Genomic DNA, 57671 nt, shown 5'->3' on the forward strand with positions numbered 1-57671 from the left:
ATGCTCAGATCGGCGGAATAAACGTCGACTGGTCGCCGACGGCACTGGTCACCGGCGTTTTCCGTGCCGACCGTGTCTCCGCGGAAACAGTCAATCTGATCAGGCCGCCGAGGCCATCGAGGGCGGTGACCCAACCGGCCTCTGGTTCATCCCGTTCGCCGTTGCCGGTAGGGGTTCGGGTTGCGCAGATCGACTTGCCCGACATCAATCTCTCGCAAGCGCTTTCGGGCCGGGATTTTTCCCTCTCGGTCAAAGGCTCTATCGACGCCACCGGACCGGATATCTCCCTTGATCTGCAGGCGACCCGCAAGGATGAGCCGGATGCCAAGGCCTTTGCCGATGTAGTCTATGCACCGTCGGAAAACCGCCTGACGCTGAAGGCGTCTGTCACGGAACCGCAAGGCGGCTTGCTCGCCCGTCTCCTGCGTCTTCCGGGGGCGCCGGCTGTGCAGCTGGCACTGGACGGCGAAGGTCCCCTTTCCGATTGGGCCGGCAAGCTGCAGGGTAGTGTCGCCGGGGTACCGGTGATCGCGGTCGATGGCAGGCACAAGCTGGTTGAAAACGGCCGGCACAGAATGGAAATCACCGGCGGTGGTCAGCTTGCGACCCTTTTGCCTCCTGCATTTCGCCAATTGTTCGGCGGGACAACCGACATCAATATTGCCGCCATCTACGCCCCATCGGGCCGCGTGGATATCGAGCGGGGCGACCTGACGTCCGGAACGGTCAAGATGACGGCCAAGGGCGCCTGGGACCCGGCAGGTGACAACAGCCTGACCGCGAGCCTTGTCGGCGTGAACGGTCCTGCTGATTTTGTGTGGCCGATCAACGGTGAAGAAAGCCGGTTCTCTTTCGAAAGCATAAACTTCACGCTGACGGGCGCGGCCTCTTCCGCACGCTTCAATGCGACGGCGGCCTTGAGCGCTGCGGAATTGCCGCAGGGTCGCTTCGGGCAGATCCGCCTGCAGGCCGAAAGTGAAGATCTCGACCTTGTCGGACGCTCGGGCAGCGTCCGCAGCCGCCTGACGGTTGCGCGCACGGACTTTACGAGCGACGATCTGGATCGCGTCGTTCGCGGGCCCCTGACGCTCGATGCTCCCTTGCGCCTTGCTCCGCCGGCGATCGGTCTTGATGCCGCGACCTTCGACAGCGCCAACGTCAACGGTACGCTTTCCGGTGCCTACGACACCTCCAAGCAGGCCGTGACCGGCAACTTCCGCATTTTCGCCAATCCGGCGGTCTTGCCGCCGTCCCTGGTGTCCAAATTCGAAGGAAAGCTGTCCGCCGAAGGTTATGTCAATGTCGTCAGCGGCGGCCGCGTGAGCCTTGAAAACTTCGTGATGCGATCGAATGCGGTCGAGGCGCATGGCAACATGCTGCTGGAAAACCGGAAGATCTCCGGCCGGCTTGCCGGCCGTGTGCCGGACCTGCGGCGCTGGCTGCCGGAGGCCGAAGGTGCTGCAGGTTTCGACATTGCCGCCAATGGCCCGCTGAGTGCCATGGCCGTGAAGGCCATCGTCAACTCCGCGGAAGCGCGCCTTGTCGGCCGCAAGCTTCAGGACATGAGTTTTATCTTCGACGGCACCGTCGACCCCAACGCGCCGAAGGGGAAGCTGACGGCTACCGGTTCGCTCGACAGCCAGCCGATCCGGGTCAACGCCGACATCGCTTCGGCGGAGGGACGTACGAGCGCGCAGGCCATCAATGCTGAGGTAGGGCCAAACAAGCTCACGGGCGCCTTGAACTTCTCGCAAGGCTTCCTGCCGGAAGGCAAGCTCACGTTCGATTTCCCGGATATTGCGCTGCTTGCCGCACTCGCCGCCCAGCAGGCTCAGGGCGATCTTCGTGGCACCATTCTCTTCAGCAATACGGACAATCGCGCCGGCGCCGTGATCCGGGCATCCGGCAGCGGGCTTCGTCGCGGCTCGCTCCAGATTTCTCAGCCGAATATCGATCTGGCCATCCCGGACATCAAGGCGATCGCCGCGGAAGGTACTGTTCGAGCCACCCGCCTTGGCGCCGGTTCAGTCGGCGTGGACGACATCAATCTCGATGTCCGCCACGGCGACAACAAGACGAGCTTCAATCTCGCCGCCCGATACGACAATGCGCCACTCGCTGCCGTTGGAGATATCCAGACCGGGAAGGACATCTCGGTCGGCATCGAGAGCTTCACGGCCGCTCCGCGCAATATCCCGATCCGGCTCGAGCAGCCGACCCGCATCGCAATCGCAAACGGAAGTGCAAACCTCGCCGCATTGACCCTCGCGACCGGCAGCGGCAGCGTTACTGTCAACGGCAGTGCCGGTTCCGTGCTGGACCTGACGGCCAACATCAAGGCTCTGCCCGCAAGCCTGCTGAATACGTTCGTACCGACGATCAATGCTGCGGGAGTGATTTCCGGCACCATCAACGCGACCGGATCCACGTCGGCCCCGGCCATCCGTTATGATTTGGAATGGAGTGATGCACAGCTTCGCCAGACGCGCGACGCTGGCATCAGTCCATTTCGCGTGGCAGCCAGTGGAAGCTTCGCTAACGGGACAGTCACGCTAGACGCGACCCGCCTGACCGGCTCCGGCGGCCTCGATCTCTCCGCCACCGGCCGTGTCCTTCTTCAAAATGGCGTCCCTGCCCTCGATATAAATGCTCGAGCCAACGCCGTACCTGCGGAACTCTTCAACGCCTTTGCGCCCGGCCTCGGCGCCCGCGGAACGATTTCCGGCACCGTCACGGCAACCGGTACGCCCGAGGCTCCGGCCGTCCGCTACGACCTCCGCTGGGCCAGGGCCGGCGTAAGCCAGACCGCCTCGGCTGGCTTGGCGTCAGTTGACGTCACCGCCTCGGGCACATTCGAAAAGGGCACCGTGACGCTGGATACCCGTCTTTCCGGCGGAGGCGGCATATCGCTTTCGGGAGGCGGCTCCGTTTCGCTGTCCGGCGAAAAGCCGCTGAACCTCAAGTTCAACGGGCGGCTGCCTTTCTCCATCCTTTCCGGACAGCTCGCCGCCCAGGGTTTCGTGCTTGAGGGCACCGGCAACGTCGATGTGGCGGTTGGCGGCACCGCGGCAGCCCCGAAGATCACCGGCACGGCGACCGCGTCCGGGGCGCGGTTCGTCGATGTGCAACATAATCTTGCCATCACCGACCTTGCCGCCAATGTCTCGTTTGACGGCACCAAAGCCAATATCTCGCGCCTGTCCGGCAAGCTCTCGGGAGGAGGAACGATATCGGCGGAGGGTTCTGTCGGTATCGCACCCGGTTCCGGCTTTCCAGCCGATTTGAGAATTACCCTGGCGCAGGCGACCTATGCCGATGGGACATTGTTTGCGGCAACAGCAGACGGCACCCTGACCGTCACCGGCCCCCTCACGTCCGGCCCTGTTCTCGGAGGCAAGGTTACTTTGACCAAGGCGTCGATCACAGTACCCGCCAAACTGCCCACCTCGCTTGCCGAAGTCGATATCCGTCACCGCAATGCCCCGCCGGACGTTCTGAGACAAATGGAGAAACTGCGTCCGAAGGATGCGACAGGCAGTTCGAATCCGATCCAATTGAACCTCCAGATCAGCGCGCCGAATGGCATATTCGTCCGTGGCAGGGGGATCGACGCAGAGCTTGGCGGTGACCTCACCGTCACGGGCACCGCCATAGCGCCCATCGTGTCCGGCGGCTTCGAGATGCGTCGCGGCCGGATCGTCATCCTGGCCAAGCGGCTCGATTTCACCGACGGTGACATCACATTCGGCGGGGGTTTGATTCCGGTTCTCAACATGGAGGCAAACACGACGTCCTCCCAGACGACGATCACGGTAAAGGTCACCGGCGTGGCGAACGACCCGACCATCACCTTCTCGTCCGCCCCGGCCCTCCCACAGGACGAAGTGCTGGCCCGGCTGATCTTCGGACAATCCATGTCGCGGCTTTCACCGTTGCAGATCGCCCAGCTGGCCGATGCCGTCACGCAGCTTGCCGGCGGCGGATCCACGTCCCTCCTCGACACTCTGCGCAGCAACCTCGGGGTTGACGACCTGGACATCAATACCGACGAGACGGGTCAGACCACTGTTTCCGTCGGCCGTTACATCAACAACCGGACCTATGTGCAGATCGAACAAGGCGGATCGGGCGGGGCCCAGGCCACGATCAACCTCGATATCGGCCGGGGCGTGAAGCTGAAGGCTGGCGCTGGCACCGAAGGCGGCAAAGCCGGCATCTTCTACGAGCACGAATACTGACCTCATTCACCACTTCAAGCCTGCTTCGGGAGAAAAGCATGATCTCCAAAGACATCACTTTGATTGGCGTTCCGCTGGAAGAAGGCTCCGGCCGCGGCGGCTGCGCCATGGGCCCGGCCGCCTTCCGGCTGGCCGGCATCGTAAAAGCCTTGGAAGGCCTCGGTTTCCGCGTCGAAGACAGCGGCGACCTGAGACCGGAACCGGCGGTTGCCCTTGGCGAACGGCAGGACGCCAAGAACCTTCCCGTCGTCGGCGCTTTCACCCAGGCACTGGAAGGCCGCACCTATGACAAGGCCATGGCCGGCTTCATTCCTCTGATCATGGGTGGGGATCACAGCCTGTCGATGGGAAGCGTATCGGGCATGGCGCGTTATGCAGCCGAGGTCGGTCGGCCGCTGTTCGTCCTCTGGCTCGACGCACACGCGGATTTCAATTCGCCGGAAACCTCTCCCTCTGGCAATATTCACGGCATGCCTGTCGCCTTCTTTACAGGCCAGGCGGAATTCGCGCCCATCCTTGATCGAAACCGGCCGCTGGTGGACCCGCGCAAGGTTTTCCAGGTCGGGATCCGCTCCGTCGACGATATAGAGCGGAAGCTCATCGCCCAGCATGGCGTCAATGTTTTCGACATGCGCGCGATAGACGAACATGGCATTGCCGCGATCATGCGACAGGTCATCGACACCGTCAGCGCCGCCAATGGCCTTTTGCATGTCAGTCTCGACGTCGATTTCCTCGATCCGGACATTGCACCCGGTGTGGGGACGACCGTGCCCGGCGGCGCCACCTTCCGCGAGGCACACCTGATCATGGAAATGCTGCATGATACGGGGCTCGTCGCATCGCTGGACCTGGTCGAACTCAACCCGTTCCTGGATGATCGCGGCAAGAGCGCACGCATCATGGTGGAACTGACGGCAAGCCTTTTCGGCCGGCGGGTCCTGGATCGTCCCACACGCTCCGGCTAATCGGCGCGCATATGACAATCTGAGAAGAAAATTGATAATAGTCATGTAAATTAGAATCTATAGATGACGACAGACAAGTAAAATTCCGGTTCAGCAAATAAATTTTGCCTACGTATTATTCCGTACTTGGGCGAACCCAATTTATTGACCATACATTAAGCTTTGAAGGCTAAATTTTGCAGGAAGGCTGAGCATAAGCTTCCTGTTGGATCACCACGAGACGGGCAAAGCCATTTCAGCCGAAGCATTTCTCTTTATCCAGAGCAGGCGGAGAAGCTATGTCCATCTTTTCGCTCCCGAGTGCGGACGCAAAAGCAGTTCTTGCGGCACTGAGCCGATCGCAGGCCATTATCGAGTTCGACCTGACGGGGAATATCCTGACGGCGAACGAGAACTTCTGCAGCGCGCTGGGCTACAAGCTGTCAGAGATCGTCGGCAAGCATCACAGCATGTTTTGCGATCCTACCTATGTCGCGTCACAGGCCTACAAGGATTTCTGGACGCGCCTCGGAAGCGGCAAATATGATGCAGCCGCCTACAAGCGCTTCGGCAAAGGCGGCCGCGAGATCTGGATCCAGGCGTCCTACAACCCGGTCCTGTCCGGCGGAAAGCCCTATAAGGTCGTCAAGATCGCGACCGACATTACCGCCGCGAAGGCGAAGGCCGCCGAAGATGAAGGCAAGATCAGCGCAATTTCCCGCACTCAGGCCGTGATCGAATTCACGCCGACCGGCGACATCATTACCGCGAACGAGAACTTCCTCACCTGCCTCGGATACCAGCTTGCCGAAATTACCGGCAAGCATCACGGCATGTTCTGTGAACCGGCATTCCGCGACAGCCCGGATTACCGAGAGTTCTGGCGGAAATTGGCAGGCGGCGAGGCCGTCGCCCAGGAATTCAAGCGCATAGGCCGGGGTGGCAAGGTCGTCTGGATCCAGGCATCTTATAACCCGATCTTCGATGCCGACGGCCGGGTCTTCAAGGTCGTAAAGTTTGCGACCGACATCACCGAACGCGTACGGGCCGTCGACGAGCTGGCAGTCGGTCTGACCGCCCTCTCCAATGGCGACCTCACGACGCAGATCGAAAAGCCCTTCATCCCGACGCTCGAACAGATCCGGACAGATTTCAACCAGGCGGTCGCCAGACTTGCCGAGGCCATGCGGACCGTCGGAGAGAACGCCGAAGGCATTGCGGGCGGTTCCGGGGAAATCCGCCAGGCCTCCGACAGTCTCGCCAAACGGACGGAACAGCAGGCAGCTGCGGTCGAGGAGACTGCTGCGGCACTGGAAGAAATCAGCCGCGCGGTCACCGACAGCGCCAAACGTGCTGAAGAGGCAGGCTCTCTGGTCGACTACGCCAAGAAGAATGCCGAGCATTCAGGCGCGGTGGTTCGCAACGCCGTCAATGCGATGGATCAGATCGAGAATTCCTCGCACGAGATCTCGAATATCATCAGCGTCATCGACGACATCGCCTTCCAGACCAATCTCCTTGCCCTGAACGCCGGCGTCGAGGCGGCGCGGGCCGGCGAAGCGGGCAAGGGTTTCGCAGTTGTTGCCCAGGAAGTACGTGAACTCGCCCAGCGTTCCGCCAAGGCGGCAAAGGAGATCAAGGCACTCATTTCCAAATCGTCGGAACACGTGAAGCACGGGGTGACGCTCGTCGGAGAAACCGGAAAGGCGCTCGAGCAGATCATATCGCAGGTCGAGGAGATCAACGGCAACGTCCTCGCGATTGTCGAGGCTTCCCGCGAACAGTCGACGGGCCTCAAGGACATCAGCAACTCCGTCAATTCCATGGACCAGAATACGCAGCAGAACGCAGCCATGGTCGAAGAAACCACGGCGGCCAGCCACAGCTTGGCCCGTGAAGCCGAAACTCTGCGCAATCTGCTCGCGCGATTTAGATTTGGGCAATATTCTTCGCATAAGATTGTTCAAGCGCGACCCGATGCACGGCCCATCGCATCGCCGGCACGCAAACTCATGGCTACGGTCGCACGCGCCACATCCGGCGCAGCCGCTTCCGCCCAGGCAACGGACAGTTGGGAAGAATTCTGATGGCAACCACGATTAACTCCACGAGCTACGGCGGCGAGACGCTCGAAATCATCGCCTTCAGACTCCACGATCAGGAATTTTGCGTAAAGACCACCACCATCCGCGAAATCCGCGGCTGGGCGCCGTCCACGCCGATCCCACATGCACCGCCGGACGTTATCGGCGTCATGAACCTGCGCGGTTCCGTGATCCCGATCATCGACCTCGCCTACAAGCTTGGCATGAAGAGCACTGTCGCCAACGAGCGCAGCGCGATCGTCGTGGCCGAAGTTCACAGCATGGTCATCGGAATGCTGGTCGATCGGGTCTCCGACATCCTCACCATTCCTTCCAGTCAGGTTCAGCCTGTGCCGGAGATTTCCGCTTCCTTCGACAAGTCCTTCTCCGAAGGCATCATCGCCAACGAAAATGGCATGATCTGCTTCCTGAACCTCTCCAAGATGTTCAAGGGCACCGAAGCCGACGAGCTGGCCGCTTAACAGGCTCGCAAAGTCTCTATCAATGATAAAGGCCACCCAGATCGCTCTGGATGGCCTTTATCATTTCAGAGGGTTTCCACCCATCCGCTATGTCGGGCGTCAACCCAACAGCGCGAAGGTGCTCTTCAGCGTGACCCAAACGCCCCAGAGAAGCGGGATCCCGACAACCGCCCAGGCAAGCGCGGCCTTGCCATCCAGACCGCCCTTGCCGATGCCGAAGGATCCGCTCGGGCCGATGCTCGCAGCCACCGACTTTGCCTGCAGCGAGGCTACCTCCTCGTCCGACATGAACCATTTGTCCGAAAGCGGGCGCACAAGGGCATTTGCGACGAGACCCAGTGCCAGCATGCCGGCGAGGATGTACATGGTGCCGGTGTAGAGTGCTGGTCCGGGCGCTACGCCCGCAGCGATCTGCGCTTCGCGGATATAGTTGACGACAACCGGACCAACAATGCCAGCCGTCGCCCAGGCTGTCAGAAGACGCCCGTGGATGGCACCGACGAACTGCGTGCCGAAAATATCCGCGAGGTAAGCCGGGATGGTGGCAAAGCCGCCGCCATACATCGAGAGGATGACGCCGAAGGCCAGCACGAAGAGGGCCTTGCTGCCCATGTCGGCAAGCGTCGGAGCCAGCGCATAGAGGACGATACCCAGGACAAAGAACGTATAATAGGTGTTCTTTCGCCCGATCCTGTCGGAAAGCGACGCCCAGAAGAAGCGCCCACCGATATTGAAGAGCGAAAGCAGGCCGGCAAAGCCCGCCGCAATCGTGGCGATCTGTGCCTTCTGGGCGGCATCGAGCTGCGAGAATGAGAGATCCGGCAAACCAATCAGCGAACCGGCAAAAATCTCCTGCAACATTGGCGAGGCCATGCCGATCACGCCGATGCCTGCCGATACGTTCAAGCAAAGCACCGCCCAGATCAGCCAGAACTGCGGCGTCTTGTGCGCGTTGCGCAGATGCACGTGTTTGTGGGTGATCATCGTGCTTTTCGACGCAGGCGGCGTCCACCCTTCCGGACGCCATCCGGCCGGCGGAATGCGGTAACCGAAAGCACCGCCCATCATGAAGCCGAAATAGATGACCGCCATGACGATGAATGTCTGCCAGACGCCGATCGAAGTGTCGGTCTTGAAATAGTTCATCAGCAGATTGGCGAGCGGGGCGCCGATCATCGCACCACCGCCAAAGCCCATGATGGCCATGCCGGTCGCCATGCCGCGGCGGTCGGGGAACCACTTGATGAGCGTGGAGACCGGCGAAATATAGCCGAGACCCAGACCGACGCCGCCGATGACGCCGGCGCCGATCCACATCAGCCACAACTGATGGGTCAATACGCCGAGCGCGGCCACCAGTATGCCGCCGCACCAGCAGCAGGCGGATACGAAGCCGGCCTTGCGTGGTCCGACACGCTCCAGCCAGCCGCCCCAGATCGCAGCGGAGCAGCCGAGCAACACGAAAAACAGCGTGTAGATCCAGCCGAGGTCGGCAACACGCCAGTTACATGTCGTTGTTACGAGAGCGGAAAGCAGATTCAAGCTGCTACAAGATGGATCGGTAGCCCCTGGCAGGGCTTTCGAGAGCGGCAGCCAGAAAACGCTGAAGCCATAGGCCATGCCGATGCACAAATGAATCGCCAAGGCTGCTGGCGGCACAAGCCACCGGTTGAATCCGGGTCTGGCGACAATACGTTCCTTATCGAGGAGCCCGACATTGCCTGTCAGGTCCTCGTTCGTTGTTCCCGCAAATGCCATTAACAATATCCTCCTCTTGAATATGACGACTGAAGATCATCTACGCGCCCGGTCCTTCCCGCCGGACGAATAAATTCATGCCAAATTTTCCGGGATACTCGGCTCGGACAGCGATTCCCCTGCCGACGGTCCCTTCCCTCCCGGCGCGCCCTGGCTCGCGTCCTCTCCGACACCCACACCAGAACCCACCTTTGCCTCCGGTCTGCGGATCAGCACCGAGGCCTGGATGACGAGCGGCAGCAGCCCCTCGCCGCCCCTGTCGAGATGCTCGAAGAGCTGCCGGCGCATCCGTGGTTCCCAGAACTTGTTGATGTGGGTTGCAACTCCTTCGGCGCGCACATTCTCCGGCTGCGACAGAAAGAAGGTAGCGATTTGATTGGCCATCCGGATCAGCTTGTCGAGCACCAGCTGTTCGGGGCTTTTTTCATGCGACATCGGCTGCGACTCCGGTGGTAATGCGATCAGTGCGCGTAAAAATTTCGAAATCCTCGCCGCGCGTCAGGGCGATCAAGGTCATGCCCGCCTCTTCCGCTGTCCGTATGGCGAGTGCCGTCGGGGCTGAGATGGCGACAAGAACGGCACTTCCGAGGATCGCCGCCTTCTGAACCATCTCGACGGAAATCCGGCTGGTGACCACCACGACGCCACCCGAGCCTTTGACGCCGCGGCGGACCACGGCGCCGGCCAGTTTGTCCAGCGCGTTATGGCGCCCGACATCCTCGCGGACGGCGATGAGCCCCCGTCCCGGCAGGAAAAAGCCGGCACCATGCACGGCATGGGTTTCAAGATGCAGCGGCTGGGCATTGTTGAGTGCAGCGACTGCCTCGCTTATCTCTTTGGGGCTCAAGGCCATCACCACTGCGGAAACATCCGGTACCGGACGCATGGCCTGCTCGATCGATTCGATGCCGCACAACCCGCAGCCGACCGGCCCTGCCATGTGCCGCCGGCGGGCGCGCAGCGCGTCTTCCTTATCCTCGATCAGCGTCACCTGGACATCGAGACCGGCACCCTCTTCAACGACGGTTATGCTCTCGATCTCGGCCATCGAGGAGATGATGCCTTCCGTCAGACTGAAGCCGACCGCGAAATCCTCGAGATCGGCCGGCGTGCCCATCATCACGGCGTGCGTAGAGCCGCCATAGGAAAAGGCTATCGCCACCTCTTCCGGCACCACCCGCGAGCCGGCGCGCGTCACGCCGTTGCGACGGATGATTTCGGGGGCGGCGGCGGTGGTTTTGAAGGAGGTCATTGGACGCCGGGGCAGGAATACCCCCCTCTGCCCTGCCGGGCATCTCCCCCACAAGGGGGGAGATCGGATGTGGCAATATCCCACCCACTATCGACATAATCGAGTGAGCAACCTTGTTTCCAATGCTGAAGAATGCCGACGGCGCGTCCTGCCGATCTCCCCCCTTGTGGGGGAGATGCCGGCAGGCAGAGGGGGGTGACGCGGAGGACGTCCGCCATTCCCGTCACTCAGCAGCCTCCAACTTCCCTGCAATGCGACGCGACCGCCGCGACAGTTCCTCATAATCGCTCTGCCACTCGGTCGGCCCGTTGGAGGGCGACACCTGTACCGCCGTCACCTTGTATTCCGGGCAATTGGTCGCCCAGTCGGAGAAGTCGGTGGTGATGACATTCGCCTGCGTATCGGGATGATGGAAGGTGGTGTAGACAACCCCCGGCGCCACACGATCGGTAATCAATGCCCTGAGCGTCGTATCGCCCGAACGGCTGGCGAGCTTGATCCAGTCACCTTCCTTGATGCCGCGCTGTTCGGCATCATGCGGATGGATTTCCAGCCGGTCCTCCGCATGCCAAGTGACGTTTTCCGTGCGCCGGGTCTGGGCGCCGACATTATACTGGGAAAGGATGCGGCCGGTGGTCAGCAGCAGCGGGAAACGCGGGCCGGTACGCTCGTCGGTCGCCACATATTCCGTGCGGATGAACTTGCCCTTGCCGCGCACGAAGCCGTTGACGTGCATGATCGGCGAGCCTTCCGGGAACTTCTCGTTGCAGGGCCACTGAACCGACCCCATCTTGTCGAGATAGTCGTAGGAAACCAATGCAAAGCTCGGAGTCGTTGCCGCGATCTCGTCCATGATCTCAGACGGATGGACGTAGTTCCAGTTGAGCCCCATGGCCTGGGCGAGCTTCTGGGTGACCTCCCAGTCCGCATAACCGTTCTTCGGGCTCATCACCTTGCGGACGCGGTTGATGCGGCGTTCGGCATTGGTGAAGGTGCCGTCCTTTTCGAGGAAGGTCGAGCCCGGCAGGAAGACATGCGCGTAGTTGGCGGTTTCGTTGAGGAAGAGATCGTGGACCACGACGCATTCCATGGCGGCGAGGCCGGCCGAGACATGCTTGGTATCCGGATCGGACTGCAGGATATCCTCGCCCTGGATGTAGATGCCCTTGAACGTGCCTTCGACGGCAGCATCCAGCATGTTCGGGATGCGCAGGCCCGGCTCGTTGCTGAGCGTTACGCCCCAGAGCTTTTCGAAGATGTCGCGGGTCGCATCGTCCGAGATATGGCGATAGCCGGGCAGCTCGTGCGGGAAGGAGCCCATGTCGCAGGAGCCCTGCACGTTGTTCTGGCCGCGCAGCGGGTTCACGCCGACGCCCGGGCGGCCGATATTGCCGGTCACCATGGCAAGGTTGGCGATCGCGATGACGGTGGTCGACCCCTGGCTGTGCTCGGTAACGCCGAGACCGTAATAGATCGCCCCGTTGCCGCCCTTGGCGTAGAGCCTTGCCGCGCCGCGGACGAGATCTGCCGGCACGCCGGTGAATTTTTCGACCGCCTCGGGGCTGTGCTGCGCTTCGGATACGAAAGCCGCCCAATCTTCGAATTCCGACCAGTCGCAGCGTTCGCGGATGAACTTCTCGTCGAACAGTCCTTCCGTGACGATGACATGCGCCAGCGCCGTCAGAACGGCGACATTGGTGCCCGGCTGCAGCGGCAGGTGATAGGCGGCCTCCACATGCGGCGTGCGCACGAGATCGATGCGGCGCGGATCGATGACGATCAGCTTGGCGCCCTGGCGGAGCCGCTTCTTGAGCCGCGAGCCGAAGACGGGATGCCCGTCGGTCGGGTTGGCGCCGATGACGACCACGACGTCCGAATGCTCGACGGAATCGAAATTCTGCGTGCCGGCGGAGGTTCCGAAGGCCTGGCCGAGGCCATAACCGGTCGGCGAATGGCAGACGCGGGCGCAGGTATCGACATTGTTGTTGCCGAAACCGGCGCGGATCAGCTTCTGCACCAGGAAGGTTTCTTCATTGGTGCAGCGCGACGAGGTGATGCCGCCGATCGAGTCGCGGCCATATTGGTACTGGATGCGGCGGAACTCGGAGGCCACATGCGCGAAAGCCTCTTCCCAGGTCACCTCCCGCCACGGATCGGAGATCTTTTCGCGGACCATCGGGTTGAGGATGCGGTCCTTGTGCGTCGCATACCCATAGGCGAAACGGCCCTTGACGCAGGAATGGCCGCGGTTCGCCTGGCCGTCTTTCCACGGCACCATGCGGACGAGTTCCTCGCCGCGCATCTCCGCCTTGAAGGAGCAGCCGACGCCGCAATAGGCGCAGGTGGTGACTTCCGAATGTTCCGGCTGGCCGATGGCGATGACAGATTTCTCCGTAAGCGTCGCCGTCGGGCAGGCCTGCACGCAGGCGCCGCAGGAAACGCATTCGGATTCGAGAAAATGCTCGTGCATGCCGGGCGAGACGCGGGAGCCGAAGCCGCGGCCCTCGATCGTCAGCGCAAACGTCCCCTGCACTTCTTCGCAGGCGCGGACACAGCGCGAGCAGACGATGCATTTCGAGGGGTCATAGGTGAAATAGGGGTTCGACTCGTCCTTCGGCATCCATTTGGCGTTGATCTCGCCATCGTTGCGCGCCTTGACGTGCCTATGGACGTGGTTGTCGCCCTCATAGCCGTAGCGCACGTCGCGAAGCCCCACCGCGCCAGCCATGTCCTGCAGTTCGCAGTCGCCGTTGGCGGCGCAGGTGAGACAGTCGAGCGGGTGGTCGGAGATGTAGAGCTCCATCACGCCGCGGCGAATGTCCTTCAGCCGGCCCGTCTGTGTGTGGACGACCATGCCCGGCATGACCGGTGTGGTACAGGATGACGGAGTTCCGTTGCGGCCTTCGATCTCCACGAGGCAAAGGCGACAGGAGCCGAATGCATCGACCATATCGGTGGCGCAGAGCTTCGGCACCTTGATGCCCGCTTCCATCGAAGCACGCATGATGGACGTGCCTTCCGGCACGGTGATGGCGCGACCATCGATGGTGAGCGTCACCTGCGCTTCGGATTGGGACGCCGGCGTGCCGTAGTCGATTTCATGAACGAGGGACATTATGTGTCTCCTTGCTTGAAAGAATAGATGTCGGAGCAAGATTGCCCCCCTCTGGCCTGCCGGCCATCTCCCCCACAGGTGGGGAGATCACAAGCGGCATGGCCGTCGCTTCAGAAGAGCCGAAGCGGAGGATGAGACGTACAATGGAAAGCGGCGAGCGCGCCTCCAGCCGATCTCCCCACCCGTGGGGGAGATGGCCGGCAGGCCAGAGGGGGGCGACTTGCGCCGACGCAAAGATAGGAGCGTCCGGCCCTTCGCTATTGCTCCGGGCATCCGTCGCTCGAAAAGCCAAATCATTGGCTTTTCGTCTGCTGTGCAGACCGCTCCTCATTCCGCCGCCTCCACCATCGGTGCCGGCGAAAAATCCTCCGGGAAATGGTTCATCGCACTCATGACGGGATAGGGCGTGAAACCACCAAGCGCGCAGAGCGAGCCGAACTTCATCGTGTTGCAGAGATCCGCCAGCAGCGCCTTGTTCTTCTCGGGCTCGATGCCTTGGGCGATCTTGTCGGCCGTCTCCACCCCGCGCGTCGAGCCGATGCGGCAGGGCGTGCACTTGCCGCAGCTCTCGATGGCGCAGAACTCCATGGCAAACCGCGCCTGCTTCAGCATGTCGGCACTATCGTCGAAGACGGTGATTCCGGCATGGCCGATCAGTCCGTCCCTCGCCGCAAAGGCTTCGTAGTCGAAGGGGGTGTCGAACAGCGCACGAGGGAAATAGGCGCCGAGCGGGCCCCCCACCTGAACCGCCTTGACCGGCCGGCCGCTCGCCGTGCCACCGCCGATATGATCGACGATCTCACCGAGGGAAAGTCCGAAAGCCGTCTCATAGAGGCCGCCATATTTCACATTCCCGGCGATCTGGATCGGAATCGTGCCGCGCGAGCGGCCCATGCCGAAATCGCGATAGAAGGCGGCGCCGCGGTCCATGATCACAGGCACGGAGGCGAGCGAAATGACGTTGTTGACCACGGTCGGCCGGCCGAGAAAACCTTGCAGTGCCGGCAGCGGCGGCTTGGCCCGCACGATACCGCGCTTGCCTTCCAGCGAATTCAGGAGCGAGGTTTCTTCGCCGCAGACATAGGCACCGGCGCCGGAACGGATCTCGATATCGAAGGCATGAGCCGATCCCAGAACAGACGCCCCCAGAATGCCGGCTGTCCGTGCGATCTCCACGGCCTCGGTCATCGTCGCGATGGCATGCGGATATTCCGAGCGGATGTAGACATAACCTTTGGTGGCGCCCGTCGCGATGCCGGCAATCGTCATGCCTTCGATCAGCACGAAGGGGTCACCTTCCATGATCATCCGGTCGGCAAACGTGGCGCTGTCGCCTTCGTCCGCATTGCAGACGATGTATTTCTGCGGGCCTGCCGCCTCCATCACCGTTTTCCACTTGATGCCGGTCGGGAACCCGGCACCGCCGCGGCCGCGCAAGCCGCTGTCGGTGACTTCCCGGACGATCTCGGCTTGCGCCATGGCGATCGCCTTCTCCAGGCCCTTGAGCCCCTGATAGTGGCGGTAATCCTCAAGCGAGAGCGGATCGGTTACACCGCAGCGGGAAAAGGTCAGCCTCGTCTGCTGACGAAGGAAGGGTATTTCCTTCGTCAGCCCGAGACAGAGAGCATGACCGCCGCCTGTCAGAAAGCCGGCGTCAAAGAGACCTGCCACATCATCCGCCTTGACCGGACCATAGGCGATGCGGCCTTGATCGGTCCGCACCTCGACCAGCGGTTCCAGCCAGAACATGCCGCGCGAGCCGTTGCGCACCACCTTGGCATCGAGGCCGCGGGCTGCGATCTCCTGGGTAATCGCCTTCGCCACCTTTTCGGCTCCGAGCGCGAGCGCAGCGGCATCGCGCGGCACGAATATCGTTACGGTCATCGGCGCACCTCCGCGACGATCTCGGACAGACAGTGTTCGTCCACCCGGCCGTAGACCTCACCGTCCAGCATGGCGGCCGGCGCGCAGGCGCAGAGGCCGAGACAGTAGACCGCTTCCAGCGTCACCGCACCGTCCAGCGTCGTCTGGTGAAAGTCGATGCCGAGAAGCTGCCGGGCGCGATCTGCAATGCGGTCGCTGCCCATCGACTGGCAGGCTTCGGCGCGACAGAGCTTCAGCACATGCCGGCCAGCCGGATGGTCGCGAAATTCATGATAGAAGGTGACGACGCCATGCACCTCGGCGCGTGACAAGTTGAGCTCGCCCGCGATGATCGGCTTGACCTCGTCCGGCACATAGCCGAACTCGGCCTGGATCGCATGCAGGATCGGCAACATAGGCCCTTCGAGATGCTTCAGATCTCTGATGATCTGAAGCGACCGCTCGGTGAACTCACCGGCGGATATACGCATATTCATATCGTCGAACCTCCCGGCTGATCTGCGCGTGCCTCATTCGCACCGCAGATCAAAACGCTGGCGAAGTACCAAAAGCCGCACTCCGCCTACTGCAACGGAGTCTTGCAACCCGGCTCTCAACCGTCAATAAAGGAGATCGGTTACGCGATAGAAAAAAACTATCAAGCCATGGCGCTCGGAGCCAGGCTGCGGGCTTCGTGCAGCAGGGCGGAAACCAGCGGAGTAAAAGGCTCGCGATGAGTGGCCACCAGGCCGACGATATGGCTGGCCTCCGGTTCGACGATCGGGATTGTCCGGATCTGCTTGGTAAATCCGAACGAGCGCGCGACATTGCGGGGCATGATGCTCGCCCATCGGCCGGTTCCGACATGCGACAGAAGAACGACCATCGAGTTTGACTCCAGCATCGGCTTTACGATGATGCCTGCTTCCGCAAGGTGCTGGTTGATGATCCGGCGGTTCTGCATGTCCGGCGTCAATAGGCAGAGCCTAAGATCGGCCATCTCCTTCCACGTCACGTTTTCCCGGTCCGCAAATGGCGTACCTTCCGCCGTAACCAGATTGTATCGTTCGGCATAGAGAGGCACGCTGGTGACCCGACCTAGCGGTTCGTTGTCGAGATAGGTTATGCCTGCATCGATCTCGAAATTGTCGAGTTGGGAAAGCACCTGCAGCGAATTTCGTGAAACCACCGAAAAGGTGACGTCCGGGTGTTTCGCCTGAAAGGGTTCGGTCAGCCGCGGGATCATCGCCAGCGCCGTTGGAATTGCCGCGAGCCGGATGTGGCCGGCAAGGCCTTTCCGCGCGGCCTTCATCTCCTCGCGCATGGTGCGTGCATCGCCAACGATGCGCTTGGCCCATTCCAACACCCGCTGCCCCTCCGGCGTCAGCCCCTGAAAGCGGGAGCCTCGCACGACGAGCTGCACGCCCAGCTGCTCCTCCAGCTGCCGGATCGCCGCCGAAAGCGACGGCTGGGAAATGCCGCACTCTTCGGCAGCGCGGCCGAAATGGCTTTCCCGCGCCAGAGCAATAAAGAATTCCAGCTTGTCGATCATCAGATTCCTCCACCGAAAGGGCTAACCTTTAGTCGTCGCGACGACAAGCTGCGCCGTTGCTTCTTATGGCGATAGCAGCCGCCCATTGGAGGTTTGCCCCCAAACTGGGTCGCCCCTCCCTATCCGCTGTTACGAATATTTGGAGCAGGGTCTTGTCAAACAGCATCAGCGTCCAACGTTTATGGAGATGCGAAAGGCCGGTGTGACAGGGATCGATGGTGCCCGATTTCGACCCTCTTTACTTTCTTCAAGGCGGCGGTGAGGTCGGCCGGGTCATTCGGGAGATTGACTGGTCGGCAACCTCGCTCGGCCCCTCCGAAAGCTGGCCGGTGGCGCTCCGGACAGCCGTTTCGACGATCCTCAATTCACGCTTTCCGGCAGCAATCGTCTGGGGACCGGATCTCACCACCATCTATAACGATGCCTTCAAGCCCATCCTTGGCAACAAGCCGGAAGCCATGGGACGTCCGTTTTCCGAGGTCTGGAAGGAAGCCTGGGACGAGATCGGCGAGACCGCTGCACGCGCCTATAAGGGCGAAGCGACATTCATCGAGGACTTTCCGCTGGAGATCGAACGCTTCGGTTACCCAGAACAAGCGTATTTCACCTTTTGCTATAGCCCGCTTCGGGATGATCAGGGCCGTATCGCCGGCATGCTGGATACGGTAATCGAGACCACCTCGAAGGTGGAGGCGGAACAGCAGGCTCGGCTCATCAATGCAGAACTCCGCCACCGGATCAAGAACACTCTGGCGATAGTGACTTCCATCGCCAACCAGACCCTCCGCAACACCCCGTTGGCCGACGGGATCAAGGAGGCCCTTCTGCAGCGGCTTACCTCCCTTGCGAACACGCACGACGTTCTAGCCGGCAAAGGTCGCATCGATGCGGCCATAGGGGACATCATCGCCGGTGCTCTTTCGCCTCACGACGCTGCCGCGGAGCAGTTCGTGATCGAAGGCCCTCCGCTGCGGCTTTCGGAAAAACAGGCTATATCCCTGGCTCTCGGCGTCAATGAACTCGTCACCAACTCCATCAAATACGGCGCCCTTCGCCACGCCACCGGAACGGTGCATATCAAGTGGGGCCTGTTTGGCAATTCCGATGAGCGCCGCTTCCGTTTTACCTGGATCGAAAGCGGCGGACCTCCGGTCACTGCACCCGCTCGGAAAGGTTTTGGAACGCTCCTGATCGAACGGGTCCTGCCGAGTGATTTCGGAGGCACCGCGCAATTGGTTTATGATCCAGACGGGCTCCGCTACGAGATCCTGACGGATGGGCGGCAACTGGACCGCGCCGAATTCTATCCCGCTCCCCCGGAATAGCACGTAAATCAGCAAAAAAAGAAAGGCGGCCCTTTCGAGCCGCCTTGATCTCTTCCGTCGAACCCGTCGTCAGGCCGGAACGACAATGCCGTTCAGATGCGTGAGTTCGGCCAGGAACTGTTCCAGCTTGGTCTTGTGCTCGTCGCTCTGCGCCTTGTTGATTTCGGCCTGTATGGTCTCGATCCGCTTCTGCAGCGTGTCGCGTGTCACTTCGCTTGCTGGAACGGCAGATTCTGCAAGCAGCGTGCAGCTCGTCGGCAGGATATCGGCGAAGCCGCCGAACACGACGTATTTGTTGACCTGACCGGAAGCGAGCTTCACGGTAACGACGCCAGGCTTGATGGTCGTCATCGTCGGCGCGTGATTGACAAGCACCGTCATTTCACCAAGCGTCGCCGGGATCACCACTTCCGTGACCTTTTCGGAGACGAGCAGCCGCTCGGGCGAAACCAGTTCAAAATTGAAAGCGTCGGCCATAACGGTCCACTTCCTCAAAGCAATTCCAGCAAAAGTGCGTAGCGGTTTTGCGTCCGGAATTGCGGAAAATAAAAGGTTAGAGCATCGAAGGCGGCTTTGCCGAAGATGCCCTAGCGTGTTTCATGCGGGGACGGCGCGCGAGCCTCAAGCCCTGCGCGCCATCTTGTTCAGGATCAAGCGGCTTCAGCCAGCTTCTTGGCCTTTTCGATCGCTTCTTCGATCGAGCCGACCATGTAGAATGCAGCTTCCGGCAGGTGATCGTATTCGCCGTTGACCAGGCCCTTGAAGCCCTTGATCGTGTCTTCCAGCGCAACGAGCTTGCCCGGCGAACCGGTGAAGACTTCGGCGACGAAGAAGGGCTGCGACAGGAAGCGCTCGATCTTGCGGGCGCGGGCAACCGTCAGCTTGTCTTCTTCCGACAGTTCGTCCATGCCCAGGATGGCGATGATGTCCTGCAGCGACTTGTAGCGCTGCAGCGTCGTCTGTACCTTACGGGCGATTTCATAGTGCTCTTCGCCGACGACCAGCGGGTCGAGCATGCGCGAGGTGGAGTCGAGCGGGTCGACGGCCGGGTAGATGCCCTTTTCGGCGATCGAACGCGACAGAACGGTCGTTGCGTCCAGGTGGGCGAACGAGGTTGCCGGTGCCGGGTCGGTCAAGTCGTCGGCCGGAACGTAGATGGCCTGAACCGAGGTGATCGAGCCCTTGGTCGTGGTGGTGATGCGCTCCTGCATCTGACCCATGTCGGTGGCGAGCGTCGGCTGATAGCCAACGGCCGACGGAATACGGCCGAGCAGAGCCGACACTTCCGAGCCTGCCTGGGTGAAGCGGAATATGTTGTCGACGAAGAACAGAACGTCCTGGCCCTTGTCGCGGAAGTCTTCAGCGATCGTCAGACCGGTCAGAGCGACGCGAGCGCGGGCGCCCGGCGGTTCGTTCATCTGGCCGTAAACGAGCGCGGCCTTGGAGCCTTCGCCGCCGCCGTGCTTGTTGACGCCCGATTCGATCATTTCGTGGTAAAGGTCGTTGCCTTCGCGGGTACGCTCACCGACGCCTGCGAACACGGAGTAGCCGCCGTGCGCCTTCGCGACGTTGTTGATGAGTTCCATGATGAGAACGGTCTTGCCGACGCCTGCACCGCCGAAGAGACCGATCTTGCCGCCCTTTGCGTAAGGCGCGAGAAGGTCGACGACCTTGATGCCGGTGACCAGGATCTGGCCTTCGGTCGACTGCTCGACATAGGCCGGTGCTTCCTGGTGGATGGCGCGCTTGCCGGAGGTGGTGAGCGGACCGGCTTCGTCAACCGGCTCGCCGATGACGTTCATGATGCGGCCGAGCGTTTCCGGACCGACCGGAACGGTGATCGGAGCGCCGGTATCCGTGACCTGCTGACCACGAACCAGACCTTCGGTCGAGTCCATCGCGATCGTCCGGACGGCGCTTTCGCCGAGGTGCTGCGCGACTTCGAGAACGAGGCGGTTGCCGTTGTTGTCGGTTTCAAGCGCGTTCAGGATCGCCGGCAGTTCGCCGTCGAAAGCGACGTCAACGACAGCGCCGATAACCTGGGTCACCTTGCCGAGGGACGTGCCCGTTGCGGTAGCCATGATTCTTACCCTCTTTCTTTACCTCAGAGCGCTTCCGCGCCCGAAATGATTTCGATGAGTTCCTTGGTGATCTGTGCCTGACGCTGACGGTTGTAGGAGAGCGTCAGCTTGTTGATCATGTCACCGGCATTGCGCGTGGCGTTGTCCATCGCGGACATCTGCGCGCCATAGAAGGAAGCGTTGTTTTCGAGCAGCGCCCGGAAGATCTGCACCGCGACGTTCCTTGGCAGCAAGTCTTCCAGAATTTCCTGTTCGCTCGGCTCGTATTCGTAGAGCGCCGACGACGCAGTCGTCGGCTCCGCGGACACGTCGCCCCCGAACTTTGCCGGAATGATCTGCTGCGCGGTCGCAACCTGCGAGATCACCGACTGGAAGCGCGCGAAGAACAGTGTCGCAACGTCGAATTCACCGGCGTTGAACAGCTCAAGAACCTTGTGCGCCACCTCGTCCGCCTGCACGAAACCAAGCTGCTTGACTTCGCGGAAGGTGACGTAGTGGACGATGTTTTCCTTGAAACTGCGGCGCAGGACTTCGTTGCCCTTGCGGCCGACGGTCAGAATCTTGACCGTCTTGCCCTGGGCGAGAAGCTTTTGCGCGTGATCGCGGGCGAGACGGATGATCGAGGAGTTGAAGCCCCCCGCCAGACCGCGCTCGCCGGTCGCGACGATCAGGAGATGAACCTGATCCTTGCCCGTGCCCGAAAGCAGCAACGGCGCTTCGGCATTGCCGGCATTGGCAGCCGAAAGGCCGGCCAATACCTTGTTCATCCGCTCCGCGTAAGGACGGGCGGCCTCGGCCGCCTCCTGCGCACGGCGCAGCTTCGCCGCGGCGACCATCTTCATCGCCTTGGTGATCTTCTGCGTCGCCTTGACGGAGGCGATCCGGTTTTTCAGATCCTTAAGTGAAGGCATCCGTTATCGGTCCCCTGGGGGTTAGCTTGGCTTGATCCGCTCTCAGGCGAAAGACTTGGAGTAGCTGTCGAGAGCAGCCTTGAGCTTCGCGCGGGTGTCGTCCGAAAGCTGTTTCTCGGCACGGATCGTATCGAGGATCGCCTTGCCTTCGGAGCGCAGGTAGGACAACAGGCCCTGTTCGAACTTGCCGACGTCGGCAACAGCGACCTTGTCGAGATAGCCGTTGACGCCTGCGAAGATCACCGCAACCTGTTCTTCCGTCTTCAGCGGCGAGAACTGCGGCTGCTTCAGGAGTTCGGTCAGGCGCGCACCACGGTTCAAGAGGCGCTGGGTCGATGCGTCGAGGTCGGAGCCGAACTGCGCGAACGCAGCCATTTCGCGATACTGAGCGAGTTCGCCCTTGATCGAGCCGGCAACCTGCTTCATCGCCTTCACCTGCGCGGCGGAGCCGACGCGGGAAACCGACAGACCGACGTTAACGGCCGGGCGGATACCCTGGTAGAACAGGTCGGTTTCGAGGAAGATCTGGCCGTCGGTGATCGAGATCACGTTGGTCGGAATGAACGCCGAAACGTCGTTGCCCTGGGTTTCGATGACCGGCAAGGCGGTCAGCGAGCCGGCGCCGCGGTCGTCGTTGAGCTTTGCAGCGCGCTCCAGGAGACGGGAGTGCAGGTAGAAAACGTCGCCCGGATAGGCTTCGCGGCCCGGCGGGCGGCGCAGCAGCAGCGACATCTGACGGTAGGCGACGGCCTGCTTGGAAAGGTCGTCGTAAGCGATCAGAGCGTGCTGGCCGTTGTCGCGGAAGAATTCGCCCATGGCGCAGCCGGCGAACGGTGCGAGATACTGCATCGGAGCCGGGTCGGAAGCAGTAGCGGCAACGATGATCGAGTACTGCAGGGCGCCGCGCTCTTCGAGCACCTTGACGAACTGAGCGACGGTCGAACGCTTCTGGCCGATAGCGACGTAGACGCAGAACAGCTTTTCAGAGTCCGGGCCGCTGTCGTGAATGGCCTTCTGGTTCAGGATCGTATCGAGAATGATGGCGGTCTTGCCGGTCTGGCGGTCGCCGATGACGAGCTCGCGCTGGCCGCGGCCAACCGGGATGAGCGCGTCGATGGCCTTGAGGCCGGTCGACATCGGCTCATGAACCGACTTGCGCGGAATGATGCCGGGAGCCTTGACGTCGACGCGCGAACGGCGGGTCGCGTTGATCGGGCCCTTGCCGTCGATCGGGTTGCCGAGCGCGTCGACGACGCGGCCGAGCAGCTCCGGACCAACCGGAACGTCAACGATGGCACCGGTCCGCTTGACGATGTCGCCTTCCTTGATCTCGCGGTCGGAACCGAAGATAACCACGCCGACATTGTCGGCTTCGAGGTTCAGCGCCATACCACGGATGCCGCCCGGGAATTCGACCATTTCGCCAGCCTGGACATTGTCGAGGCCGTAGACGCGGGCAATGCCGTCGCCGACGGACAGAACCTGTCCAACTTCGGAAACTTCAGCCTCCTGGCCGAAATTCTTGATCTGGTCTTTCAGAATTGCGGAAATTTCCGCGGCGCGGATATCCATCAGCCAACCTCTTTCAGTGCAAGCTTAAGGGTGGAAAGTTTGGTGCGAAGGGACGTGTCGATCTGACGCGAACCGACCTTGACGATAAGTCCGCCGAGGATCGACGGGTCGATCGTGACGGCGATTGTGACGTCCTTGCCGGTGACGCCCTTCAGCGCCGACTTGAGTTCAGTTTCCTGCGCTGCGGAAAGCGCATGGGCCGAGGTGACCTCGGCAGTAACCTCGCCGCGATGAGCGGCAGCGATCTCGCGGTAGGCCCGGACCATGCCAGGCAAGACGAAGAGGCGGCGATTGCCGGCAACGACCTTCAGGAAATTGCCAACGAGCCCGGTGATGCCCGCTCTGTCCGCAATGGCGGAGACGGCGCTGCGCTGCTCGTCGGCGGAAAAGACCGGGCTTGCGACCAGACGTCGCAGGTCTTCGCTCTCATCCAGCAACGCCTGAAAACGATCAAGATCGGCACCGACCTTGTCGACCGAACCGGACTCGAGAGCCAGTTCGAAAAGCGAGGAAGCGTAACGCTCCGCTACACCGGAAATAAGCTGGGACGTGTCAGCCACGGGCACAGTTTCCCTGTATTGCCATCCAAGCGCCAGACCCTGTGGGAGAGGTGCAGCAAGACCTTGAAATCGTTTGATTATTTCTCAGAACCTGCAGAGCTGGCGCTCTACCCTTTCCGACTTTCGCGGTCCGTCTAGCATAGGATGTAGGGACTCGCAACACGCCTGATAGAGGAAAAAGCCCACGACGCAAGGGCTTGGCCTGTAATTTGTACGAGAAGAGGAAGGATTTTCAGAGCTTTTCTTTTGAAGTCCTGGTTTCGAGCGTCAAATATAGCCGAAGACATAGGCGAGCGGCCCTGTCGAAAGCACAACCTGAAGTAGGGAAATTGCTATGTTTCTGGGGGTGAAGGCCCGGTCGAAAACACCTGAAACGACACGTCCGGCAGCGGCGAATGCCAGTGCTATGCCCAGCGTCATGTAGATCCAGTCCTGGGCGAGCATGATGGCCGTAAGACCGAGGCCGAGATGATGGGCGCCAGACGCCCGTACGGCTGCATAACCTTCCGGCCGCACCTCACCGATCTGAAAGGCGTTGAGCCGCAAAACCGGACCGGGAAAAAGCAAGAGAAGAAGACCAAGAACCGCTGTGGCTGCGGCGCCGGCAAAAGCCAGCTGCTCGCCGAACTCGGCTGGGAAATAAAGTTCCATTCAATCCTCGCTATGTTCGATTCGGTCGATTCTAGCGCAAGCGGTAAACAAGTCACAAAAAGGGCGACTAAAGAAAACTTTGCGGATCGATATCGAGCTGGATCTGCACCGAGCCTCGTTGCTTCGGGCCATTCGTCAGCATTGCCTTGAGAAACGCCTGCATGTCGGAGTTGCGCCGGCCGTGAACGAGCAGGCGGAACCGATGCCGGCCCCGCACCAGCGCAAGCGGCGCTTCCGCAGGCCCGAGCACGGATATCCCCGTTACCTTCGGTGCAGCCGCCCGCAAGCCGCGGGCATGGGTTTCGGCGTCCGCCCGGTTGTCGGCGGAAACGATGAGGGAAGCGAGCCGGCCGAACGGCGGCAAGATCGCCTTTTCCCGTTCGGCGATCTCGCGTTCGTAAAAGGCCCCGGCATCGCCGGAAACGATCGCCTGCATCACCGGATGCTGCGGCTGGAACGTCTGCAGGAGGCCATGGCTCTTCCGACCCGTTCGCCCGGCGCGGCCGGTTACCTGGGAGAGGAGTTGGAAGGTGCGTTCCGCGGCGCGCGGATCACCGTTGGACAGGCCGAGATCCGAATCGACGATCCCCACCAGCGTCATCAACGGGAAATTATGCCCCTTGGCGACGAGCTGCGTGCCGATGACGATGTCAGCCTCGCCCTTGGCGATCGCTTCGAGCTCCAGCCGCATGCGTTTGACGCCGCCGAGCAGGTCCGACGACATCACAATCGTACGCGCATCCGGAAAATGCTTTTCGACCTCCTCGGCGATGCGCTCGACACCCGGACCGCAGGCGACGAGATGGTCGAGCGTGCCGCATTCGGGGCAGGCTTCGGGGGTCGGCTCGGAATACCCACACTGATGGCACTGAATCTGGCTCTTGAAGCGGTGTTCCACCAGCCAGCTCGAACATTGCGGGCACTGGAACCGATGGCCGCAGACGCGGCAGAGCGTCAGCGGAGCATAACCGCGGCGATTGAGAAAGAGCAGCGACTGCTCGCCCTTCTCGATCGTCTTGGCGATTGCCCGGATCAGCACCGGCGAAAGAAAGCCGCCGCGCTCCGGAGGATGGCGCCGCATGTCGACGAGATGTAGGTCCGGCATCGCCGCATCGCCGAACCGGGTGGGAAGATGCACGGTCGTGTACCGACCGGAGAGGCCATTTACCTGGCTTTCCACCGAAGGCGTCGCCGACACCAACACGATCGGGAAATCACCGATCCGCGCACGAACCACCGCCATGTCTCGGGCATTGTAGAAGACCCGATCTTCCTGCTTGTAGGCAGGGTCGTGCTCTTCGTCGACGATGATGAGGCCAAGCTCCTCGAAAGGCAGGAAGAGCGCCGAACGCGCACCTGCCACCACCCGCACCTCGCCGGTCACCACGCCACGCCAGACCTTTTCGCGCATACGTGGCGCAAGATCGGAGTGCCATTCGCCGGGCTTGGCACCGAACCGATCTTCGAAACGCTCTAGGAAGCTTGAGGTCAGCGCGATTTCCGGCAGCAGGATCAGCACCTGCTTGCCGCGCCTCAAGGTTTCGGCAATCGCCTCGAAATAAACCTCCGTCTTGCCCGAACCCGTTACGCCGTCGATGAGGGAAGTGGAAAAGCCGCCCGAACGAATGGAGCTGACGATCTCCTCCGCCGCTTCTTTCTGCGGCCCTTCGATGCGCGGTGCCACATAGTCCGGGTCGGGTGTGGCGACGACTGGCGGCGGCGGCAGGAAGATCGTCTCGAATATGCCCTGCCCGGTCAGTCCGTCGACGACGCTCAGCGAGACGCCCGCCGCATGCGCAAGGCCGCTGCGAGTCCACGGAACGCTTTCTTCGTGGAACAGTTCGAGCACGCGGGCCCGCGCCGGAGTGATCCGTTCGGGCTGGCCGCCGAGGTAGCGCAGCCCCTCCACCATCGGCTCGGGGTCGAGCGCCGCCGGCGCCCGGATCGCCATCCGCGCCACGAGGCCGGGCGGAGAGAGCGTATAGCTTGCAACCCAATCGACGAAATCACGCATTTCCTTGGAAAGCGGCGGACAATCGAAGACGAGAGTGATCGGCCTTAGCTTCTTGGGGTCGAGCTTGTCGTCGTTCTCACCGTCCCAGACCACGCCGATCAGCTGCCGCGGCCCGACCGGCACCTGCACGACCGAACCCGGCTCCACATGCATGCCGTCCGGCACGGCATAGCTGTAGGCGCCCGGCACCGGCAGCGGCACCAGGACCGGCACCACGCTTGTGACCGCGGGCGCTTCAAACAGCGAACCGAAGAGATCGGACGAATCTATGCCCATGGGCGGCGACCATGCCCAAACACGGATCGAAAGTGAACCCTAAACAGGATTAGTTCTCGTCGTCCTCCATGAAGCCGGTCAGCCGCATGCCCTCGATCCAGGTTGCGCCGTCTTTGCGGATGACGCGCTTTGGACGCACGCCGGAGCGCTCCTCCACCGCCGAAGCGAGCTGTTCGGAATGGGTGACGATCCAGATCTGGCTTGAGCGTGCGGCTTCCGCAATCATGTCGGCGAGCGGGGGCAGCATGTCGGGATGCAGGCTTGCTTCCGGCTCGTTGAGTGCGATCAGTGGCGGCTGTCGATAGGACATCAGTGCCGCGGCAAGTCCGAGGAAACGGATCTGCCCGTCGGAAAGCTCGCGCGGGTGAAACACGCGGCTGGGAAAATCGGGAAATACGAGTCCGAATTCCGCATATTCGCCGGGATCAGGAACCTGGAGCCTTGCCCCGCCGAAGGCATCGGCAACCGCCCGGTCGAGTTCCACCGTATCCGCGCGGGTATGCACCAGCGTCGCGAAGACGGCCGCCAGATTGCCTCCGTCCTGGTCAAGCAGCGGTGAGGTCACCGCAAGGCACGGCTGCCGCAGCGGCGAATCGCGATCGGTGCGAAAACCGTGGAAGAACCGCCAGCCATCCACCATCCGCCGGAAAGCGCCGACTTCCGGATAGTGCCCGGCATCGCCGAGAAGTGCGACCGCCGTTTCGGAGGTCATCGCCGGTTCCGGATAGTCTTCCATCCGGCCGCTCGCCCCCCGCACCAAGATCCCGGGTCCCGCACGCTTCATCATGGTCACCGGCCGAGAACCGGTCTCGACTGACAACTCCTCCGCCTTGACCTGCGGCTCGAAGGCAAATCCGGCTGCGGCCTTCGGAGGACGCAATCCCGCCTCGACACGATAGCGAAACGTGACCGCGCGCGCCTCGTCCATCATCTCGACTTCGAGCTTGATACGAAAATTCTTCTCATCCCGGCGCCGGCCGGACCAGAGCGCCGAGGCCATCCCGCCTTCGGCCGCGATCTCATAGGCAAGATTTCCGCGGACCGCCGCCTGCACCAGTTGCAGGGCGCGGTAGAGATTGGATTTGCCGACGCCGTTTTCGCCGATGAATACGTTGACGCCCGCAAGATCCATGCGGATCGAACGGAGCGATCGGTAATTGGCGGCGAACATCGAGCGGAGCAGCATGACCGACTTCCAACCGGGTGCGTCGGGTTAAAAGCGCTGAAGGAACTTTGCGTCGTGATCCAAGGCCAGATCGACGACGGTATGATGCTCGAGCGCCTTGGTCACATCGATGACATCACCCTCCAGCTCCTCGGGCTGGATCATCTGGCCGACCGCGAAATCGAACCGGTTGCCCTTCTTGTTCAGGAGCTCGTAGAACACCGTCATGTCGCGCAATTCGGTCGACCATTTGGCAAACCAGTAGAACAGACCGGAATTGCGCGCCCGCATATGGACCGGCAGAATTGGCAGATTGTATTTGCGCGCCAATCCGACAGCGGACGTCTTCCACGGCCGCTCGTTCAGCTTGCCGTCCGCCCAATAGGCGATGCGGCCCGATGGGAAGAGCACCATGACCTTGCCGTCTTCCACCGTCTTGTTGGTCAGCACCAGGGTCTCGCGGGTCTTCGGCTTGCTCTTGTATTCTTCCCGCCACTCCACCGGAATGATCATTTCAGCAAAGCGGGGATTGACCCGCACCGCATCACGATTGGCGAATACCATCATGTCCGGCCGGCGCGACTTCAGGAGATCGAAGACGGCGACACCATCGGCAATACCGGTCGGATGATTGCTGACGAGGATGAAGCCGCCTTTTTCGGGGATCCGTTCGGAATTTTGAACCCGGACATCGAGCTTCAGGAGATTGCTCATGTACTCGAAGCACTGGAAGCCGTTGAGGCTCGAGATGTCGTTGGCAAATTCGATTGCCCGGCCGTAACGCAGAAGCGTGTAGAGAAAGGGCCGCATGACCGGCCAGAGCGGATTGTGAACGATGCGCTGGCCTCGCTCGGAAATCAGCGTGTCGACGATATGGCCGGGTCTGCCTTGAGAAACGAGAGCGAGTGTTTCCGCGAATTGTCCAAAAGTCGTCATGGAATCACGGCGCGCCATAGAAACTCCCGCATACAGGACCTGCGGTATATCGCAGCCCCGTGTGATCGAACGATGACATAGTTACCAATGATTAGGAATTCCGTAACGCCGTCGGTAGCAATCTGGGGCGTCCTTTCCCGGAATTCAACGGGTCGTAGAATGAATGAACTACTGATTATTGCCGCACCCGATCTGATGGAAAAGCGCAGCGCTTGGCTCGAGAGCCTCGCCAGCGAACGTCGGCTGTCGGACAATACCCTGGATGCCTACGAGCGGGACACACGTCAGTTTCTGACGTTCCTGACGGGGCACCTCGGCGGCCCCGCCAAACTTTCCGACATTCATTCCCTGCGCCCGGCGGATCTGCGCGCCTTCCTGGCAGCGCGCCGTCGCGACGGCTCCGGCGCCCGCTCGCTCGGACGACATCTTGCCGGACTTCGTTCCTTCCTGCGATATCTGGAGCGCAAGGGACTGGTGAATGCGGCGGCCGCCGGCGCCATCCGCGCTCCGAAGCAGCCGAAATCGCTTCCCAAACCACTGACGGATCGCCAGGCCCTCAACCTGGTCACGATGGACGCACAATTGCAGGAAGAACCGTGGATCGCCGCCCGGGATGCGGCCGTCCTTACTCTGCTTTATGGTTGCGGCCTGCGTATCTCCGAAGCGCTTGGGCTGCACCCCACGGACCTCACTCCCGGATCGACGACCCTGCGGGTCACCGGCAAGGGCGGCAAGACACGCATCGTGCCTCTGCTTCCGGTCGTGTTCGAAGCCGTTGCCATCTATCGCAAACTTTGCCCGTATCATCTCGCGGCCGATGAGCCGTTGTTCCGGGGCGCCCGCGGAGGGCCGCTGCAGCCGGCCATCATCCAGCGCGAGATGCAGAAACTGAGAAGCGCCTTCGGTCTGCAAGAGACGGCAACGCCGCACGCCCTGAGGCATTCCTTCGCCACCCACCTGCTGGCCGGCGGCGGCGATCTCCGCACGATCCAGGAACTGCTCGGCCATGCCAGCCTTTCCACCACACAGGTCTATACGGGCGTGGATTCCTCGCGGCTGCTGGAAGTCTACGACCGCGCCCACCCCCGCGCATGAACCAAGTTTTAACCACCGGCGTTAAGCGCTTGTGCAGCCGCCACAAGTAAGATGCCGGCTGCCTTTCAGACGGATGACATGATGACTGCCGCCCTTGCTTCCACCGCCGGCGCCTTTTTCCAGCGCGCCCAAAGCCTGACACTGTGGCTGATCGCCGCTATTCACGTGGTCGCGCTTGCATCTTTGCTTCTCGTTCTCGGCTCGCTGTCCCCGGCGCGCGCAGAAGAGGCGGGTTGTGGCGGAACCAACCTCCTTGAGGAGATGAAGGCCGAAAACCCGTCCCTCTACAAGCAGGTCGTGGCGGAAGGCGCCAAGGTTCCCAATGGCAAGGGTGTCTTGTGGAAGATCGAAAAGGATGGCGTGGCTCCCTCCTACCTGCTCGGGACCATGCACGTTTCCGACCCCCGCGTGCTCGCCATGTCGCCGGCTGCGGTGAACGCCCAGGCTGCCAGCCACACCATCGTCATCGAATCCGACGAGGTGCTGGATGAGAAGAAGGCGATGGCCGGCATTCTCACCAAGCCCGAACTCACCATGTTCACGGACGGCAACTCCATCGAAAAGCTGTTGCCGAAAGAGGACATTATGCTTCTTGAGGCCGGGCTGAAGAAGCGCGGCATCCCGCTCGCCGCCGTTTCACGCATGAAACCGTGGATGCTGATGTCCTTCGTCTCCCTGCCCGCCTGCGAAATGGCGCGAAAGGCCAAAAATCCTGATTTCCTGGACAAGAAGATCGCCCGCGACGCTATGGCTGCGGGAAAGCCCGTGAAGGGGCTGGAGACCTTCGCAGAGCAGCTCTCGGCGATGGCGGCAATCCCGATCGAGTTCCATCTGAAGTCCCTGGTCGAGACCATAAGGCTCGGACCGAAGATGGACGAGGTCTTCGAGACGATGACGGAACTCTATCTTTCCGGAGACGTCGGCGTCACGATACCGCTGCTGAAGGCCGTCGCACCTGATGGCAGCGACGAGGCAGGTTATGCGGAATTCGAAAAAATCGTCGTAACCAAGCGCAACCACCTGATGGCCGAACGCGCCGCCCCGATTCTTGCAAAAGGCGCCGCCTTCGTTGCCGTCGGCGCTCTTCACCTGCCTGGCGACGAAGGCCTGATCGAATTGCTGCGCAAGCAGGGCTTCAAGTTGACGGTTGTCAACTGAGCTTCGACTGTACAACCCATACCTGTGGATGACCTTGCGACCGGCATTGCACCGGTCACGATTGTCGTCGATCTTTCAACCATTGATACCGATATCCATGAGCCGGCGATCGCACGACGGGCCGGCTGTTTTCAGATGGCCATATGATCCTCTTCGCCTCCGCTTTTTCACCTCGTCATTTCGCAACATCGATCGAAACAGCCAGACGACACCTGGGTGTTACCCGCCGGTTGAATGTTCTCGCGTTCCTGCTGGCGCTCTTGGCTCCCGCTCATCCGGCATTGGCAGAATCGCCCGCGTGCGAGGGCAAGAATCTGCTCGAGCAATTGAAGGCTGAAAACAGCCAGGAATACCAACAGTTGATGGCCGAGGGGCAAAAGGTTCCGAACGGCAAAGGCATTTTCTGGAAGATTGAGAAGGAGGGGATTCAAACCTCCTATCTGCTGGGTACCATGCACCTTTCGGACCCTCGTGTCCTCGACCTGCCGGAGAGCGTCGAAGAGGTCCGTTACGATGCCAGAGTGGTCGTCGTGGAAGCAAGCGAGATCCTCGACCTCAAGAAGGCAGCCGGCCGCCTCTTCATGCGACCCGATTTCATGATGCTGCCGGGCGGAAAGCGTATCGGAGACTTCCTCACCAAGGATGAAGAAAAAACACTGGCCGACGGACTGCGTGCAAAAGGGATGGCCCTTTCCGCGGTCGATCGCATGCGTCCCTGGCTGATCTCGACGACGTTGGCGACGCCCGGCTGCGAATTCGCTCGCAAGGCCAAAGGGGTCAGCGTTCTGGACCAACAGATTGCGTTTGATGCGGTGGACTACGACATTCCTGTTGAAGGCCTCGAAACCTTCGAGGAGCAGCTGGCCGCCATGAACAGCATCTCGACCGAAAGCCAGGTGAAGAGCCTGCTCGAGACGATGGCTTATAGGGATCAGTTGAAGGATATCACCGAAACGATGATCCAACTCTACGAAGCGGGAGAAATGGGGCTCCTTTGGCCGCTACTGTTCAAGAAATATGCGGTCGACACCGGCGCCGCGACCAGTGGCATGTCGGAATTCGAAAACATAATGCTGACCAAACGCAACCACGTCATGGCTGAGCGCTCCGCTCGCTTCCTCACGGAAGGCGGCGCCTTCATCGCGGTCGGCGCACTGCATCTTCAAGGCGAAGAGGGATTGGTCGAACTGATCCGGCGGCAGGGTTACGCGGTCACCGCGATCGATTGAAGCCGGCCTACCGCGAACCTGCCGTCATCCGCCGCAGGACGTCGGTCTTCCAGTAGAACTGGTGCACAAGCGCGCCGCCGATATGGGCGACGATGAGCCCCCACATGAAAAGCTTCATGGGACCGCCGTGGGCAAAGGCTGCGGTCTTGTTTCCGAAATAATAGGCACCGATGCCGGCAAACGGCATCACGAAGAACAGCAGATAAAAGGCCCAGTGGCTGATCTTCGCCACCGCGCGCAGGAAGGGCGGCTCCTCCTTCGGTTCCGGTGGCACGCCCTGGATGAAGCGAAGACAGAGCCGGACAAGACCGAGCGCCAGCACCGTAATGCCCACATAGGCGTGAATGTTGGCGGCGCTTACCTGCTCAGGCGTCGGCGTCTGCCCGCCGAAGAAAACCCGAGCATAGGTTTCCATCGCATCGGCGAAGAGCAGGTTGAAGAGAATCAGCACGGCCATCAGCCAATGCAGGATACGCTGCGGAAGCGAGAAGGAGGTTGTCATTGTCCCGGCCTCGTTCGAAAACCCAGATATCCAGCTAACTTACCGGCACTCGGCCCGGGCTCAAGCGAAAGCAGGAAACCTTTCAGAGATTTAATCCTGGGATTGACGAAAGCCAGGATTGGACCGGAACGTCGTCGAAATCAGGTTTCAAAAGAAAAGGCGGGATGAAGATCCCGCCTTGATGATTTTCGCGTGTATCGGCTGATCACATATGGATCGGCTTGAAGAAGGTGCCGAGCGCCGCTTCCTTGACCGCTTCCGACATAGTCGGGTGCGCGTGGCAGGTGCGGCCGAGGTCTTCCGAAGAGCCGCCGAATTCCATGAGAACCGTAATCTCGTGGATCATCTCGCCGGCGCCGAAACCGACGATATGGCCGCCGAGAACCCGGTCGGTTTCCTTGTCGGCGAGGATCTTCACAAATCCGTCGGTCGCCAGCATCGCGCGGGCGCGGCCGTTCGCCGTGAACGGGAACTTGCCGACCTTGTAGGCGACGCCTGCGGCCTTCAGCTCTTCCTCGGTCTTGCCGACGGAGGCAACTTCCGGCTGGGTGTAAACGACGCCCGGGATGACGTCGTAGTTCACGTGACCGTGCTGGCCTGCGAGGATTTCGGCAAGCGCCACACCTTCGTCTTCCGCCTTGTGGGCGAGCATCGGCCCCTTCACCACGTCGCCGATGGCATAGATGCCGGCAACGTTTGTCTTGAAGTGGCCATCGATCTCGACACGGCCGCGATTGTCGAGCGCGACGCCTGCCTCTTCAAGGCCGAGGCCTTCCGTATAGGGCTTGCGGCCCGTCGAGATCAGCACGACGTCGGCTTCGACGGTCTGGGCGTCCCCGCCCTTGACAGGCTCGTAGGTAACCTTGGCGCCATTGGCGGTCTTCTCGACGCCGGTGACCTTGGCATCGGTGCGGATATCCATGCCCTGCTTTGCCATCATGCGCTGGAACTGTTTGGAAACCTCGCCGTCCATTCCGCCGAGAAGCTTGTCGAGATATTCCACGACGGTGACCTTTGCCCCGAGGCGGGACCAGACGGAGCCGAGTTCCATGCCGATGACGCCGCCGCCGACGACCACCAGATGCTGCGGCACCTTGTCGAGTGCGATGGCACCGGTGGACGAAACGATGACCTTCTCATCGATCTCGACGTTGACGCCGGGAATTCCGGCGACATCCGAACCCGTGGCGATCACGATGTTCTTGGTTTCCAGCTCCTGAACCTTGCCGTCTTCGCCGGTGACCGAAACCTTGCCCGCCGAAACGATCTTGCCGGTACCCTGGAAGCCGTCGATCTTGTTCTTCTTGAAGAGGAAGGAAACGCCGTCGACGTTCGACTTCACGGTCGCATCCTTGTGCGCCATCATCTTTTCAAGGTTGAGCTTCGGGGCCGAAACCTCGACGCCGAGCGCGTCCATGCCGTGAGCGGCGTGATGGAACATCTCGGAAGCATGCAGCAGCGCCTTGGAAGGGATGCAGCCGATGTTGAGGCAGGTCCCGCCGTAGGTGGCGCGCTTTTCCACGACTGCGACCTTGAGGCCGAGCTGAGCCGCCTTGACCGCGCAGACATAACCGCCCGGGCCGCTTCCGATTACGATCACATCATAAGCCATAGTCTTCTTTCCTTTTCTCTATTCGGTTAGCGCCCGCCACTCACGTCGAGGATAGCGCCGGTTATATAGGAAGCCGCCGGCGAAAGAAGATAGAGGACCGCGTCCGCCACCTCATCCGCCCTGCCCGGCCGTTGCATGGGAACATTGGGAGCCATATCGCGCGCCCGGTCCGGCAGACCGCCGGATGCATGGAGTTCCGTGTCGATGACGCCCGGGCGGATCGCGTTGACGCGTACGCCCTCGGCGGCGACCTCGCGCGCAAGCCCGATCGTCAGCGTGTCGATCGCAGCTTTCGATGCCGCGTAGTCGACATATTGCGAAGGCGAGCCGAGCTTGGCCGCCATGGAGGAAATGTTGACGATCGTGCCGCCCCTGCCGCCGTGCTTCGTCGACATGCGGCGCACCGCCTCGCCGGCGGCTAGAATGGCGCCGGTCACATTGATCCGCATCATCCGGTCCAGCCGGTCCGCGCTCATTTCGTCCACCCGCTGCGGCTGGTCGACCACGCCGGCATTGTTGACCAGCCCGTCCAGTCGACCGAAATGCCGGTCGACCGCCTCGAACATGGCCACGATCTCGGCTGCGTTGCCGATATCCGCCTTGATCGCAATCGCCTCTCCGCCTGCCGTCTCGATGGCGGCGACGACCTCTTCGGCAGCCTGACGATTGGAGGTGTAGTTCACCGCCACACGCCAGCCCTGGCTTGCCGCCAGAAGCGAAACCGCCGCGCCGATGCCGCGGCTTCCGCCGGTTACCAAAAGAACAGGTGCTTCCGTCATTTCGTGCACTCCTTGAATTCGTAGAGATCCCACGGAACCGACTTGAGGCCGCTTTTCTCCCACAAGGCGGAATGCCGGATTGCCGGCCCCAGACCGGACATCAGGACGGCATCCGGCGCCTGGCTGCCCTCGGGGCCTAATATGTCGATATGACCGCTCGCGACGTTCAGAGCATAAGGGACGCCCGTCCAGACGGTGCAGGCTCTCAATTCGGCCCCCGTTGCATCTCCCTGAGGGCAATTGTTCATTGCCATTCCGGCGGGGCGAGAGGATTCCTCGTCATACATGACGTTGCCGTCGAGCTTCAGCTTGCCGCCGGTCACGGTGAACAGATGGCTGACTGCCGCCGCATCGGAACCGACGGGCTTGAAGGAAAGGATGGTTCCGGCCTCCGCCTCGACGAACACCGCCTTTTCGATCGCGCATCTGTCTTCGGCCGAGGCCATGGCCGGTATCAGGCATAAAGGCAGGAGCCACGTCTTGAGCTGGGGGGTCATGGCGTCACCAGAAAAGCGCGATCATCATGGCCAGCAATCCGAGCATGCTGATCAGCCAGACGAAAGATCGGAAATAGGGGATACCCGCGAGATAGAGAGGCACGTAGACGATCCGCGCGGCAAACCAAATCCATCCGCCGACAAGACCGAAACCCGAGGCGTCGTCGCCCGCAAAGGCGACGCCGAGCAGAAGACCTGTAAAGGCCGGATAGGTTTCCTGGAAATTCCTGGACGCCCTTGCCGCCCGACCGGCAAGTTTGCCGTTCGGTTCGCGGCCATCGTCCCGGGGACCTGCGTTCCAGGCCGAGCCAAGCTCACGGGTCGAGAGCACGCCTTGGAGCAGGATGTGGAAGACGAGCAGGATCACGCTCAGGGCAAGCAGCGCCATGTAAGGCGTGACCGTAACCCCGAGCGTCTCCATGTCAGGCTCCCGTCTTAGAGATCGAGGACCAGGCGTTCCGGATCTTCGAGGCTCTCCTTGACGCGGACGAGGAAGGTCACGGCTTCCTTGCCGTCGACCATCCGGTGATCGTAGGACAGCGCCAGATACATCATCGGTCGGATGACGACCTGGCCACCGATGGCGACCGGGCGCTCCTGGATCTTGTGCATGCCGAGGATGCCGGATTGCGGAGCGTTCAGGATCGGCGAAGACATGAGCGAACCGTAGACGCCGCCGTTGGAAATGGTGAAAGTGCCGCCCTGCATATCGGCCATGGAAAGCTGGCCGTCGCGGGCAAGCTTTCCGAGGCGGCCGATTTCCTTTTCGATCTCGGCGATCGACATCTGATCGGCATCGCGAACGACCGGAACGACCAGCCCCTTGTCCGTGCCGACGGCGACGCCGACGTGACAATAGTTCTTGTAGATGATGTCCGTGCCGTCGATCTCGGCATTGACTGCCGGCAGTTCCTTCAGCGCATGGGTGACGGCCTTCGTAAAGAAGCCCATGAAGCCGAGCTTCACGCCGTGCTTCTTCTCGAAGATATCCTTATAGCGGTTGCGCAGGTCCATCACCGCCTTCATGTCCACCTCGTTATAGGTGGTCAGCATGGCGGCGGTGTTCTGCGCATCCTTCAGACGACGGGCGATGGTCTGACGCAGGCGCGTCATCTTCACGCGCTCCTCGCGGGCGGCATCGTCGGCAGAGGAGACCGGACGGGGAGCGGCCGGAGCTGCAGGCGCCTGGGCCGGGGCGGAAACGCCCCTGGCAACGGCTGCGATCACATCGCCCTTAAGAACCTGGCCGCGCTTGCCGGAACCGTCGATATCGGCGGTGGAAATGTTGCTGTCGGCAGCGATCTTGGCAGCGGCCGGAGCCGGCGGCATGGACGACGCGGCAGCCGGAGCCGCTGCGGGAGCCGGAGCGGCCGGCTCTGCAGCCTTGGCAGGCGCAGCTTCAGCAGGCTTGGCGGCCGGAGCGGACGTTGCAGCACCCGCACCGCCTTCGGCGATCTGCCCGAGCAGGGCGCCGAGGCCTACGGTTTCGCCGTTGTTGGCGACGATCTCGGTCAGAACGCCGGAAGCAGGAGCCGGAACCTCGACGGTCACCTTGTCCGTTTCAAGCTCGACGAGCGGCTCGTCCGCCTTGACCGTATCGCCCACCTTCTTGAACCAGGTGCCGACGGTTGCCTCGCTGACGGATTCTCCGAGGGTGGGAACGCGGATTTCAGTGGCCATTGTTGTGAGTTCCTGAATGGTTGTTTTCGTTTATTCGGCAGCCGCGGCGCTCGCCGCAGACTTCCGGAGAATGATGGATGGCATGGGAGAAATTTCAAACCGGAAGCCGAAGCCTGCCTTGATCACCGGATCGTCGTCCGCCAGCGCCTGGGCAGCGGCCTGATCGGCGGCCTCCACCACGGCGATACCGAACGCCCCGCCCTCTGCAAAGACGGGACCGACGGCAATTGCGCTGCCGGCTTCCGCAAGTCCCCGCCAGTAGTCGGCGTGAACCTGCATCGCCGACATTTCCTCCGGCGATGCATCGAACGGAAAGCTCGGCCTTGGCGATACGAGCTTCAGGTGAAAATAGGCCATCGGCCTCTCTCCTTAGCCGCCGAGCGCGTCTTCGAGGAAGGCCTCGAGCTGCGCCAGATGCTTGGACATCAGACCCGTGGCCGGCGAAGCTGCAGCCGGGCGGCCCGTATAACGGACCCGCTGATACTTCGCATCGATATGCGCCAGCACCCATTCCAGATACGGATCGATGAACGCCCAGGCGCCCATGTTCTTCGGCTCTTCCTGGCACCAGACCATCTCCGCATTCCGGAAGCGGGACAGCTCGTTGATGAGCGCCTTGGCCGGGAACGGATAGAGCTGTTCGATGCGCAGCAGATAGATGTCGTCGATGCCGCGCTTTTCGCGCTCTTCCAGCAGATCGTAATAGACCTTGCCGGTGCAGAGCACGACGCGGCGGATCTTGGCATCCTTCTGCAGCTTGATCGGGCCGTCCTTGATGACCTCGGCATCGTCCCAGAGCAGGCGGTGGAAGGAGGATTCACCCGCCATTTCGGCAAGCGTCGAGGTGGCGCGCTTGTGCCGCAGCAGCGACTTCGGCGTCATCAGGATGAGCGGCTTGCGGAAGTCGCGCTTGGTCTGACGGCGCAGGATATGGAAGTAGTTGGCCGGCGTCGTGCAGTTGGCGACCTGCATGTTGTCTTCGGCGCACATCTGCAACCAACGCTCGAGGCGCGCCGACGAGTGTTCCGGACCCTGGCCTTCATAACCATGCGGCAGGAGGCAGACGAGACCGGACATGCGCAGCCACTTGCGTTCACCCGACGAGATGAACTGGTCGAAGACCACCTGCGCGCCGTTTGCGAAGTCGCCGAACTGAGCTTCCCAGAGCGTCAGCGCATTCGGGCGCGCCAGCGAGTAGCCGTATTCGAAGCCGAGCACCGCCTCTTCCGAGAGCATCGAGTTGATGACTTCGTAGCGAGCCTGGGTCGGAGACAGGTGGGCGAGCGGGATGAAACGCTCCTCGGTCTCCTGATCGTAAAGCACGGAATGACGCTGGGAGAACGTACCGCGTTCGCAATCCTGGCCGGAAAGACGGATTTTCGTGCCTTCCGCGACCAGCGAACCGAAAGCCAGAGCTTCAGCCATCGCCCAGTCGATGCCTTCGCCGGTCTCGACCATTTGCGCGCGGTTTTCCATGAAGCGCTTGATCGTGCGGTGGGCGTTGAAGCCTTCCGGAACGGTCGAAAGCTTGCGCCCGATCTCCTTCAGCTGCTTCATCGGCATGGCGGTCTTGCCGCGCCGCTGCTCGTCGGCATTGTCTGCCGAGCGCAGACCCGACCACTGGCCATCCAGCCAGTCGGCCTTGTTGGGCTTGTAGCTCTGGCCCGCCTCGAATTCGGTTTCGAGATTGGCGCGCCAATCGGCCTTCATCTTCTCGAATTCGCCGTCGGTGATCAGACCTTCGGCGATCAGGCGGTCGGCATAGATCTGCGCCACGGTCTTGTGCGCGCGGATGACCTTGTACATCTTGGGCTGCGTGAACGCCGGCTCGTCGCCTTCGTTATGGCCGAAGCGGCGATAGCAGAACATGTCGATCACGACCGGCTTGTGGAACTTCATCCGGTATTCGGTCGCGATCTTGGCGGCATAGACGACCGCTTCCGGATCGTCGCCGTTGACGTGGAAGATCGGCGCCTCGATCATCTTGGCGACGTCGGACGGATAGGGCGACGAACGCGAGAAAGCCGGATTGGTGGTGAAGCCGATCTGGTTGTTGATGATGACGTGCATCGTGCCGGCGACGCGATGACCGCGCAGGCCGGAAAGGCCGAGGATTTCGGCCACGACGCCCTGGCCGGCAAAGGCGGCATCGCCGTGCAGCAGCAGCGGCAGAACCTTGGCGCGCTCCTTGAGCGGAATGACGTCGCCGTCCCAGGCCTTGGCACGCATGTCCTGCTTGGCGCGCGCCTTGCCCATGACGACCGGGTTGACGATTTCCAGATGTGAAGGGTTGGCCGTGAGCGACAAGTGCACCGTGTTACCGTCGAACTCGCGGTCAGAAGAAGCGCCGAGATGGTACTTCACGTCGCCTGAGCCTTCGACTTCGTCCGGCTTGAAGGAACCGCCCTTGAACTCGTGGAACACTGCGCGGTGCGGCTTGCCCATCACGTTGGTCAAAACGTTCAGGCGGCCGCGGTGGGCCATGCCGACGATAACTTCTTCCAGGCCTTCCTGACCACCGCGCTTGATGATCTGCTCCAGCGCCGGGATCAGCGATTCACCGCCGTCGAGACCGAAGCGCTTGGTGCCCTTGAACCGGACGTCGAGGAACTGCTCGTAGCCTTCGCCCTCGACCAGCTTCTGGAGGATCGCCTTCTTGCCCGCCGGGGTGAATTCGACGCCCTTGTCCGGCCCTTCGATCCGCCCTTGGATCCAGGCCTTCTCTTCCGGATTGGAGATGTGCATGAACTCGACGCCGAGCGTCGAGCAATAGGTGCGTTCCAGGATCGCGATCATCTCGCGGATGGTCGCGTATTCGAGCCCGAGCACGTTATCGATGAAGATCTTGCGGTCGTAGTCTGCTTCCGTGAAGCCGTATGCCGTCGGCGAAAGCTCGTTGTAATCCTCGACCGGAGCGGCAAGACCGAGCGGATCGAGCTTGGCGTGCAGGTGGCCGCGCATCCGATAGGCACGGATCATCATGATGGCGCGGACGGAATCGCGCGTCGCCTGCAGGACGTCTGCCTCGTTGACCGGCTTCCCGGCGGCAACTGCCGCAGCTTCGGCCTTTGCCTTGACCTTGCCTTCGATCGCCTTTTCCACGACCGGCCAGTTGCCGTCGAGCGCCGAGACCAGCTCGCCATTGGCGGTGATCGGCCAGTTCTTGCGCTGCCAGGAAGCACCCCGCGCCGCGCTCTTCACATCAGCCGGGTTATCGGCAAGAGCCTTGAAAAAGGCCTGCCATTCCGGGGCCACCGAATTCGGATCGTCCTCATACCGGGCATGAAGCTGCTCGATATAGGCCGCATTCGCGCCGTCGAGGAAGGAAGTGATGAGGAACTGCTCGTTGGCTTCTTGCCGTGCCATGGTTTCTTGCGGGCGCCGCGCCCGCCTCCTGACGTAATCGGAACCGGAAAGACCTCCGGTATCCGCATTTTCTTGTCTTTCGTCTGTTATTTTCAGCCGCTGAAACGGCCGGCGCCCTGGGCGCGAAACCAGACAGGCGAGGCTTGAACTGCTTCGCCTGTCTGAAACTTGCCGGATCAATCGCCGCCTATCTATCGGCAGCGATTGTCCATTATGTGGCGTCAGCCCTTGAGGACTTCAACCAAGGTCTTGCCGAGGCGGGCCGGAGATGGCGACACCTTGATGCCTGCCGATTCCATGGCGGCGATCTTCGATTCCGCATCACCCTTGCCGCCGGAAACCACTGCGCCGGCATGGCCCATGGTGCGGCCCTTCGGAGCCGTACGGCCCGCGATAAAGCCGGCCATCGGCTTCTTGCGGCCCTTCTTGGCTTCGTCCTTAAGGAACTGTGCTGCGTCTTCTTCCGCCGAGCCGCCGATTTCGCCGATCATGATGATCGACTGCGTGGCTTCGTCAGCGAGGAACATTTCGAGCACGTCGATGAACTCGGTGCCCTTGACCGGGTCGCCGCCGATGCCGACAGCCGTCGTCTGGCCGAGGCCCTCGTTGGAAGTCTGGAATACGGCTTCGTAGGTGAGCGTGCCGGAGCGCGAAACGATGCCGACCGAACCCTTGCGGAAGATGGAGCCCGGCATGATGCCGATCTTGCATTCTTCCGGGGTCAGGATACCCGGGCAGTTCGGACCGAGCAGGCGGGACTTCGAACGGTCGAGGCGAGCCTTGACGCGCACCATGTCCATCACCGGAATGCCTTCCGTGATGCAGGTGATGAACGGGACCTCGGCTTCGATCGCTTCGATGATCGCGTCCGCAGCACCTGCCGGCGGAACGTAGATCACGGTCGCGTCGGCACCGGTCCGTTCCTTGGCTTCAGCAACCGAGGTGAAGATCGGCAGCGACGTACCGTCGACGCCGGACGACCACGATTCGCCGCCCTTCTTGGGATGAACGCCGCCGACCATCCTGGTGCCGTAGTAGGCGAGCGCCTGCTCCGTATGGAAGGTGCCGGTCTTCCCGGTCAGGCCCTGGACGATGACCTTCGTGTCTTTGTTGACGAGAATAGACATTGGTTCCGGTCCTTCCAGGTTAGGCTTCGATCGCCGCGACGATCTTCTTCGCCGCGTCGTCAAGGTCGTCAGCCGCCGTGATAGCGAGACCAGACTCGTTCAGGATTTTCTTGCCGAGCTCGACATTGGTGCCTTCCAGGCGCACGACCAGCGGAACCTTCAGGCCGACTTCCTGCACCGCCGCGACAACGCCTTCGGCGATGACATCACAACGCATGATGCCGCCGAAGATGTTGACCAGAATGCCTTCGACCTTCGGGTCGGCAGTGATGATCTTGAAGGCCGCCGCGACCTTCTCCTTGCCGGCGCCGCCGCCAACGTCGCAGAAGTTGGCAGGCTCCTTGCCGTAAAGCTTGATGATGTCCATCGTCGCCATGGCGAGACCGGCACCGTTGACCATGCAGCCGATATTGCCGTCGAGCGCCACATAGGCGAGATCCCACTTGGAGGCCTCGATTTCCTTGGCGTCTTCTTCGGTCTCGTCGCGCAGCGCCTTGACGTCGTCGTGACGGAAGAGCGCATTGCCGTCGAACGACATCTTCGCGTCGAGAACGCGCAGGTGGCCGTTCTTCATGACGATCAGCGGGTTGATTTCGAGAAGAGCCATGTCCTTCTCGTTGAAGGCCTTGTAGAGCAGCGGGAAGAGCGACTTGGCGTCTTCGCCGGCAGCTCCGTCGAGTTCCAGAGCCTTGGAGATCGAAGCGATATCCGCAGCCGTCACGCCGGCTTCCGGATCGATGGCGATCGTCTGGATCTTCTCAGGGGTATCGTGGGCAACAGCCTCGATGTCCATGCCGCCTTCGGTCGAAACGACGAATGCGACGCGGCCGACCGAGCGGTCGACCAGCAGCGAGCAATAGAGCTCGCGGGCGATGTCGGCGCCGTCTTCGATATAGAGGCGGTTGACCTGCTTGCCGGCTTCGCCGGTCTGCGCAGTCACTAGCGTGTTGCCGAGCATTTCCTTGGCATGCGCCTTGGCTTCCTCGATCGAGAAGGCCAGGCGAACGCCGCCCTTGGCGTCGGGGCCGAGTTCCTTGAACTTGCCCTTGCCGCGACCGCCCGCATGGATCTGGCTCTTGACGACGTAGAGCGGGCCGGGCAGCGACTTTGCAGCAGCTTCGGCTTCTTCGGCCTTCAGGATAGCAACGCCTTCAGCAACCGGCGCACCATAGCCCTTCAGCAGAGCCTTGGCCTGATATTCATGAATGTTCATGGGTTTGTCCCTGTTTCGATGACTTCAGCGCGCCCATTACTTCAGAGCGGGGGCGATGTTGATGCAGGCTTCGCAGAGGCCGGCAACGGCGCCGACGGACTTCTGGAAGGCGGCTTCTTCGTCCTTGTTGAATTCGACCTCGATGATGCGCTCGACGCCGCCGGCACCGATGATCGTCGGAACGCCGACATACATGTCCTTCACGCCGTATTGGCCGGAGAGATAGGCGGCAGCCGGGAGAACGCGCTTCTTGTCCTTGAGGAAGGATTCGGCCATTTCGATCGCCGAGGCGGCCGGAGCATAGTAAGCGGAACCGGTCTTGAGCAGGCCGACGATTTCGGCGCCACCGTCACGGGTGCGCTGGATGATTTCTTCGAGACGTTCCTTGGTGACCCAGCCCATCTTGACGAGGTCGGTCAGCGGAACGCCGCCGACGGTCGAGTAACGGGCGAGCGGCACCATCGTGTCGCCATGGCCGCCGAGAACGAAGGCGGTGACGTCCTGGACGGACACGTTGAATTCTTCGGAAAGGAAGAGACGGAAGCGAGCCGAGTCGAGCACGCCGGCCATGCCGACCACCATGTTCTTCGGCAGGCCGGAGAACTTCTGGAGTGCCCAGACCATCGCGTCGAGTGGATTGGTGATGCAGATCACGAAAGCGTTCGGGGCATATTTCTTGATGCCGGCGCCGACCTGTTCCATGACCTTGAGGTTGATGCCGAGCAGATCGTCGCGGCTCATGCCCGGCTTGCGGGCGACACCGGCGGTGACGATGCAGACATCAGCGCCTTCGATGGCAGCGTAGTCGCTTGCGCCGGAAAGCTTCGCGTTGAAACCTTCGACCGGGCCGGACTGGGCGATATCGAGGCCCTTGCCCTGCGGAATGCCGTCGGCGATGTCGAAGAGGACGATGTCGCCCAGTTCCTTCAGACTGGCGAGATGCGCCAGCGTGCCACCAATCATGCCAGAACCAATAAGTGCGATCTTCTTGCGCGCCATCGAAAAGCTTCCTTTCGAGATCCAATCCACGGCAAGCTACGGCAGGCCTGCCAATGTGCCAGACCGCATACCGCCATCCAGCGAAATTGGCAATCGATTATTTTGGAGGCAGCTTTTTCAATCGGTTAGATCATAAAATTCTTACGTAAACGTAAGAATTTCTGTCACCAAATCGTTAAACTTGGGTCCGCAGTTCCTGGTGCGCTGCAAGATAATCCGGGCTTCGCATTTCAAAGAGGCGAGACACCGTGCGGTCGAATTCGAAGCCTTCGGTGCCGCGCCGTTCAAGAAGGATGTCTTCCGGTGCCGTGGCCGCGGAGACGTAGAGACGGACCCTCTGATCGTAAAGCGCGTCGACCAGATTGATCAGACGCTTGGTCTCGTTGCGTTTCTCCGGCCCGAGCCGCGGAACGCGCTCGACAAAGACGGTATCGAAGCGCTCCGCGATCGCCAGATAGTCCGAGGCTCCGAGCGGCTTTCCGCAGATATCCCTGAAGTCGAAGCGTGCGGCCCGACCTGTGGCCGCGGGCACATGGACGCTGCGGCCTTTCATCGGGATCTCGAGGGGCTGCACCTTCTTGCCGTCCGTCACCTGATGCCAGGCGGCCTCCATGGCCGCATCGGCGCGCCCATCGAGCGGAGTTATGTAAACCGGCAGGGTAGCGAGCTTTTGCAGGCGATAGTCGGTGGGGGAATCCAGCGTGACCACGTCCACATGCTTGCCGAGCAAGCCGATGAACGGCAGGAAGAGCCCGCGATTCAGCCCGTCCTTATAGAGGTTCTCCGGAGCCACGTTGGATGTGGCCACCAGAATGCAGCCGAGGCCAAAAAGCTCGGTGAAAAGCCGCGCCAGGATCATGGCGTCGGTGATGTCGGTCACCGAAAATTCGTCGAAGCAGAGGAGTTCTGCTTCCGCGTAGATCGCCGCGGCGACCGGCGGCACCGGATCGGTCTCGCGCGTCTCCCCGCGCTTCAGCTTCTGGCGATGCGCATGGATGCGGTTGTGCACATCGGCCATGAATTCGTGGAAATGCGCCCGGCGCTTTTTGCCGATCGACGCTTTCTTGAAGAACATGTCCATCAGCATGGTCTTGCCGCGCCCGACGCTGCCGTGCACATAAAGCCCGTGAATTTCCCGAGGCCGCCCGCCGCCTTTGGCGAACAGCCAGCCGAGCGCGCTCTTCTTTTTGGCCGGCTTCGTATCGCGCAGGCATGTCAGGATGTGGTCGAGCTTTGCCGCCACGCCGAACTGTGCGGTATCGGCCGTCAACACGCCCGACGCCGTCAGTGCTTTCAGCTCTTCGGTGACGCTCGTTGTGTATTCAGGAATGGGTTCCAACCGGGGCGTCCTCGAAGACCGAAGCCTTTAGCGGCTCAGACTGACCGCCTGACCGGAATTCATGGTACCGTCGAAGCGATTTTCAGCAGTCTTGTAAACCCGGCCGATGACGTCGCCCGCACGGTTCTTGAACTGAACCATCTTGCCCGATACTTCCCAGGAACCCATGGCGGTCAGTTCGCCCGCGCAACCACGGGTGCCGCCGCGCGAGCCGCCGCCCAGATTGGTAAGCGTCAGGAACATGTCGCAGGAGGCGCCGCCGCCAGAAACCCGCCAGTTGCCGACCATGGCTTCCTTCTTGACGTCAAGCGCGGTCGGCGGAGCGGCATCGCCTGCACCTGGAGCCACGCTAGCATTGGCTGTGGGTGCCGTCGGAAACTGCGAAGGGTTGGCCCCGCCGGGAGGCGGAAGCTGCCCGCCCTGGACGGATGGGACGGGCTGAGCCTGAAGCGGAGCAGGCTGGGAAGGTAGATCGCTGTAGGGGCTGTAGGAGGTACGTTGGCAACCGGCGAGCGCCATTACGAGAAAAAGACCCGTCGCCACATATCTGAACTGCATCATCTAGCTCCAGCTTTCAATTGGTACGCGCCACCAATGCCAACGAATTGAGACGGAATTACCGTAATTCGCTTTGGTTAATCAAGTCGTATTGGAACAAATGATGGATCGGCTTTGAACGCTTCTTTGTCGGACTCGAAAAACAAGCCGACAAACGGATGACGGCAGGCATGGTTCCCCGCCGTTCAAGCCGCTTTTGATCCCCGCAAGTCGGGGACCAAAGCAGCGGTCCGATAAACGCTTAGACGCGCCTCTCGACCATCATCTTCTTGATTTCGGCAATCGCCTTGGCCGGGTTCAGACCCTTCGGGCAGGTCTGCGCACAGTTCATGATCGTGTGGCAGCGATAGAGCCGGAACGGATCCTCGAGGTTGTCGAGACGCTCGCCCTTGGCTTCGTCTCTGGAGTCGATCAGCCAGCGATAGGCCTGCAGCAGGGTGGCCGGGCCGAGATAACGGTCGCCGTTCCACCAGTAGCTCGGACAGGAGGTCGAGCAGCAGGCGCACAGGATGCACTCGTAGAGGCCGTCGAGCTTCTGGCGGTCTTCGTGGCTCTGCTTCCATTCTTTGGCCGGCGGCGGAGAAACAGTCTTCAGCCAAGGCTCGATCGAGCGGTGCTGCGCATAGAAATTGGTGAGATCCGGAACCAGGTCCTTGACAACAGGCATATGCGGGAGCGGGTAGACCTTCACCGTGCCGGTCACGTCGTCCATGCCTTTGGTGCAGGCGAGCGTATTGGTGCCGTCGATGTTCATGGCACAGGAGCCGCAAATCCCCTCGCGACAGGAGCGGCGCAGCGTCAGCGTCGGATCGATATTGTTCTTGATGTAGAGCAGGCCGTCGAGAACCATCGGCCCGCAGTCGTCGACGTCGATGTAATAGGTGTCGATGCGCGGGTTCTGGCCGTCGTCCGGATTCCAGCGATAGACGCGATACTCCCGGACGTTCTTGGCGCCCGCGGGCTTCGGCCAGACCTTGCCTTCGGTCATCTGGGAGTTCTTGGGGAGAGCGAGTTCAACCATTGCTAGACTTCCGATCTATGGCAGCAATCGACATTCTGTCTTTCAGGTTATAGTCATCAGGCGCCCATTGGGCGACCATCGTGTTCAAGAGTTTCCAGGGGCGACCGTCGGTCGCGGCCCAAAGCAGTTTCAGTCGTTCGAAGCCCCGGCGCAGCGGCATCAGCGCCGCCCGCCCAAACGGGGCCTTGACGCCGGAACGTTTTGCCGCCTTGTCGGTCGCAATGACGCTCGCCATGCCCGACTGCATGATCACCCAGGGCGAAACATGCGCGACATCGCAGCCGTGAAACGCGGGGTTCCAGAGAAAATCGTCCGCGGGTACGCATATGTGGTCGACGCTTGCCAGCAAGCGTTCCGCACCGCGCCGGGTGACGAGATAGGCCGCCGATCCCGATGCGGGACGCAAGGAACGAATCAACCTGTGCTTGCCGACATCCCGCAGGGGGATCGCCTTGCGGCCGCCGGATCTGAACACCCCTTCGAGTTTCACGATATCCGCGCCCGGTCCGGACTGCAGCAGGTCAGACAAGGTTTCGACAAAGCCTGCCTGCGGCTCCGCATCGTCTTCCAGCACGAGCGCATAGGCGAGATCGGTTTTCAGGAACTGCTGCCAGGTGAGCACATGGCCGGCCAGACAGGCTTCTTCCGTCAGCATGAAGATCCGGTTGCGATGACTGTTCCAGGCAACACCGTCAGGCGGAAACTGCAGGGAAAGCCCCCGAACCGAGAGAACCGCCGAGGGATCCTTGCGCGCATCGACCGCCGCAATCCTCTGAAGCGGCCACGCCAGGTGGCCGAAATGCCGCTCGATCTGTGCCCACCGGTCAGGCGAGCGATCGAGATTGATCGCGAATATGCCGAGGGGGCGGCCCGTGGCAGCCTCCTCGGCGACATCAGCGATGTGCGGCTTCATCGTCATTGGATCAATACACGCGGGCCTTCGGCTCGATCTTGTGCGGATCGATGCCCTCTGCGATCAGTTCGGTATGGACCGGACGGTAGTCCAGCTTGACGTCGCCGGCCTCATTGACCCAGGCGAGCGTATGCTTGCGCCAGTTGACGTCGTCGCGGCCACCGAACGGACCTTCGATATAGTCCTCGCGGGCATGGCTGCCGCGGCTTTCCTTGCGCGCCTCGGCTCCATAGACCGTGGTGATGGCGTTCGCCATCAGGTTATGAAGTTCGAGTGTCTCGACAAGGTCGGAATTCCAGATCATCGAGCGGTCTGTAACCTTGACGTCTGGCAGTTCCTTCCAGATCTCCGAAAGCCGCTGGCAGCCGGAAGCCAGCGATTCCTGGGTACGGAAAACGGCCGCGTCTTCCTGCATGGCGCGCTGCATCTTGTCGCGCAGCGCCGCGGTCGGTGTGCCGCCCTTGGCGTTCCGCAGGCCGTCGAAGCGCTCCATGATCTTGTCGCAGGCAGCAAGGTTCAGCGCCGGCACCGGTCCGGCGCGGTCGATGACCTGGCCGGCGCGGATCGCGGCGGCGCGGCCGAAGACCACGAGGTCGATCAGCGAGTTCGAACCGAGGCGGTTGGCGCCGTGAACCGAAGCACAGCCCGCTTCGCCGACGGCCATCAGGCCCGGCAGCAGACGCTCCGGATTGGCGCTGTCGGCATTGAGCACCTCGCCCCAGAAATTGGTCGGGATGCCGCCCATGTTGTAATGCACGGTCGGCAGAACGGGGATCGGCTCACGCGTCACGTCGACGCCCGCAAAAATCTTGGCGCTCTCGGAAATACCCGGCAGGCGTTCGTGCAGAACGGCCGGATCGAGATGGTCGAGATGCAGGAAGATGTGGTCCTTGTTCTTGCCCACACCGCGGCCTTCGCGGATTTCCAGCGTCATGCAGCGCGAAACGACGTCGCGCGAGGCAAGATCCTTGGCCGATGGCGCATACCGCTCCATGAAGCGCTCGCCTTCGGAGTTGACGAGGTAGCCGCCCTCGCCGCGGGCGCCTTCGGTGATGAGACAGCCCGAACCGTAGATGCCGGTCGGGTGGAACTGGACGAATTCCATATCCTGCAGCGGCAGCCCGGCGCGGGCCACCATGCCGCCGCCGTCGCCGGTGCAGGTGTGGGCGGAGGTCGCCGAGAAATAGGCGCGGCCGTAGCCGCCGGTCGCCAGCACCACCATCTTGGCCGCGAAGCGATGGATCGTGCCGTCATCGAGGTTCCAGGCGACGACGCCGGTGCATCGGCTGCCGTCATCCGACATGATCAGGTCGAGCGCGAAATATTCGATAAAGAATTCCGCATTGTTCTTCAGCGACTGGCCATAGAGCGTGTGCAGGATGGCGTGGCCGGTACGGTCTGCCGCAGCACAGGTGCGCTGCACCGGCGGACCGGCGCCGAAATTCTGCATGTGGCCGCCGAACGGGCGTTGGTAGATCTTGCCTTCCTCGTTGCGCGAGAAGGGCACGCCGTAATGTTCGAGTTCGTAGACGGCCTTCGGCGCTTCCATGACCATGTACTGCATGGCATCGACGTCGCCGAGCCAGTCGGAACCCTTGACGGTGTCGTAAAGGTGCCACTGCCAGCTGTCCGGCGTCATGTTCTGGAGCGAAGCGGCAATGCCGCCCTGCGCCGCGACGGTGTGGGAGCGCGTCGGGAAGACCTTGGTGATGCAGGCGGTCTTGAAGCCTTGCTCGGCCATGCCGAGCGTGGCGCGCAGCCCCGCGCCGCCGGCGCCGACGACAATCACGTCATAGGAATGATCGACATAGGTATAGGCCTTGCCGGTCTGGGCGATGGGAGTGATCGATGCCATGACGGGATTATCCTGCGAATGCGATTTTCAGGACGGCGAAAAGACAGAGGCCACCGACCAGGAGGGAGAAGAAGGCGTTGAGCACGAGCAGCGTCAGCTTCAGGAATTCGGAATGGATGTAGTCCTGAATGATCTCTTCCATGCCGAGACGCATATGAACGATGCTGGCGATGACCGTCAGCGCATTGATCGTTGCGACGAAGGGATTGGCAAGCGCGCCGACCACTTCGGCATAGGGCTTGCCGGCATAGATGATCAGGAAGACGATATAGAAAATGAGCAGCGGAACGAGCGCGACCGAAGTGGTCCGCACGCGCCAAAAATGTTCGGTGCCGCTCTTGGCGGAGCCGAGACCGCGGACTTTACCGAGAGGAGTGCGCATATCCATGTTCTGGTCTCCTCAACGAACGATCAGCACGATCGCCCAGACGAGAACCGTCAGCGCGATGGAAGCGACCAGATTGCCCTTGGCGAGCTTGGTCGAGAATTCCTTCTCGAAACCGTAGCCGAGGTCCCACATGATATGGCGCAGGCCGCCGAGCAGATGGTGAAGGAGAGCCCAGGTATAACCGAACAGCACGAGCTGTCCGACGATCGATCCGAACAGCCAGTTCACCTGGTTGAAATATTCCTCGCCCGAGGCCGCGGCAATAAGCCAGGCGGCAACCAGCAGAGTGCCGAAGTAGAGCGCGCCGCCGGTGATACGGTGGACGATCGACATCGCCATGGTGGGAATAAACTTGTAGATTTGCAGATGCGGCGACAGGGGCCGGTTATTTGTCACATTCGCCATCAGGACCTCGCGGCGTCGTATGCGGTATAAGGGCGGGTGCCCGCAATGCAGCATGCCAAAGAAATGTGCATTGCATCATTGGCGTGGTTTAATCTCACGGATGCCGGTCGACAAGAACAATTCAAGGGGATTCCAAATTTAATCGATTGTGTCTTTCTCATGGCTGGCCCCTGTGGGATCGGGCTTCGCACATTAACCACGATTGCCGAAGAAATCGTTGCCAAGGCGACGGCCACTGCAGTTTCGTGTTAACCTCCTGTTAACGATTGACCGCAGGAGTTCGCCATGACAGCGAATCGCATCAAACCTGTCCTTCTTGCAGCCGCCGCCCTTGTTGCGGTCTTTTCATCCGTTGCCGATGCCGGCGACCGCCGGCACCATCGGCATCATCGGGTCGAAAACAGCCGTTGGGACCGCCAAGGTGACGGTCGCTGGAACCGGCCTGCCGAAATCGACCGCATGGGCCGCTTTGCCGGCCGTTCGATCAGGGGCTTTCGCCCGCTCGGCGGATTTTATGGGGGCTCCATCGAAGCCTATAGCGTCCGCGGCCACGGCGTTTATTTCCTGCGCGACGCTGATTACTGGCCTCTGCGCGACCAGCGGCGGCCTGCTCTGGCGCCCAAGGCAAAAATCATCGACGTCGAAAAGGAAATGGGCGGCAACGTCTTCGCCTCGCAAACCGCCTGCGCTTTCGAAGCCGGCGTCTGCATCATCCGCGGCGGGAACTGAGACGTAAATCCGCTGAACGAACCGAAGAGCGCGGCGGCATACTGAAGAAGCCGGTGCGCCCAGCCAGCGCTTCAATTTTGGGAAACCGGTGCGCCCATCCGATCTCCCCACCGGTGGGGGAGATGCCCGGCAGGGCAGAGGGGGGCGGCAGCCCGCGTCGGCAGCGATCGGCGGAGAAAAATCCGGCCGCGCTCAGCTAGATCAATAACTTACCCCCTTCCTTATCCCCACCATCCAAACCCATGCCTACAATTCCCCCGCTTCCGTCGCCGGAGTGTTTCGCGAGACGTTCGCGGGCAGGCGGAGGCCGGCGCTTCCATCGGACCCGTAACGTGCGGCGAGGGTGGAAGAGGTGAAAGCCATGGAGCGTCCGTCGCAAGATAGGCTCTCCTATCAAGCCTCCCCCTGGCCGCCGGGCCGGGTTCGGTTGAGCCGTCCAAGTGGCAGGGTTTCCCGAAAGGAAATCGCAAATGAAGCCACGCAGCGGGGCGAGGTGATCACCTGTAGGGACCGGAAGTCCCGAAAAGACGCCGAAGGCCACGCGAATGCGGAGCCACACATACATTACTCAATGAGGTTCCGCATTCGCATGGACTCTCCGATCTTTGAAACCACGGCAGGCAACTGCGCGGGAGGAGCCTTGGCGCGCCTAACGGAACCGCCAGACCGTCGTCCGCTTCACCTCGCTGTCCTCCAGCGCCCGCGTCACCGGCACTTCATAGACGGCGAGTTGCTCGAGCCGATCCTTCGGGCAATAACTCCGCCCCGGATCGCCGACCAGAACCAACCGCCCCTCGCCTGCCAGTCGCGTGAACCACGGGATCAGCACATCGGCAAAATCCCGGTCGTAAAAGACATCGCCGGCGAGGATGACGTCCGCATCGACCGCCTTGCCGACCTGGTTTTCCGACGTGAACCGGATATCGGCCCCATTCACCGCCGCGTTGAGCGCCACCGCGCTCTCCGTCCAGGGATCGATATCCGCCGCCAGCACATCCTCGGCGTCGGCAAGCTTCGCCGCAATCGCCACCAGCCCGGAACCGCTGGCGAAATCGAGCACCCGTTTGCCGGCTACCGTTTGCGGATGGTCGAGGACAAAGCGGGCGAGCCCCTGGCCGCCGGCCCAGGCAAAAGCCCAGAACGGTGGCGGCAGGCCGATCTCCTCCAGATCTTCCTCCGTCTTTTGCCAGAGCTCATGCGCCTCGGTCGCGAGATGAAGCCGGACTTCCGGCACATGCGGCGGGGTCGTCAGCTCTGTATTTTGAAGAATGAAGGTCCGGGGATCGGTCTTCAAGGCAGCTCAGTCCGGCGAACGCGGAGGATTGTCGAGGCCACCGAGCCTGCAGATCTCGAAATATTCCTCGTCGGTCACTGGCTGCACCGAAAGCCGCATCGACGTCACGAGCGACATCTTCTCGAATTTCGAATTGGCCTTGATATCCTTCAGCGTCACCGGCTTCGGCACGTCCACGACGGCGCGGATATCGACGCAATCCCATTTCGGATCGCCCTTGGCGCTCGAATCCGGATGAGACAGGGCGCAGACCTCGACGATCCCGACGATCTCCAGCCCATCGTTCGAATGGTAGAAGAAGCCTTTGTCGCCGAGCTTCATCGCCCGCATGTTGTTGCGCGCGAGATAGTTGCGCACGCCGGTCCACTCGGTGCCCTTCTCGCCGGCGGCCTTCTGCTGCTCCCAGGACCAGGCGGAAGGTTCGGATTTGTAAAGCCAATATGCCATCGATGTCTCACTCAGCCGGCTTGTTGAAGACCCAGTTGTAAGGCTTGATCTCGACCTTCTCGAACAGGCCGGCAAGGTAATAGGGATCGGCTTCCGCGATGGTCCGCGCCGCTGCCATGTCGGCGGCTTCGACGATCACCAGACTGCCGTTCGGCTTGCCTTCGTCGTCGAGAAAAGGGCCTGCAATCTTGAGCGTCCCCTGATCGTTGAGCTTGTTCAGATGCTCCAGATGAGCCGGGCGGGTCTCCATCCGGACATTCAGATGCCCGGGCTTGTCTGTGCAGAGAAAGGCAAACAGCATTGGTCTCTCCTTCGAATATTTATTGTCTATTCAGCCTTGATCGGCCGGGTCATCAGCTGTTCCATCGCCGCCATGACATCGAGCTTGCCGTCGATGATCGCCGCAACCGCGTCGGTCACCGGCAGTTCGACCGAAAACCTTTTTCCAAGCCTGGCGGCTACGGAGGCTGCGAATGCCCCTTCGACCAAAGGACCGCCGCCGATCGTTGCGGCCGGCTCCCCCCGCCCGAGCGCAATGCCGAAGCGAAGATTTCGCGACTGGTGGCTCGTGCCGGTCAGGACCAGATCGCCCAGGCCGGAAAGGCCGCTGACGGTGTCCGCCCGCCCGCCCATGGCTTCGACCAGCCGCGACATTTCCGCCAGCCCACGGGAAATCAGCGCCGCGCGGGCTGACTCGCCAAGCCCGGCGCCTTCGACAATGCCGCAAGCGATCGCCAGCACGTTTTTAAGCGCACCGCCGAGCTGGACGCCGATACGATCGGTCGATGCATAGAGCCGAAAGGTGCGCCCCGACAGGACATTCGCAAGCCGGTCCGCCAGGTCGTGGCCTTCGGCGGCAATCACCATTGCGGTCGGCAGGCCTCGAGCGATATCGGCGGCAAAACCCGGGCCGGAAAGCGCTGCAATCCGGGAGCGGGGCAATTCTCGCTCAAGTACCTCGGTGAGCAGACTGCCGGACGATCTGTCGATCCCTTTGGCGCAGGTCACGACAACGGCATTCTTTGACAGATACGGTCCATAGTGCCGGGCCGCATCCGCCTGCGCCTGCGAAGGCATTGCAAACAGGACGATGCTCGCCTCCCCGATGGCGTCCGGCTCAGCCGAAAATTCCAGCACATCCGGCAGCGGCACCCCCGGCAACGCCGCGTCATGCACGCGCTCCTCGCGAAGGTCGCTCATCAGAGAAGGGTCGCGGCCGACAAGAGTGACGGCGTAGCGACCATCCAGGGCGACGACGGCCGCAAGCGCAGTACCAAAAGCGCCCGCACCGATGACGACGATCCGTTCCCTGCCGCTCATGCCTTGGCGCCCCGCTTCCCCGAACCGAGAACAGCCTGCGCTTGTTTGTCCAGCGGCCAGCGCGAACGTGGCGCCACATCCAGTGCGTCCGCCGGAAACTCTCCCGCGAACCGCTCGAGCCCGGCCCATGCGATCATCGCCGCATTGTCCGTGCAGAGCCGTAGCGGCGGCGCGATAAACCGGAACCCGTTCTCGATGCAGAGAGCCTGCAGCGTGCGACGGATTTCCTGGTTGGCGGCAACGCCGCCGGCAACGACCAATGCCGGATCGACATCGAGTGCCGCGAACTCCTGCTTGAAGCGCGCCAGTCCCCGGCCGATCCGGTCGCGCAACGTGCGCGAGATTGCCTTTTGGAAGGAAGCGCAGATATCGGCGACATCCTGCTCGCTCAAGGGCGCGATTTCGGTGGCCGCCTGGCGCACGGCGGTCTTGAGCCCGGAAAAGGAAAAATCGAGCCGCGCCTCACCGACCAGAGGGCGCGGAAACGAAAAGCGATCCGGATTGCCGGTCTGCGCGGCCTTCTCCACCGCCGGGCCACCCGGATAAGGCAGACCAAGCAGTTTCGCCGTCTTGTCGAAAGCCTCACCGAGCGCGTCGTCGATCGTCGTGCCCCAGCGCTCGTATTCTCCGACACCCCTCACCAGGACCAACTGGGTGTGACCGCCCGAGACGAGCAGCATCAGATAGGGGAAGGAAAGTCCGTCCGTCAGCCGCGCCGTCAGCGCATGACCTTCAAGGTGATTGATCGCCAGCAGCGGCTTTCCCGAAGCGCGGGCGATGGCCTTCGCGGTCATCAGCCCGACGATCAGACCGCCGATCAGGCCCGGCCCCGAGGTCGCGGCCACGGCGTCGATCTCGTCGAGCGAAACGCCCGCTCGGTTGAGTGCCTCCTCCACCAGCCCGTCGAGCGCTTCCACGTGGGCGCGTGCGGCAATTTCCGGCACCACGCCGCCATAAACGCTGTGTTCGTCGAGCTGGGACAGGACGACATCGGAGAGGATCTCGCCGCGTCCGTCCTCATGGCGCGCAACGACGGCTGCTGCCGTTTCGTCGCAGCTTGTTTCGATGCCGAGGATGCGAAGAAAGGTCGCCATGGGCCTATCGTTGATTGCGATGCGGGATAATCCGGTCTACGAAAGCCTCCGGTAACAATGGAATGACGTGGATGCAAACAAAACCTTTCCGGATCGGAACGCGGGGCAGCCCGCTGGCGCTCGCCCAGGCCTCCGAAACGCGTGCCCGGCTGATGACGGCGCACGGTCTTCCGGAGGAAATGTTCGAGATCGTCGTGCTGTCGACAAAGGGCGACCGCATCACCGACCGCGCCTTGACCGAACTCGGCGGCAAGGGGCTCTTCACCCAGGAACTGGAAGAGCAGCTTCTTTCCGGTGACCTCGACTTCGCCGTGCATTCGTCCAAGGACATGCCGACGAAGCTGCCCGACGGCCTTCGCCTGTCAGCCTATCTGCCGCGCGAGGACTTTCGCGATGCCTTCATCGGCCGCGCCGCGCCGACACTTACCGCACTACCCGACGGCGCGACCGTCGGTTCCTCCTCGCTTCGCCGGCAAGCCCTGATCCGGCGCATCCGGCCGGACATCAATGTGATAACCTTCCGCGGCCTTGTCGAAACGCGGCTGCGCAAGCTGGACGAAGGCCAGGTGGATGCGACGCTTCTGGCCTTTGCCGGCCTGAAGCGCCTTGGCCTGGAAGCGGTCGTCACCGAACTTCTCGATCCGGCCGATTTTCCGCCGGCTCCCGCGCAGGGCGCGATCTGTGTCGAAAGCCGCATCGGCGACGACAATGTTGATGCATTGCTGGCGCCGATCAACGACCAGCCGACCTACGACGCGGTGTCCTGCGAACGCGCCTTCCTCGCCGCTCTCGACGGCTCCTGCCGTACGCCGATCGGCGGTTATGCCGTCTGCGATGGGGATCACCTGAAGTTTTCCGGCCTCATTCTGACGCCGGACGGACAGAAAGAGCATTCGATCGCGGTGGAGGGAAAGCGCGCAAGCGCAGAAGCGCTTGGCCGCAAGGCTGGCGAGGCGGTGCGTGCGACCGCCGGCAGCGATTTCTTCGAACACTGGTCCTAGGACCATGCGGGTTCTCGTTACCCGCCCGGAGCTATCGGCCCGACGCACCGCCGATCGGCTGGTAAGCCTCGGCCACCAGCCCATCCTGCTGCCGCTGACGCGGGCGCTGCATCGTCCCGACATTGCCGAGACTGCATTGAAGAAACCTCATGCCGCACTTGTGCTGACGAGTGCAGAAGCGGCCCGGGTTCTCTCCTCTCTGGATGACCTTTCGCCCTATCTGGACGAAACGCTTTATGCCGTAGGAGAGGCGACGGCAGGGGCGGCGCAAGAAATCGGCTTCCGAAATATCCGGAAGGGTTCCGGAACCGGTTCGGAACTCGCCAGAATGATTGCAGCCGACGCCCCGATCTCGGAGTTCCCCCTGCTTTACCTTGCCGGCCGGCCGCGATCGGCGAGTTTCGAGGAAGGGCTTCGGGCAGCGAAAATACCGCTCCACGTGGCGGAAATCTACGAGATGGCGCCCGTCCCATACGACGAGAATACCATAGCCCGGACTTTGGAGCCGCCGGCGGATGCGGTGCTTCTTTATTCGCGGGAAGCAGCACGGCTTTTTTTCGAACTCACGGCGCCGTATGGGGCGGCGCTCGAGACTGCCCGGATAATCTGTCTCAGCGACAATGTTGCCGCCGCCGTGCCTCCCGAATTTCACAGAAAGATCACGATCGCCCCCCATGCTGACGAGACGGGGCTTCTGGCCCTTCTTTAGTCGAGGACCGCGGCAAATTCCCGCCCGCCCCTTTTCTTCCACCCTCCCGCTGACTAATTTCCCCAGAGCGCATGCAAAAAGAGGTCGAGATGGTATCGGAAAAACCGCCACGCCGGTCCAAGGCAGAAAAAGAACCCGTTACGATCGACCTTACGGCAGAGGAAGCCGTCGCCGAGCCGGTGCGCAGCATTGACTCCGACGAGCCGGTGACACCAGCGGAACTGGAGGCGGAAGCGACCCTCGATGCCGATAAGCCGGTGGAGGCCGACATCGCGGACGAGCCCGTGTCGGCGCCTTCGGACATCGACGAACCTTCGTTCGCGGAGACGGAACCCGATACCCCGAAGCAGCCGGAGCCCGCGACTGTTGCTCCCGAACCCGAACCTGTCCCCGCTGCGTTTGCGAAAAGAAGCCCTGCGACTTCCACCCTGGTCGCTGCAGGAATTTTCGGCGGCATCGTCGCGCTGGCGCTTGCAGGCAGCATGCAATATGCCGGCTATCTCCCAGGCGCCTCTCCCGCACCAGCAGCCGACACGACCGCACTTTCATCAGAGATCAC

General features: G+C 61.7%; 51 protein-coding genes (2 of these 51 only partly in view). 12 read left to right on the forward strand and 39 right to left on the reverse strand.

Annotated elements, in window-relative coordinates; genetic code table 11:
• The 4 genes from C5L13_RS22955 to C5L13_RS22970 form a co-directional block, all read left to right on the forward strand.
• A protein-coding gene (locus C5L13_RS22955) for a translocation/assembly module TamB domain-containing protein (RefSeq protein WP_105385590.1) crosses the window boundary here: on the forward strand, positions 1 to 4238 show its 3' portion. It extends 253 nt beyond the left edge of the window; only the last 4238 of its 4491 coding nucleotides appear in the window; its start codon lies beyond the left edge, outside the window; it ends in the stop codon at positions 4236 to 4238.
• A gap of 38 nt (positions 4239 to 4276) precedes the next feature.
• Positions 4277 to 5206, forward strand: a complete 930-nt coding sequence (rocF, locus tag C5L13_RS22960) for an arginase (RefSeq protein WP_105385591.1) — start codon at positions 4277 to 4279, stop codon at positions 5204 to 5206.
• Positions 5207 to 5490: 284 nt separating this feature from the next.
• Positions 5491 to 7272, forward strand: coding sequence for a methyl-accepting chemotaxis protein (locus C5L13_RS22965; RefSeq protein ID WP_105385674.1), 1782 nt, complete (start codon positions 5491 to 5493; stop codon positions 7270 to 7272).
• Positions 7272 to 7751: a chemotaxis protein CheW gene (locus tag C5L13_RS22970; RefSeq protein WP_105385592.1), complete on the forward strand. Its 480-nt coding sequence runs from the start codon at positions 7272 to 7274 to the stop codon at positions 7749 to 7751. The genes C5L13_RS22965 and C5L13_RS22970 overlap by 1 nt, the downstream gene beginning before the upstream one ends.
• A gap of 99 nt (positions 7752 to 7850) precedes the next feature.
• Here C5L13_RS22970 and C5L13_RS22975 read toward each other — a convergent pair whose 3' ends face one another.
• The 7 genes from C5L13_RS22975 to C5L13_RS23015 form a co-directional block, all read right to left on the reverse strand.
• Complete coding sequence (locus tag C5L13_RS22975; protein ID WP_105385593.1) at positions 7851 to 9509, reverse strand: OFA family MFS transporter; 1659 nt, start codon at positions 9507 to 9509, stop codon at positions 7851 to 7853.
• A 75-nt stretch (positions 9510 to 9584) separates the two neighbouring features.
• The gene (locus tag C5L13_RS22980) at positions 9585 to 9944 is read right to left on the reverse strand and encodes a formate dehydrogenase subunit delta (protein WP_105385594.1); all 360 of its coding nucleotides are present in this window, start codon (positions 9942 to 9944) and stop codon (positions 9585 to 9587) included.
• Positions 9934 to 10761, reverse strand: a complete 828-nt coding sequence (gene fdhD, locus C5L13_RS22985) for a formate dehydrogenase accessory sulfurtransferase FdhD (protein ID WP_105385595.1) — start codon at positions 10759 to 10761, stop codon at positions 9934 to 9936. The genes C5L13_RS22980 and fdhD overlap by 11 nt, the downstream gene beginning before the upstream one ends.
• A gap of 223 nt (positions 10762 to 10984) precedes the next feature.
• Positions 10985 to 13876 (reverse strand): formate dehydrogenase subunit alpha, encoded by a 2892-nt coding sequence (gene fdhF, locus C5L13_RS22995; RefSeq protein ID WP_105385596.1) that lies wholly within the window; start codon positions 13874 to 13876, stop codon positions 10985 to 10987.
• 327 nt (positions 13877 to 14203) lie between these two features.
• A complete protein-coding gene (locus C5L13_RS23005; RefSeq protein WP_105385597.1) occupies positions 14204 to 15760 on the reverse strand; it encodes a formate dehydrogenase beta subunit in 1557 nt (518 codons plus the stop codon).
• On the reverse strand, positions 15757 to 16236 hold the full coding sequence (locus C5L13_RS23010) for a formate dehydrogenase subunit gamma (RefSeq protein WP_105385598.1): 480 nt from the start codon (positions 16234 to 16236) through the stop codon (positions 15757 to 15759). The genes C5L13_RS23005 and C5L13_RS23010 overlap by 4 nt, the downstream gene beginning before the upstream one ends.
• Positions 16237 to 16397: 161 nt before the next feature.
• Positions 16398 to 17291, reverse strand: coding sequence for a LysR family transcriptional regulator (locus C5L13_RS23015; RefSeq protein ID WP_105385599.1), 894 nt, complete (start codon positions 17289 to 17291; stop codon positions 16398 to 16400).
• A gap of 218 nt (positions 17292 to 17509) precedes the next feature.
• Between C5L13_RS23015 and C5L13_RS23020 the strand changes: the two genes are divergently transcribed.
• Positions 17510 to 18616 carry a sensor histidine kinase gene (locus C5L13_RS23020; protein ID WP_245571438.1) on the forward strand — a complete coding sequence of 369 codons (1107 nt, stop codon included), beginning with the start codon at positions 17510 to 17512 and terminating at the stop codon, positions 18614 to 18616.
• A 69-nt stretch (positions 18617 to 18685) separates the two neighbouring features.
• Here C5L13_RS23020 and C5L13_RS23025 read toward each other — a convergent pair whose 3' ends face one another.
• The 9 genes from C5L13_RS23025 to C5L13_RS23065 all read right to left on the reverse strand — a co-directional run bounded on the left by C5L13_RS23025 (position 18686) and on the right by C5L13_RS23065 (position 28800).
• On the reverse strand, positions 18686 to 19093 hold the full coding sequence (locus C5L13_RS23025) for a F0F1 ATP synthase subunit epsilon (protein ID WP_105385601.1): 408 nt from the start codon (positions 19091 to 19093) through the stop codon (positions 18686 to 18688).
• A 173-nt stretch (positions 19094 to 19266) separates the two neighbouring features.
• On the reverse strand, positions 19267 to 20697 hold the full coding sequence (gene atpD / locus C5L13_RS23030) for a F0F1 ATP synthase subunit beta (protein WP_105385602.1): 1431 nt from the start codon (positions 20695 to 20697) through the stop codon (positions 19267 to 19269).
• A gap of 23 nt (positions 20698 to 20720) precedes the next feature.
• On the reverse strand, positions 20721 to 21608 hold the full coding sequence (locus C5L13_RS23035; protein ID WP_105385603.1) for a F0F1 ATP synthase subunit gamma: 888 nt from the start codon (positions 21606 to 21608) through the stop codon (positions 20721 to 20723).
• 42 nt (positions 21609 to 21650) lie between these two features.
• On the reverse strand, positions 21651 to 23180 hold the full coding sequence (gene atpA, locus C5L13_RS23040; RefSeq protein ID WP_105385604.1) for a F0F1 ATP synthase subunit alpha: 1530 nt from the start codon (positions 23178 to 23180) through the stop codon (positions 21651 to 21653).
• On the reverse strand, positions 23180 to 23746 hold the full coding sequence (locus tag C5L13_RS23045) for a F0F1 ATP synthase subunit delta (protein WP_105385605.1): 567 nt from the start codon (positions 23744 to 23746) through the stop codon (positions 23180 to 23182). Before C5L13_RS23045 ends, atpA begins: the two co-directional genes overlap by 1 nt.
• 261 nt (positions 23747 to 24007) lie before the next feature.
• The gene (locus C5L13_RS23050; RefSeq protein WP_105385606.1) at positions 24008 to 24391 is read right to left on the reverse strand and encodes an AGROH133_08824 family phage infection protein; all 384 of its coding nucleotides are present in this window, start codon (positions 24389 to 24391) and stop codon (positions 24008 to 24010) included.
• Between the two features lie 67 nt (positions 24392 to 24458).
• Complete coding sequence (locus C5L13_RS23055; protein WP_105385607.1) at positions 24459 to 26681, reverse strand: primosomal protein N'; 2223 nt, start codon at positions 26679 to 26681, stop codon at positions 24459 to 24461.
• 49 nt (positions 26682 to 26730) lie between these two features.
• A complete protein-coding gene (locus C5L13_RS23060) occupies positions 26731 to 27867 on the reverse strand; it encodes an AAA family ATPase (RefSeq protein ID WP_105385608.1) in 1137 nt (378 codons plus the stop codon).
• Positions 27868 to 27894: 27 nt separating this feature from the next.
• On the reverse strand, positions 27895 to 28800 hold the full coding sequence (locus tag C5L13_RS23065) for a GNAT family N-acetyltransferase (protein ID WP_105385609.1): 906 nt from the start codon (positions 28798 to 28800) through the stop codon (positions 27895 to 27897).
• A 141-nt stretch (positions 28801 to 28941) separates the two neighbouring features.
• On the opposite strand from C5L13_RS23065, the gene C5L13_RS23070 reads away from it, so the two are divergent.
• The 3 genes from C5L13_RS23070 to C5L13_RS23080 all read left to right on the forward strand — a co-directional run bounded on the left by C5L13_RS23070 (position 28942) and on the right by C5L13_RS23080 (position 32264).
• Complete coding sequence (locus C5L13_RS23070; protein WP_105385610.1) at positions 28942 to 29877, forward strand: tyrosine recombinase XerC; 936 nt, start codon at positions 28942 to 28944, stop codon at positions 29875 to 29877.
• 81 nt (positions 29878 to 29958) lie between these two features.
• Positions 29959 to 31035, forward strand: a complete 1077-nt coding sequence (locus C5L13_RS23075; protein WP_105385677.1) for a TraB/GumN family protein — start codon at positions 29959 to 29961, stop codon at positions 31033 to 31035.
• Between the two features lie 143 nt (positions 31036 to 31178).
• Positions 31179 to 32264 (forward strand): TraB/GumN family protein, encoded by a 1086-nt coding sequence (locus tag C5L13_RS23080; protein WP_105385611.1) that lies wholly within the window; start codon positions 31179 to 31181, stop codon positions 32262 to 32264.
• Between the two features lie 7 nt (positions 32265 to 32271).
• Here C5L13_RS23080 and C5L13_RS23085 read toward each other — a convergent pair whose 3' ends face one another.
• The 18 genes from C5L13_RS23085 to sdhC all read right to left on the reverse strand — a co-directional run bounded on the left by C5L13_RS23085 (position 32272) and on the right by sdhC (position 50518).
• Positions 32272 to 32766, reverse strand: coding sequence for a cytochrome b (locus tag C5L13_RS23085; protein WP_105385612.1), 495 nt, complete (start codon positions 32764 to 32766; stop codon positions 32272 to 32274).
• A 205-nt stretch (positions 32767 to 32971) separates the two neighbouring features.
• Complete coding sequence (gene lpdA / locus C5L13_RS23090; RefSeq protein WP_105385613.1) at positions 32972 to 34378, reverse strand: dihydrolipoyl dehydrogenase; 1407 nt, start codon at positions 34376 to 34378, stop codon at positions 32972 to 32974.
• Positions 34379 to 34404: 26 nt separating this feature from the next.
• Positions 34405 to 35157 carry an SDR family oxidoreductase gene (locus C5L13_RS23095; protein ID WP_105385614.1) on the reverse strand — a complete coding sequence of 251 codons (753 nt, stop codon included), beginning with the start codon at positions 35155 to 35157 and terminating at the stop codon, positions 34405 to 34407.
• The gene (locus C5L13_RS23100; protein ID WP_105385615.1) at positions 35154 to 35654 is read right to left on the reverse strand and encodes a hypothetical protein; all 501 of its coding nucleotides are present in this window, start codon (positions 35652 to 35654) and stop codon (positions 35154 to 35156) included. Before C5L13_RS23100 ends, C5L13_RS23095 begins: the two co-directional genes overlap by 4 nt.
• Before the next feature lie 4 nt (positions 35655 to 35658).
• On the reverse strand, positions 35659 to 36075 hold the full coding sequence (locus C5L13_RS23105) for an MAPEG family protein (protein WP_105385616.1): 417 nt from the start codon (positions 36073 to 36075) through the stop codon (positions 35659 to 35661).
• Positions 36076 to 36089: 14 nt separating this feature from the next.
• Positions 36090 to 37334 carry a 2-oxoglutarate dehydrogenase complex dihydrolipoyllysine-residue succinyltransferase gene (gene odhB / locus C5L13_RS23110; protein ID WP_105385617.1) on the reverse strand — a complete coding sequence of 415 codons (1245 nt, stop codon included), beginning with the start codon at positions 37332 to 37334 and terminating at the stop codon, positions 36090 to 36092.
• Positions 37335 to 37364: 30 nt separating this feature from the next.
• Positions 37365 to 37691, reverse strand: coding sequence for a YciI family protein (locus tag C5L13_RS23115; protein ID WP_105385618.1), 327 nt, complete (start codon positions 37689 to 37691; stop codon positions 37365 to 37367).
• A gap of 12 nt (positions 37692 to 37703) precedes the next feature.
• Entirely contained in the window at positions 37704 to 40700 is a 2997-nt protein-coding gene (locus C5L13_RS23120) for a 2-oxoglutarate dehydrogenase E1 component (RefSeq protein ID WP_105385619.1), read from the reverse strand.
• 221 nt (positions 40701 to 40921) lie between these two features.
• Positions 40922 to 41827 (reverse strand): succinate--CoA ligase subunit alpha, encoded by a 906-nt coding sequence (gene sucD / locus C5L13_RS23125; protein ID WP_105385620.1) that lies wholly within the window; start codon positions 41825 to 41827, stop codon positions 40922 to 40924.
• Positions 41828 to 41846: 19 nt separating this feature from the next.
• The gene (gene sucC / locus C5L13_RS23130; RefSeq protein ID WP_105385621.1) at positions 41847 to 43040 is read right to left on the reverse strand and encodes an ADP-forming succinate--CoA ligase subunit beta; all 1194 of its coding nucleotides are present in this window, start codon (positions 43038 to 43040) and stop codon (positions 41847 to 41849) included.
• A 36-nt stretch (positions 43041 to 43076) separates the two neighbouring features.
• Positions 43077 to 44039: a malate dehydrogenase gene (gene mdh / locus C5L13_RS23135; RefSeq protein WP_007757753.1), complete on the reverse strand. Its 963-nt coding sequence runs from the start codon at positions 44037 to 44039 to the stop codon at positions 43077 to 43079.
• Positions 44040 to 44214: 175 nt separating this feature from the next.
• Positions 44215 to 45378 (reverse strand): cell division protein ZapE, encoded by a 1164-nt coding sequence (zapE, locus tag C5L13_RS23140; protein ID WP_105385622.1) that lies wholly within the window; start codon positions 45376 to 45378, stop codon positions 44215 to 44217.
• A 27-nt stretch (positions 45379 to 45405) separates the two neighbouring features.
• A complete protein-coding gene (locus C5L13_RS23145) occupies positions 45406 to 45936 on the reverse strand; it encodes a protease inhibitor Inh/omp19 family protein (RefSeq protein ID WP_105385678.1) in 531 nt (176 codons plus the stop codon).
• Between the two features lie 241 nt (positions 45937 to 46177).
• Complete coding sequence (locus C5L13_RS23150) at positions 46178 to 46957, reverse strand: succinate dehydrogenase iron-sulfur subunit (protein ID WP_105372749.1); 780 nt, start codon at positions 46955 to 46957, stop codon at positions 46178 to 46180.
• Positions 46950 to 47870, reverse strand: a complete 921-nt coding sequence (locus tag C5L13_RS23155; RefSeq protein ID WP_158693512.1) for a glycosyltransferase family 25 protein — start codon at positions 47868 to 47870, stop codon at positions 46950 to 46952. Before C5L13_RS23155 ends, C5L13_RS23150 begins: the two co-directional genes overlap by 8 nt.
• 10 nt (positions 47871 to 47880) lie before the next feature.
• Positions 47881 to 49725 carry a succinate dehydrogenase flavoprotein subunit gene (gene sdhA, locus C5L13_RS23160; RefSeq protein ID WP_105385624.1) on the reverse strand — a complete coding sequence of 615 codons (1845 nt, stop codon included), beginning with the start codon at positions 49723 to 49725 and terminating at the stop codon, positions 47881 to 47883.
• A gap of 7 nt (positions 49726 to 49732) precedes the next feature.
• Complete coding sequence (gene sdhD, locus C5L13_RS23165; RefSeq protein ID WP_105385625.1) at positions 49733 to 50113, reverse strand: succinate dehydrogenase, hydrophobic membrane anchor protein; 381 nt, start codon at positions 50111 to 50113, stop codon at positions 49733 to 49735.
• A 12-nt stretch (positions 50114 to 50125) separates the two neighbouring features.
• Positions 50126 to 50518 (reverse strand): succinate dehydrogenase, cytochrome b556 subunit, encoded by a 393-nt coding sequence (gene sdhC / locus C5L13_RS23170; RefSeq protein ID WP_105385626.1) that lies wholly within the window; start codon positions 50516 to 50518, stop codon positions 50126 to 50128.
• Positions 50519 to 50803: 285 nt separating this feature from the next.
• Here sdhC and C5L13_RS23175 point away from each other — a divergent pair, with 285 nt between their 5' ends.
• Positions 50804 to 51247 carry a hypothetical protein gene (locus C5L13_RS23175; protein WP_105385627.1) on the forward strand — a complete coding sequence of 148 codons (444 nt, stop codon included), beginning with the start codon at positions 50804 to 50806 and terminating at the stop codon, positions 51245 to 51247.
• A gap of 649 nt (positions 51248 to 51896) precedes the next feature.
• Here C5L13_RS23175 and C5L13_RS23180 read toward each other — a convergent pair.
• From C5L13_RS23180 to tsaD, 5 genes are read right to left on the reverse strand one after another with little or no spacing between them, the layout of a single operon-like run.
• On the reverse strand, positions 51897 to 52541 hold the full coding sequence (locus C5L13_RS23180; RefSeq protein ID WP_105385628.1) for a class I SAM-dependent methyltransferase: 645 nt from the start codon (positions 52539 to 52541) through the stop codon (positions 51897 to 51899).
• 6 nt (positions 52542 to 52547) lie between these two features.
• On the reverse strand, positions 52548 to 52988 hold the full coding sequence (locus tag C5L13_RS23185; protein WP_105385629.1) for an EVE domain-containing protein: 441 nt from the start codon (positions 52986 to 52988) through the stop codon (positions 52548 to 52550).
• A gap of 7 nt (positions 52989 to 52995) precedes the next feature.
• Entirely contained in the window at positions 52996 to 53289 is a 294-nt protein-coding gene (locus tag C5L13_RS23190; RefSeq protein ID WP_105385630.1) for a YciI-like protein, read from the reverse strand.
• A gap of 26 nt (positions 53290 to 53315) precedes the next feature.
• Positions 53316 to 54308 carry an NAD(P)H-dependent glycerol-3-phosphate dehydrogenase gene (locus tag C5L13_RS23195; RefSeq protein ID WP_105385631.1) on the reverse strand — a complete coding sequence of 331 codons (993 nt, stop codon included), beginning with the start codon at positions 54306 to 54308 and terminating at the stop codon, positions 53316 to 53318.
• On the reverse strand, positions 54305 to 55402 hold the full coding sequence (tsaD, locus tag C5L13_RS23200; RefSeq protein WP_105385632.1) for a tRNA (adenosine(37)-N6)-threonylcarbamoyltransferase complex transferase subunit TsaD: 1098 nt from the start codon (positions 55400 to 55402) through the stop codon (positions 54305 to 54307). Before tsaD ends, C5L13_RS23195 begins: the two co-directional genes overlap by 4 nt.
• Positions 55403 to 55473: 71 nt before the next feature.
• Between tsaD and hemC the strand changes: the two genes are divergently transcribed.
• The 3 genes from hemC to C5L13_RS23215 form a co-directional block, all read left to right on the forward strand.
• Positions 55474 to 56403, forward strand: a complete 930-nt coding sequence (gene hemC, locus C5L13_RS23205; protein ID WP_105385633.1) for a hydroxymethylbilane synthase — start codon at positions 55474 to 55476, stop codon at positions 56401 to 56403.
• A gap of 4 nt (positions 56404 to 56407) precedes the next feature.
• Positions 56408 to 57112 (forward strand): uroporphyrinogen-III synthase, encoded by a 705-nt coding sequence (locus C5L13_RS23210; RefSeq protein WP_105385634.1) that lies wholly within the window; start codon positions 56408 to 56410, stop codon positions 57110 to 57112.
• Between the two features lie 89 nt (positions 57113 to 57201).
• Positions 57202 to 57671, forward strand: partial view of a COG4223 family protein gene (locus C5L13_RS23215; protein ID WP_105385679.1) — the start only. 766 nt of this gene lie beyond the right edge of the window; 470 of the gene's 1236 nt are visible here — the first part of the coding sequence; its start codon is at positions 57202 to 57204; its stop codon lies off the right edge, out of view.

This window comes from Neorhizobium alkalisoli, from assembly GCF_002968635.1.
GTDB classification, from domain to species: domain Bacteria; phylum Pseudomonadota; class Alphaproteobacteria; order Rhizobiales; family Rhizobiaceae; genus Neorhizobium; species Neorhizobium alkalisoli.

Coding starts and splice junctions, on each gene's coding strand:
- C5L13_RS23175 (WP_105385627.1), top strand. CDS start 50,804: ATGACAGCGAATCGCATCAAACCTGTCCTTCTTGCAGCCGCCGCCCTT.
- sdhD (WP_105385625.1), bottom strand. CDS start 50,113: ATGGATATGCGCACTCCTCTCGGTAAAGTCCGCGGTCTCGGCTCCGCC.
- odhB (WP_105385617.1), bottom strand. CDS start 37,334: ATGGCCACTGAAATCCGCGTTCCCACCCTCGGAGAATCCGTCAGCGAG.
- C5L13_RS23070 (WP_105385610.1), top strand. CDS start 28,942: ATGAATGAACTACTGATTATTGCCGCACCCGATCTGATGGAAAAGCGC.
- C5L13_RS23060 (WP_105385608.1), bottom strand. CDS start 27,867: ATGCTGCTCCGCTCGATGTTCGCCGCCAATTACCGATCGCTCCGTTCG.
- C5L13_RS23145 (WP_105385678.1), bottom strand. CDS start 45,936: ATGCAGTTCAGATATGTGGCGACGGGTCTTTTTCTCGTAATGGCGCTC.
- C5L13_RS23195 (WP_105385631.1), bottom strand. CDS start 54,308: ATGAGCGGCAGGGAACGGATCGTCGTCATCGGTGCGGGCGCTTTTGGT.
- fdhF (WP_105385596.1), bottom strand. CDS start 13,876: ATGTCCCTCGTTCATGAAATCGACTACGGCACGCCGGCGTCCCAATCC.
- C5L13_RS23100 (WP_105385615.1), bottom strand. CDS start 35,654: ATGACCCCCCAGCTCAAGACGTGGCTCCTGCCTTTATGCCTGATACCG.
- sdhC (WP_105385626.1), bottom strand. CDS start 50,518: ATGGCGAATGTGACAAATAACCGGCCCCTGTCGCCGCATCTGCAAATC.
- C5L13_RS23085 (WP_105385612.1), bottom strand. CDS start 32,766: ATGACAACCTCCTTCTCGCTTCCGCAGCGTATCCTGCATTGGCTGATG.
- C5L13_RS23075 (WP_105385677.1), top strand. CDS start 29,959: ATGACTGCCGCCCTTGCTTCCACCGCCGGCGCCTTTTTCCAGCGCGCC.
- C5L13_RS23210 (WP_105385634.1), top strand. CDS start 56,408: ATGCGGGTTCTCGTTACCCGCCCGGAGCTATCGGCCCGACGCACCGCC.
- hemC (WP_105385633.1), top strand. CDS start 55,474: ATGCAAACAAAACCTTTCCGGATCGGAACGCGGGGCAGCCCGCTGGCG.
- C5L13_RS23115 (WP_105385618.1), bottom strand. CDS start 37,691: ATGGCCTATTTTCACCTGAAGCTCGTATCGCCAAGGCCGAGCTTTCCG.
- C5L13_RS22970 (WP_105385592.1), top strand. CDS start 7,272: ATGGCAACCACGATTAACTCCACGAGCTACGGCGGCGAGACGCTCGAA.
- sucD (WP_105385620.1), bottom strand. CDS start 41,827: ATGTCTATTCTCGTCAACAAAGACACGAAGGTCATCGTCCAGGGCCTG.
- C5L13_RS23010 (WP_105385598.1), bottom strand. CDS start 16,236: ATGAATATGCGTATATCCGCCGGTGAGTTCACCGAGCGGTCGCTTCAG.
- C5L13_RS23155 (WP_158693512.1), bottom strand. CDS start 47,870: ATGAAGCCGCACATCGCTGATGTCGCCGAGGAGGCTGCCACGGGCCGC.
- C5L13_RS23120 (WP_105385619.1), bottom strand. CDS start 40,700: ATGGCACGGCAAGAAGCCAACGAGCAGTTCCTCATCACTTCCTTCCTC.
- C5L13_RS23095 (WP_105385614.1), bottom strand. CDS start 35,157: ATGACGGAAGCACCTGTTCTTTTGGTAACCGGCGGAAGCCGCGGCATC.
- C5L13_RS23025 (WP_105385601.1), bottom strand. CDS start 19,093: ATGGCCGACGCTTTCAATTTTGAACTGGTTTCGCCCGAGCGGCTGCTC.
- C5L13_RS23150 (WP_105372749.1), bottom strand. CDS start 46,957: ATGGTTGAACTCGCTCTCCCCAAGAACTCCCAGATGACCGAAGGCAAG.
- C5L13_RS23080 (WP_105385611.1), top strand. CDS start 31,179: ATGATCCTCTTCGCCTCCGCTTTTTCACCTCGTCATTTCGCAACATCG.
- C5L13_RS23105 (WP_105385616.1), bottom strand. CDS start 36,075: ATGGAGACGCTCGGGGTTACGGTCACGCCTTACATGGCGCTGCTTGCC.
- C5L13_RS23050 (WP_105385606.1), bottom strand. CDS start 24,391: ATGGAACTTTATTTCCCAGCCGAGTTCGGCGAGCAGCTGGCTTTTGCC.
- fdhD (WP_105385595.1), bottom strand. CDS start 10,761: ATGACCTCCTTCAAAACCACCGCCGCCGCCCCCGAAATCATCCGTCGC.
- C5L13_RS23185 (WP_105385629.1), bottom strand. CDS start 52,988: ATGGCATATTGGCTTTACAAATCCGAACCTTCCGCCTGGTCCTGGGAG.
- atpA (WP_105385604.1), bottom strand. CDS start 23,180: ATGGATATCCGCGCCGCGGAAATTTCCGCAATTCTGAAAGACCAGATC.
- tsaD (WP_105385632.1), bottom strand. CDS start 55,402: ATGGCGACCTTTCTTCGCATCCTCGGCATCGAAACAAGCTGCGACGAA.
- C5L13_RS23190 (WP_105385630.1), bottom strand. CDS start 53,289: ATGCTGTTTGCCTTTCTCTGCACAGACAAGCCCGGGCATCTGAATGTC.
- C5L13_RS23035 (WP_105385603.1), bottom strand. CDS start 21,608: ATGCCTTCACTTAAGGATCTGAAAAACCGGATCGCCTCCGTCAAGGCG.
- C5L13_RS23015 (WP_105385599.1), bottom strand. CDS start 17,291: ATGATCGACAAGCTGGAATTCTTTATTGCTCTGGCGCGGGAAAGCCAT.
- C5L13_RS23065 (WP_105385609.1), bottom strand. CDS start 28,800: ATGGCGCGCCGTGATTCCATGACGACTTTTGGACAATTCGCGGAAACA.
- C5L13_RS22975 (WP_105385593.1), bottom strand. CDS start 9,509: ATGGCATTTGCGGGAACAACGAACGAGGACCTGACAGGCAATGTCGGG.
- atpD (WP_105385602.1), bottom strand. CDS start 20,697: ATGGCTACCGCAACGGGCACGTCCCTCGGCAAGGTGACCCAGGTTATC.
- mdh (WP_007757753.1), bottom strand. CDS start 44,039: ATGGCGCGCAAGAAGATCGCACTTATTGGTTCTGGCATGATTGGTGGC.
- C5L13_RS22980 (WP_105385594.1), bottom strand. CDS start 9,944: ATGTCGCATGAAAAAAGCCCCGAACAGCTGGTGCTCGACAAGCTGATC.
- sdhA (WP_105385624.1), bottom strand. CDS start 49,725: ATGGCATCGATCACTCCCATCGCCCAGACCGGCAAGGCCTATACCTAT.
- C5L13_RS23055 (WP_105385607.1), bottom strand. CDS start 26,681: ATGGGCATAGATTCGTCCGATCTCTTCGGTTCGCTGTTTGAAGCGCCC.
- lpdA (WP_105385613.1), bottom strand. CDS start 34,378: ATGGCTTATGATGTGATCGTAATCGGAAGCGGCCCGGGCGGTTATGTC.
- sucC (WP_105385621.1), bottom strand. CDS start 43,040: ATGAACATTCATGAATATCAGGCCAAGGCTCTGCTGAAGGGCTATGGT.
- C5L13_RS23005 (WP_105385597.1), bottom strand. CDS start 15,760: ATGACCGTAACGATATTCGTGCCGCGCGATGCCGCTGCGCTCGCGCTC.
- rocF (WP_105385591.1), top strand. CDS start 4,277: ATGATCTCCAAAGACATCACTTTGATTGGCGTTCCGCTGGAAGAAGGC.